This is a genomic window from Corynebacterium urinipleomorphum, assembly GCF_900155535.1.
Classification (GTDB): Bacteria; Actinomycetota; Actinomycetes; order Mycobacteriales; family Mycobacteriaceae; genus Corynebacterium; species Corynebacterium urinipleomorphum.
In genome coordinates, this window is the sequence record NZ_LT706963.1 from 61108 (window position 1) to 118778 (window position 57671).

Annotated in this window: 48 protein-coding genes, 3 tRNA genes, 1 pseudogene and 1 riboswitch (2 of these 53 only partly in view); of the genes and pseudogenes, 30 read left to right on the forward strand and 22 right to left on the reverse strand. The window is 62.8% G+C overall.

What is annotated here, in order from left to right:
* Positions 1-153, reverse strand: the beginning of a protein-coding gene (locus CZ338_RS03140; RefSeq protein WP_087117266.1) for a CCA tRNA nucleotidyltransferase. 1359 nt of this gene lie to the left of the window's left edge; the window shows 153 of its 1512 coding nt (coding positions 1-153); its start codon is at positions 151-153; its stop codon lies beyond the left edge, outside the window.
* A 127-nt stretch (positions 154-280) separates the two neighbouring features.
* On the opposite strand from CZ338_RS03140, the gene CZ338_RS03145 reads away from it, so the two are divergent.
* From CZ338_RS03145 to CZ338_RS03175, 7 genes are all read left to right on the forward strand, one after another.
* Positions 281-1096 carry an NUDIX hydrolase gene (locus tag CZ338_RS03145; RefSeq protein WP_087116865.1) on the forward strand — a complete coding sequence of 272 codons (816 nt, stop codon included), beginning with the start codon at positions 281-283 and terminating at the stop codon, positions 1094-1096.
* Complete coding sequence (locus CZ338_RS03150) at positions 1093-3582, forward strand: hypothetical protein (RefSeq protein WP_087116866.1); 2490 nt, start codon at positions 1093-1095, stop codon at positions 3580-3582. The genes CZ338_RS03145 and CZ338_RS03150 overlap by 4 nt, the downstream gene beginning before the upstream one ends.
* Before the next feature lie 88 nt (positions 3583-3670).
* On the forward strand, positions 3671-6859 hold the full coding sequence (gene murJ, locus CZ338_RS03155; RefSeq protein ID WP_087116867.1) for a murein biosynthesis integral membrane protein MurJ: 3189 nt from the start codon (positions 3671-3673) through the stop codon (positions 6857-6859).
* Between the two features lie 104 nt (positions 6860-6963).
* Complete coding sequence (locus tag CZ338_RS03160; protein ID WP_087116868.1) at positions 6964-7575, forward strand: sigma-70 family RNA polymerase sigma factor; 612 nt, start codon at positions 6964-6966, stop codon at positions 7573-7575.
* A 137-nt stretch (positions 7576-7712) separates the two neighbouring features.
* Positions 7713-8678 (forward strand): thioredoxin-disulfide reductase, encoded by a 966-nt coding sequence (gene trxB / locus CZ338_RS03165; protein ID WP_087117267.1) that lies wholly within the window; start codon positions 7713-7715, stop codon positions 8676-8678.
* Positions 8679-8717: 39 nt separating this feature from the next.
* Positions 8718-9041: a thioredoxin gene (gene trxA, locus CZ338_RS03170; RefSeq protein ID WP_087116869.1), complete on the forward strand. Its 324-nt coding sequence runs from the start codon at positions 8718-8720 to the stop codon at positions 9039-9041.
* Between the two features lie 114 nt (positions 9042-9155).
* The gene (locus CZ338_RS03175; protein WP_087116870.1) at positions 9156-10316 is read left to right on the forward strand and encodes an N-acetylmuramoyl-L-alanine amidase; all 1161 of its coding nucleotides are present in this window, start codon (positions 9156-9158) and stop codon (positions 10314-10316) included.
* On the opposite strand, the gene CZ338_RS03180 is transcribed toward CZ338_RS03175, so the two are convergent.
* From CZ338_RS03180 to rpmH, 8 genes are all read right to left on the reverse strand, one after another.
* Positions 10313-10984, reverse strand: coding sequence for a hypothetical protein (locus tag CZ338_RS03180; protein WP_087116871.1), 672 nt, complete (start codon positions 10982-10984; stop codon positions 10313-10315). The genes CZ338_RS03175 and CZ338_RS03180 overlap by 4 nt on opposite strands.
* A gap of 10 nt (positions 10985-10994) precedes the next feature.
* A complete protein-coding gene (locus tag CZ338_RS03185) occupies positions 10995-12071 on the reverse strand; it encodes a ParB/RepB/Spo0J family partition protein (RefSeq protein WP_087116872.1) in 1077 nt (358 codons plus the stop codon).
* Between the two features lie 8 nt (positions 12072-12079).
* On the reverse strand, positions 12080-13024 hold the full coding sequence (locus tag CZ338_RS03190) for a ParA family protein (protein ID WP_087116873.1): 945 nt from the start codon (positions 13022-13024) through the stop codon (positions 12080-12082).
* A gap of 85 nt (positions 13025-13109) precedes the next feature.
* Positions 13110-13754, reverse strand: a complete 645-nt coding sequence (rsmG, locus tag CZ338_RS03195; protein WP_087116874.1) for a 16S rRNA (guanine(527)-N(7))-methyltransferase RsmG — start codon at positions 13752-13754, stop codon at positions 13110-13112.
* A gap of 5 nt (positions 13755-13759) precedes the next feature.
* Positions 13760-14989 carry a membrane protein insertase YidC gene (gene yidC / locus CZ338_RS03200; protein ID WP_087116875.1) on the reverse strand — a complete coding sequence of 410 codons (1230 nt, stop codon included), beginning with the start codon at positions 14987-14989 and terminating at the stop codon, positions 13760-13762.
* A gap of 27 nt (positions 14990-15016) precedes the next feature.
* On the reverse strand, positions 15017-15283 hold the full coding sequence (gene yidD / locus CZ338_RS03205) for a membrane protein insertion efficiency factor YidD (protein WP_087116876.1): 267 nt from the start codon (positions 15281-15283) through the stop codon (positions 15017-15019).
* Positions 15261-15641 carry a ribonuclease P protein component gene (gene rnpA, locus CZ338_RS03210; protein ID WP_087116877.1) on the reverse strand — a complete coding sequence of 127 codons (381 nt, stop codon included), beginning with the start codon at positions 15639-15641 and terminating at the stop codon, positions 15261-15263. The genes yidD and rnpA overlap by 23 nt, the downstream gene beginning before the upstream one ends.
* 25 nt (positions 15642-15666) lie before the next feature.
* A complete protein-coding gene (gene rpmH / locus CZ338_RS03215) occupies positions 15667-15804 on the reverse strand; it encodes a 50S ribosomal protein L34 (protein ID WP_076598259.1) in 138 nt (45 codons plus the stop codon).
* Between the two features lie 962 nt (positions 15805-16766).
* On the opposite strand from rpmH, the gene dnaA reads away from it, so the two are divergent.
* The 4 genes from dnaA (at position 16767) to CZ338_RS03235 (ending at position 21933) form a co-directional block, all read left to right on the forward strand.
* A complete protein-coding gene (gene dnaA, locus CZ338_RS03220) occupies positions 16767-18323 on the forward strand; it encodes a chromosomal replication initiator protein DnaA (protein WP_407919360.1) in 1557 nt (518 codons plus the stop codon).
* 579 nt (positions 18324-18902) lie between these two features.
* Positions 18903-20090 carry a DNA polymerase III subunit beta gene (dnaN, locus tag CZ338_RS03225; protein ID WP_087116879.1) on the forward strand — a complete coding sequence of 396 codons (1188 nt, stop codon included), beginning with the start codon at positions 18903-18905 and terminating at the stop codon, positions 20088-20090.
* A gap of 2 nt (positions 20091-20092) precedes the next feature.
* Positions 20093-21289 carry a DNA replication/repair protein RecF gene (gene recF, locus CZ338_RS03230; protein ID WP_087116880.1) on the forward strand — a complete coding sequence of 399 codons (1197 nt, stop codon included), beginning with the start codon at positions 20093-20095 and terminating at the stop codon, positions 21287-21289.
* Positions 21286-21933: a DciA family protein gene (locus tag CZ338_RS03235; RefSeq protein ID WP_087116881.1), complete on the forward strand. Its 648-nt coding sequence runs from the start codon at positions 21286-21288 to the stop codon at positions 21931-21933. The genes recF and CZ338_RS03235 overlap by 4 nt, the downstream gene beginning before the upstream one ends.
* Before the next feature lie 154 nt (positions 21934-22087).
* Here CZ338_RS03235 and CZ338_RS10805 read toward each other — a convergent pair whose 3' ends face one another.
* Complete coding sequence (locus CZ338_RS10805) at positions 22088-22807, reverse strand: DUF3800 domain-containing protein (RefSeq protein WP_143341243.1); 720 nt, start codon at positions 22805-22807, stop codon at positions 22088-22090.
* A gap of 404 nt (positions 22808-23211) precedes the next feature.
* Here CZ338_RS10805 and gyrB point away from each other — a divergent pair, with 404 nt between their 5' ends.
* From gyrB to CZ338_RS03250, 3 genes are all read left to right on the forward strand, one after another.
* Complete coding sequence (gene gyrB, locus CZ338_RS03240) at positions 23212-25317, forward strand: DNA topoisomerase (ATP-hydrolyzing) subunit B (protein WP_087116882.1); 2106 nt, start codon at positions 23212-23214, stop codon at positions 25315-25317.
* Between the two features lie 373 nt (positions 25318-25690).
* Positions 25691-33091, forward strand: a complete 7401-nt coding sequence (locus CZ338_RS03245; protein ID WP_087116883.1) for a G5 domain-containing protein — start codon at positions 25691-25693, stop codon at positions 33089-33091.
* Positions 33092-33239: 148 nt separating this feature from the next.
* Positions 33240-34157 (forward strand): alpha/beta fold hydrolase, encoded by a 918-nt coding sequence (locus CZ338_RS03250; protein WP_087116884.1) that lies wholly within the window; start codon positions 33240-33242, stop codon positions 34155-34157.
* Here CZ338_RS03250 and tenA read toward each other — a convergent pair.
* From tenA to CZ338_RS03280, 6 genes are all read right to left on the reverse strand, one after another.
* Positions 34154-34816 carry a thiaminase II gene (gene tenA / locus CZ338_RS03255; RefSeq protein ID WP_087116885.1) on the reverse strand — a complete coding sequence of 221 codons (663 nt, stop codon included), beginning with the start codon at positions 34814-34816 and terminating at the stop codon, positions 34154-34156. The genes CZ338_RS03250 and tenA overlap by 4 nt on opposite strands.
* Positions 34817-34820: 4 nt before the next feature.
* Entirely contained in the window at positions 34821-35480 is a 660-nt protein-coding gene (locus CZ338_RS03260) for a TenA family protein (protein WP_087116886.1), read from the reverse strand.
* Positions 35481-35511: 31 nt separating this feature from the next.
* Positions 35512-35949 carry a DUF6918 family protein gene (locus CZ338_RS03265; RefSeq protein ID WP_087116887.1) on the reverse strand — a complete coding sequence of 146 codons (438 nt, stop codon included), beginning with the start codon at positions 35947-35949 and terminating at the stop codon, positions 35512-35514.
* A 249-nt stretch (positions 35950-36198) separates the two neighbouring features.
* Positions 36199-36522, reverse strand: a complete 324-nt coding sequence (locus CZ338_RS03270; protein WP_143341244.1) for a hypothetical protein — start codon at positions 36520-36522, stop codon at positions 36199-36201.
* A 50-nt stretch (positions 36523-36572) separates the two neighbouring features.
* Positions 36573-36842 (reverse strand): TetR family transcriptional regulator, encoded by a 270-nt coding sequence (locus CZ338_RS03275; protein WP_087116889.1) that lies wholly within the window; start codon positions 36840-36842, stop codon positions 36573-36575.
* Positions 36842-37066, reverse strand: coding sequence for a CopG family transcriptional regulator (locus CZ338_RS03280; protein ID WP_087116890.1), 225 nt, complete (start codon positions 37064-37066; stop codon positions 36842-36844). The genes CZ338_RS03275 and CZ338_RS03280 overlap by 1 nt, the downstream gene beginning before the upstream one ends.
* Positions 37067-37235: 169 nt before the next feature.
* Between CZ338_RS03280 and gyrA the strand changes: the two genes are divergently transcribed.
* The 6 genes from gyrA (at position 37236) to CZ338_RS03310 (ending at position 41713) form a co-directional block, all read left to right on the forward strand.
* Positions 37236-39788: a DNA gyrase subunit A gene (gene gyrA, locus CZ338_RS03285; protein WP_235839455.1), complete on the forward strand. Its 2553-nt coding sequence runs from the start codon at positions 37236-37238 to the stop codon at positions 39786-39788.
* A 3-nt stretch (positions 39789-39791) separates the two neighbouring features.
* Complete coding sequence (locus CZ338_RS03290) at positions 39792-40133, forward strand: DUF3566 domain-containing protein (RefSeq protein WP_087116892.1); 342 nt, start codon at positions 39792-39794, stop codon at positions 40131-40133.
* A gap of 91 nt (positions 40134-40224) precedes the next feature.
* Positions 40225-40298 (forward strand) — tRNA-Ile (locus CZ338_RS03295).
* Between the two features lie 16 nt (positions 40299-40314).
* Positions 40315-40387: transfer RNA gene (locus CZ338_RS03300), tRNA-Ala, on the forward strand.
* A 238-nt stretch (positions 40388-40625) separates the two neighbouring features.
* Positions 40626-41234 carry a DUF305 domain-containing protein gene (locus CZ338_RS03305; RefSeq protein ID WP_087116893.1) on the forward strand — a complete coding sequence of 203 codons (609 nt, stop codon included), beginning with the start codon at positions 40626-40628 and terminating at the stop codon, positions 41232-41234.
* Between the two features lie 406 nt (positions 41235-41640).
* Positions 41641-41713: transfer RNA gene (locus CZ338_RS03310), tRNA-Ala, on the forward strand.
* 67 nt (positions 41714-41780) lie between these two features.
* Here the strand turns inward: CZ338_RS03310 and CZ338_RS03315 are convergent.
* Together CZ338_RS03315 and CZ338_RS03320 are read right to left on the reverse strand one after the other, a co-directional pair.
* Positions 41781-43076 carry a hypothetical protein gene (locus CZ338_RS03315; protein ID WP_087116894.1) on the reverse strand — a complete coding sequence of 432 codons (1296 nt, stop codon included), beginning with the start codon at positions 43074-43076 and terminating at the stop codon, positions 41781-41783.
* An 18-nt stretch (positions 43077-43094) separates the two neighbouring features.
* Positions 43095-43418 (reverse strand): YdhR family protein, encoded by a 324-nt coding sequence (locus CZ338_RS03320; RefSeq protein WP_162287298.1) that lies wholly within the window; start codon positions 43416-43418, stop codon positions 43095-43097.
* Between the two features lie 159 nt (positions 43419-43577).
* Positions 43578-43680: riboswitch (TPP riboswitch) on the forward strand.
* Positions 43681-43718: 38 nt separating this feature from the next.
* Here CZ338_RS03320 and CZ338_RS03325 point away from each other — a divergent pair.
* The 4 genes from CZ338_RS03325 (at position 43719) to CZ338_RS03340 (ending at position 47090) form a co-directional block, all read left to right on the forward strand.
* Positions 43719-44741 (forward strand): ABC transporter substrate-binding protein, encoded by a 1023-nt coding sequence (locus CZ338_RS03325; protein ID WP_087116896.1) that lies wholly within the window; start codon positions 43719-43721, stop codon positions 44739-44741.
* On the forward strand, positions 44722-45564 hold the full coding sequence (locus CZ338_RS03330; protein WP_087116897.1) for an ABC transporter permease: 843 nt from the start codon (positions 44722-44724) through the stop codon (positions 45562-45564). The genes CZ338_RS03325 and CZ338_RS03330 overlap by 20 nt, the downstream gene beginning before the upstream one ends.
* Entirely contained in the window at positions 45557-46270 is a 714-nt protein-coding gene (locus CZ338_RS03335; RefSeq protein WP_087116898.1) for an ABC transporter ATP-binding protein, read from the forward strand. Before CZ338_RS03330 ends, CZ338_RS03335 begins: the two co-directional genes overlap by 8 nt.
* Before the next feature lie 406 nt (positions 46271-46676).
* Complete coding sequence (locus tag CZ338_RS03340) at positions 46677-47090, forward strand: TetR/AcrR family transcriptional regulator (protein WP_162287299.1); 414 nt, start codon at positions 46677-46679, stop codon at positions 47088-47090.
* A 13-nt stretch (positions 47091-47103) separates the two neighbouring features.
* On the opposite strand, the gene CZ338_RS03345 is transcribed toward CZ338_RS03340, so the two are convergent.
* Positions 47104-47745, reverse strand: a complete 642-nt coding sequence (locus CZ338_RS03345; RefSeq protein WP_087116900.1) for a hypothetical protein — start codon at positions 47743-47745, stop codon at positions 47104-47106.
* 349 nt (positions 47746-48094) lie between these two features.
* Between CZ338_RS03345 and CZ338_RS03350 the strand changes: the two genes are divergently transcribed.
* From CZ338_RS03350 to CZ338_RS03360, 3 genes are all read left to right on the forward strand, one after another.
* Complete coding sequence (locus CZ338_RS03350; RefSeq protein WP_235839417.1) at positions 48095-49063, forward strand: methylenetetrahydrofolate reductase; 969 nt, start codon at positions 48095-48097, stop codon at positions 49061-49063.
* Positions 49064-49082: 19 nt separating this feature from the next.
* Positions 49083-51326, forward strand: coding sequence for a 5-methyltetrahydropteroyltriglutamate--homocysteine S-methyltransferase (metE, locus tag CZ338_RS03355; protein ID WP_087116902.1), 2244 nt, complete (start codon positions 49083-49085; stop codon positions 51324-51326).
* Between the two features lie 233 nt (positions 51327-51559).
* Complete coding sequence (locus tag CZ338_RS03360; RefSeq protein WP_087116903.1) at positions 51560-52465, forward strand: Abi family protein; 906 nt, start codon at positions 51560-51562, stop codon at positions 52463-52465.
* A gap of 93 nt (positions 52466-52558) precedes the next feature.
* Here CZ338_RS03360 and CZ338_RS03365 read toward each other — a convergent pair whose 3' ends face one another.
* From CZ338_RS03365 to CZ338_RS03375, 3 genes and pseudogenes are all read right to left on the reverse strand, one after another.
* Positions 52559-53245 (reverse strand): methionine ABC transporter permease, encoded by a 687-nt coding sequence (locus CZ338_RS03365; protein WP_204211841.1) that lies wholly within the window; start codon positions 53243-53245, stop codon positions 52559-52561.
* A 69-nt stretch (positions 53246-53314) separates the two neighbouring features.
* Positions 53315-54061 (reverse strand): annotated as a pseudogene (locus CZ338_RS03370) (methionine ABC transporter ATP-binding protein); the annotation flags it as partial.
* A 14-nt stretch (positions 54062-54075) separates the two neighbouring features.
* A complete protein-coding gene (locus CZ338_RS03375) occupies positions 54076-54903 on the reverse strand; it encodes a MetQ/NlpA family ABC transporter substrate-binding protein (protein ID WP_087116905.1) in 828 nt (275 codons plus the stop codon).
* A 158-nt stretch (positions 54904-55061) separates the two neighbouring features.
* Between CZ338_RS03375 and CZ338_RS03380 the strand changes: the two genes are divergently transcribed.
* The 3 genes in view from CZ338_RS03380 to CZ338_RS03390 are tightly spaced (at most 47 nt apart) and all read left to right on the forward strand, a layout consistent with a single transcriptional unit that may run on beyond the window.
* Positions 55062-55586 (forward strand): peptidylprolyl isomerase, encoded by a 525-nt coding sequence (locus tag CZ338_RS03380; RefSeq protein ID WP_087116906.1) that lies wholly within the window; start codon positions 55062-55064, stop codon positions 55584-55586.
* Positions 55587-56234, forward strand: a complete 648-nt coding sequence (locus CZ338_RS03385; protein WP_087116907.1) for a rhomboid family intramembrane serine protease — start codon at positions 55587-55589, stop codon at positions 56232-56234.
* A 47-nt stretch (positions 56235-56281) separates the two neighbouring features.
* A protein-coding gene (locus tag CZ338_RS03390) for an NAD-dependent succinate-semialdehyde dehydrogenase (protein ID WP_087116908.1) crosses the window boundary here: on the forward strand, positions 56282-57671 show its 5' portion. Its footprint extends 5 nt past the window's final position; 1390 of the gene's 1395 nt are visible here — the first part of the coding sequence; it begins with the start codon at positions 56282-56284; its stop codon lies off the right edge, out of view.

The following is a 57671-nucleotide window of genomic DNA, read 5'->3' on the forward strand; positions in this document are numbered from 1 at the left end:
CGCGAAAGCTGCGGCGAGCGGCCCAAGCAGACCGGCGAGCTCCGCCACAGCACTCTCCGCGCGGGCGAGCAAAGCGATGAACGCTGTCGGATCCCCCTTCTCCGGCAGGTTGAACAGCTCCGCTGGGTCGGTCGAATTCTTCGCACTGTTCATCGGGTTGGTCACCCGCCCAACCTTACAGCCCCAGGCAAACCAGCCCGGATGGAGCAGGCAATCAAGCGGGGTCTCAAGCAGGGTCTCAAGTACCACACGAGAACCACGGCCGGATACCATTTAGAAGATGGCTCAGAACACCCCCGGCGATTCCGATTCGCCGAAGCACAACACGCGCAGGCGCAAACGCCGCCGGCGCGCTTCGAGCCACGCCCAGAACAACAACGGTAGCCACAATGGCGGCACCAAGAACCCCAACAACGGCGGCGAGAAGAACAACAAGGGCAACCGCAAGCGCCGCGGGGGCAACAACAATCAGCGCCGCCAAGGCGGCAATAACCAGCGCGGAAACCAGCGGAACAATCAGCGCAGCCGGGGCGGCGGAAGCAACAGGTACCGCAAGCCGCAGCACAACAGCGCACAGTACGCGTCCCAAAATATGGAGACCCGCGACGAGACAAGTGCAGGCGGCCTTGTCGTCTCCGGCATGGCGGAGGCTGTCGCGTCCGACGGTTCCGTGGACATGTCGCAGATCTACGTCGCGCTCATCGGGCGCCTCGACCGCCGCGGCCGCCTGTTATGGTCCATGCCGAAGGGGCACGTCGAGCCGGGCGAGCACCAGTGGGACACAGCGCGCCGGGAGGTTTGGGAGGAGACCGGCATCACGGGGGAGCCGTTCGCGGAACTGGGCATCATCGATTACTGGTTCGTCTCCGACGGCGTGCGCATCCACAAGACGGTCCACCACAACCTGCTGCGCTACGTCGACGGCGTGCTTAACGACGAAGACCCGGAGGTCACCGAAGTTGCCTGGGTGCCGGTCAGCGAACTGATCGAGCATTTGGCGTACGCCGACGAGCGCAAACTGGCCCGCATCGCTTTCGACAAAATGCCGGATTACGCGCGGGCGGAAAAGGAAGCGGGAAGGACCACCCCGCGGTGACGGGTCGGCGCACGCATCGGGCGGCTGCGGTATTCACCGCGGCAGCGCTCGCATGCGCGCCGCTGTCCACCGCCGCAGAGCCCGTTCCGCTCGACCCCAACGATCCCGCGGTCGCGCACGAGTGGGTCAATCCGCAGATCCGCCCGGATGACGGGAAGCAAGGGCTGAAGCTTTCGCTTATCGACGCCCCTTTGTCCCTCCCTTCCGGCACCCCCACCTCCATCACAGTGCGCGTCCGGAACGACTCTGAAGCAGAGGTTTCCGGTCTGACCATTGCACCGCTGCGGGGTCCGGCTTCCGGGTCAGTGTCGGATGCCCGGGCGGCGACCGTTGCCTCGGTCTCGGAATACAGCCCCGCCGGAGACGATGTGGACGTCCCCACATTGGAGCCCGGTGAAGAGATAGACGTGAAGGTCACGGTAGTCACGGACGAGCACCCGCTGACCACCACATTCCCCATGATGCTGGTTCTGGGGCAGGACGGGGTGCAGCTGGACACCGAGCGGTGGCACATGACTGTCGCGGGAACCGGAACCGAGTCCCAGCTGACCCCAGCCGGAATGAGCGTGCTCTTTCCCATCTCCGCTCCCGTTGACATTGTGCCGGGGGAAACGGGGGAGGCACCGAACCGGCCGTCGCTGATCTTGTCCTCCGAGAACTTGGCTACCCAACTGGCGCCCGGGGGCCGCTTGGACGCACTAGTGGATACATACGCGGAAACCACCCAAGATGGCGGCACTCGTGCGGCGACATGCCTGGCGGTCGACCCAGCGCTGCTGGACACAGTCGAGCGCATGAGCCAGGGGTACACGGTGGACGACGACAGGCCCGCGCCCGGCTTGAACCGCAAACGCCTACGCGACTCCTGGGGCAGCGACGACACCGCCGCAGGAGCCGAACAGGGCACCGGTGCCGATGACGCGAAGGCCTGGTTAGACAAGCTCCGCGCTGCTGCCAAAGATAACTGCACCGTCGCGCTGCCGTGGGCGAATGCGGACCTCAACGCAGTCGCACGCACCGGTGACACGTGGCTCATGCGCGAATCGCTTGAACGCGGTCCCTTCACTGTGGAGCGGGTCCTGCAGACACCAACGCTGCGCAACATGGTGGTTCCCGGCGCGGGCTACCTTGAGCCCGAATCTGCGCCGGGCATGGGCTGGGCAGATCTGAGCCGGTCCACCCTGCCGGAAGGCGGCATGCACACCGAATGGGAACGGGACCAAGCGGCACGGGCGAAGGGTGCCGCTGAACCCGGCGGGCGCATTGAAGGGGAGCAGAGTAGCAACCTGGACAATCCGAAGCCGCCGAATGCGCAAGATGCGGCAGCACCGGTACCTGGGCAGCCGGTACGGGTACTGGTGGCGGACAACACAGTGGTGTCCGCTGCGGGCACCTCGCACCGCGTCGCGCTCACCCCGGGGGTCGAAGCAGCGACATTCGACAGCGCGTTGGCCTCCACGCTCGCGGCGACCGGACCACAGCCGGAGACTCCGGGGTACTCGGACGAAAACCTACGCTTCGACTTCACTCTGGACTCCCCCCAGGCGCGCGACCTCACGGCGGCGACGGCGGTGCGCACAGCCGCGCAATCGAGGACACTTCCCGGAGAAGTCGCCGGGGCACCGGACCTCGAACCGACGCTGGTGAACCCGCCGGTCACATGGGAGCCGTCCACCGCCCGCGCGGTGATGGAGACCGTCACCGCGCTGTTCGCTGAGCGCACCGCAACGCCGATGGCGCTGGCGGATTATGTGGGGGCGGCGGGGGAAGTGGGGCAGGGGGACGTCGATAAGCTGGGCGTTCCTGAATCCGACCCTGCCGTGTTCACGGACACCGAGGTGCTCAATTCCGCGCAGCAAGCGCGCTTTATCAATGACCTCACGGCGCTCTTGGCTAACGACGACGCGATCGCACTCACGCGCTACGGGTACACGCTGCCGCTGCGCACCGACCTGCTGACGGCACTGAGCGTGACCGGTCGGCGCGCGTACACGGGCTACACGGACGCGGAGAAGCGCACGCGTGAGCGGCTCAACGGCGACCGCGACACGCTCGCGGAACTACGCTCCTCCATCGCGCTGATCCCGCCGGGCAACGTGTACACGCGCACGTCCGCGTCGTCGCCGCTGCTCATCGTGGCGCAGAACGGTCTCCCGCTGCCTGTGGACGCGACAATTCTCTACCGCGGTCCGGACGGCGCCCGCCTGAACACGCCGCCGGAATTCCGGATCCCGGCGCGCGGCTCGCTCACGCTGCAGATGACCGCGGACCTGCCTTCGGACAGTGAACGCACCGACCTGCAGCTGTACCTGGCTACCCCGCAGAACCAGCCTATTTCGCAGCCGGTGGGGATCGGGGTGCAGACCGCGGGGACCTCGATAAGCAACTGGTTCATCATTTCGCTGCTGGCCGGACTGTTCGTGCTCGCTGTCGTGGCGCAATTGGGGAAACGCCGACGGGATAGAGATTCCGGGCGGGCCGACTAACATACCCTTGACCCAGAATTCCTAGGGCTGTCTCAGGCTAGTCCGGGGTTCTTTTGCAGACTATTTCCGGGACCAAGGTGAGCGTGTCATGGTGGACCAGCCCGTAACGGCAGCGGAGGACGAGAAACAGACGAGCGACAGAGCCGTCGTCCGGTCCACCGGTTCCATGGCCGTGGCGACTCTGATGTCGCGCATCACCGGGTTCATCCGCACGGTGATGATCACATCGGCGCTCGGTGGCGCGGTCGCCTCCGCGTTCAACACCGCCAACACTCTGCCGAACATGATCACGGAGATCGTGCTGGGCTCGGTGCTCACGGCACTGGTCGTGCCGGTGCTCGTGCGCGCGGAGAAGGAGGACCCGGACCGCGGCGAGGCCTTCATCAGGCGGCTGTTCACGCTGACCATCACGCTGCTGACCACAGTGACACTGCTCACGGTCATCGGCGCGCCGCTGTTGACCAAGTTGATGCTGGATGAAGCCGGTCACGTCAACCTGGTGCAGGCGACCTCGTTCGCCTATCTGCTGCTCCCGCAGATCATGTTCTACGGTCTGTTCTCCCTGTTCATGGCCATTTTGAACACCAAGGAAGTGTTCCGGCCCGGGGCGTGGGCGCCGGTGGCGAACAATCTGGTCTCCATCGGCGTGATGCTGCTGTACATGATCCTGCCGGGGCAACTCGACCCGAAGGAGCACACCGCCGTCACCGACCCGCACATCTTGCTGCTGGGTCTGGGCACCACCCTCGGTGTGGCCGTGCAGTGCCTGATCATGCTGCCGGCGCTTCGGCGGCTCAACATCGACCTGCGCCCGCTGTGGGGGATTGACGAACGGCTCAAGCAGTTCGGCGGCATGGCCCTGGCAATCATCACCTACGTGGCCATCTCGCAGGCGGGCTACATCATCAACAACCGCATCGCCTCGGGCGTGGACAGCTCCGCCCCCGTGATCTACATGCAGCACTGGCAGCTGCTCCAGGTGCCCTACGGCATCGTGGGCGTGACCCTGCTGACGGCGATCATGCCTCGGCTGTCCCGCAACGCCGCCAACGGCGACGACGAAGCTGTGGTGCGCGACCTGACTCTGGGAACGAAGCTGACGTTCCTCGCGCTGATCCCCATCATCATCTTCATGACAGCGCTGGGCCCCGATATTGGCAACGCCCTGTTCGGCTACGGCAACTTCACCAACGCCGAAGCCCGGACCTTGGGCCTGACGCTGAGCTTCGCCGCATTCACGCTCATCCCGTACGCCTTGGTCATGCTGCACCTGCGCGTGTTCTACGCCCGGGAGGAGGCGTGGACGCCCACGTTCATCATCGCCGGCATCACGCTGACCAAAGTCGTGCTGGCGTTTCTGGCCCCCACCGTGGCCGCGCGGCCCGACCAGGTCGTGGTGCTGCTCGGCGCCGCGAACGGCTTCGGTTTCGTCGCCGGTGCCGTCATCGGCGCATTCCTCTTGCGCCGGAAGCTCGGCTCCCTGAAGTTCGGCTCGGTCCTGCACACTTCTGTGTGGGCCGCAGCCGCGGGCCTCGTCGGTATCGCCGCGGCTCTCCTCGTGCGCTTCCTGCTCCACCTCATTCCGGGCGGCATGCCAGGCCTGGCCATGGCCCTGGGCCGGCGCGACTCCTTCGGCCTGCTGCTGGAGATCCTCATTCTCGGTGTCGTGTTCGTGGTGGCCACCGGCATCGCCCTGTCCTTCTCCACACTGCCGGAGGTGCGAAACCTCGGTGCCGCCCTGGCCCGTATCCCCGGCCTGAACCGCATCGTGCGCACCAGTCCGGCGAATGACGTCTCCACCGGGGAAGTGGACCCGCAGGAAGTCTCGTCGCAGTTCTTGGTCTCCGACACCTTCAACACCTCCCCGGTCCCGCCGCCGATGTCCGCAGGCGTTGTCCGGGGTCCGCGTCTGGTGCCCGGCGCGGCGGTGTCCGACGGGCGCTTCCGCCTCATGCGCGATTACGGCTCCAGCTCCTGCGCCCGCTTCTGGCAGGCCCGCGAGCAGGAGACCGGGCGCATGGTGGCTCTGACCTTCGTGGATACGTGCGGTGCCGCCCCGCTGGCGCCGGTGTCACCGCGCCAGGCAGCTATTGATGCCGCAGGTGTCTGCCACCGCACCAACCAGCTCTCGGCACTGAACCTGCCCGCTGTGGCGCCGGTGATTGAGACGATCCGGTACCGCACCGGCTGCGTGGTCGTGGCGGAGTGGGTCCCGGGCTCCGACCTGAAGACGGTCGCCGACGCCGGCGAGCCGCTGCTCGACCAGGCAGTGGCCGCGGCGATGGTGCCGCTCACCGCCTCCATCGCCGCGGCCCACGAGCAAGGAGTGCCTCTTGGCCTGGACAACCGCAACCGCATGCGCGTGAGCGACGACGGTACCGTCGTCCTCGCCTTCCCCGCGGTCCTGCCTGCGGCACACCCCGGCAACGATGCGTCCGCCTATGCCTTCGCGCTGGAACTCCTCGCCGGCGCGGCTGAAACCAGTGAACTGACAGACATCACCCGCGCCGCCCGCGCCGAGCAGCCCGACTACCGCGGCATCGAGCAATCCCTCATGGCAGTCGCCCAACAGACCAGCCCGCACACGATCGTGCGGCAACCGGAGAAGGACGAGCCCCAGCACGAACCAGGCCATGAAACACGCCGAGGGGGCTTCGGCGAACGCGGCGTGGGCCCATTGGGAACCGCCGGACTGGTCACCGTGGCGATCACAGCGGTGCTGCTTGTCGCCGCACTGACCGTGTACCTCGTGGGCCTGTTCAACAACCGGCCGGATTCCCCGATCACCAGTGAATCCGCGCGAGACGGCGCCGAGAATGTTTCTGAGGGCATCGAGAACGCCCCCAGCGGCAAGCTCCCCGTCATCATCGCGCCGCTGAACGCCGCGCCATGGGGCGACAGCACCAGTAGCACGAGCAGTACGGACCTCAGCCCGCTTATTGACGGCCAAGACTCCACCACCGCCTCCCTGACCGCCGGCGAGAGAATCCTGCTGACCCCGGAGGACGGCGGCGAGTTCGTTCCGGAGGAGCTCAACATCGATTCCGGCGCTGACACGGGCACCAGTGGCTCCGCCTACACCATCTACGGCATCGACGAGCACACCCAGGACGCCACCGACGTCAATCACCTGCGCATCCTCGCCACCGGCACCCTGAAGGACAGCCACACGAGCGTCGACATCGACGACCAACCGGCAGTCACCGGCCTCGTTGTTTCCCTCGAGGATGAGGCCACCATCAAAGGCGTCACCGTCGTGGGGTCACGCGTCCGCTGACAGCTGCGCACTGAAGTGCGCACCGGCCCCGCGCGCCTGCCACCCCTGCCGGGCAGAATGGGACCCGCACCACACATCGGGGACTTGTTCGGGGGGACGAGGACATGACGCACAGTCACGGCCGGTTGGCGCGCACCTACCGGCAGAACGCACTACGCAAGCAGCAACAGCAGGAGAAGACCGACAAAGCCCTGGTCAAAGACTATGTCGCGGGGGACCACCAAGCATTTGCCATCATCGTGCAAAGGCATAGGAAGAGAATGTTGGCGGTGGCACGGCGGTACGCCCGCAACGAGCACGACGCGCAGGACATTGTCCAGGACGCGCTATTCAAGGCCTCGCGCAACATGCACACGTTCCGCTCCGAATCGGCGCTGACCACGTGGTTGCACCGATTGGTGCTCAACGCCGGGTACGACCACGCCAAGCGCGCGGACAACAAGCGCCAGCACGCCAGCCTCGACGACACCGAGAAGATCAACCACGACTCGAACCGCTACCTCGCGCACGACCCGCTGGGCAACCTCGACCGCCTGCTCGCGCTCCGCCAGGCCATGGGCCAACTCCCGGCCGCGCAACGCAGGGCTTTGATGCTTATCGACGTCGCCGGTTACTCCATCAACTCCGCCGCCACCCACCTGGGCGTGCGCCCCGGCACAGTGAAATCACGGAGGAACCGTGCGCGGCGGGCGCTGACGGAGTCCATGCGCAGTTAACTACACTGTCTGGCATGACTGAGACGAACGAGTCGAACGTGCCCAATGTGCCGAACGTGCCGAAAGTACCGGGCTTCCCCTCCGCCAATGCCCTGGGCGGATTCAACAGCGCTCCGGAGACCGCTCCGACCGAGGAGATGAAGGAAGCGGCGGAACGCTCCGGCGCCGAGGCCGACAGCTCCACGGTGCACGATGTCATCGTCGTCGGCTCCGGCCCGGCCGGCTACACCGCCGCCCTGTACACGGCGCGCGCCGACCTCAAGCCGCTCGTCTTCGAGGGCTACGAGTACGGCGGCGAGTTGATGAACACCACCGAGGTAGAGAACTTCCCCGGCTTCCAGAACGGAATCATGGGCCCGGACCTGATGATGGAAATGCGCGCCCAGGCCGAGCGCTTCGGCGCTGACCTGCGCGCCGACCAAGTGGACCGCGTGGAGCTAGAAGGCGACATCAAGAAAGTCTTCGTCGGCGACGAGGAGTTCCAGGCACGCGCCATCATCCTGGCCACCGGTGCCGCACCGCGCCACCTGGGCATTCCCGGCGAGCAGGAGTTGACCGGCCGCGGCGTGTCCACCTGCGCGACGTGCGACGGCTTCTTCTTCAAGGACCACCACATCGCCGTCGTCGGTGGCGGCGACTCCGCAATGGAGGAGGCCACCTTCCTCACCCGCTTCGGCTCCAAGGTGACCATCATTCACCGCCGCGAGGAGTTCCGCGCCTCCCAGATCATGCTGGACCGCGCCAAGGAGAACGACAAGATCGAATTCCTCACCAACTCCGTCGTGGAGGAGGTTCTTGAGGACGGCGGCAGCGTCGCCGGCCTGCGCATCAAGAACACCCAGACGGGCGAGGAGTCCACGTTGGACGCCACCGCCATGTTCGTCGCCATCGGCCACGACCCGCGCTCCGGCTTCCTCGACGGTCAGGTGGCCACCGATTCCGAAGGCTACGTCACCGTCGAACAGCCCAGCACCAAGACGTCTGTTCCGGGCGTGTTCGCCGCCGGCGACTTGGTGGACAACTACTACCAGCAAGCCATCACCGCCGCGGGATCCGGATGCCGCGCCGCCATCGACGCAGAGCACTACCTCGAAGCGCTGTAACCACGCCACTTTCACTCACCAACGGAAAAGAGGACACATATGAGCACAGCTATCGATGTCAACCAAAACACCTTCAAGTCGGAGGTCGTCGAATCCGACGTGCCCGTCATCGTGGATTTCTGGGCCGAGTGGTGCGGCCCCTGCAAGAAGCTGTCCCCGATCCTGGACGAGGTCGCTGCGGAGTTGGGCGACCAGGTCAAGGTGGCCAAGGTGAACGTGGACCAGGAGCGTACCCTGGCGGCGATGTTCCAGGTCATGTCCATCCCGAATGTCTTCATCTTCAAGGGTGGGCAGAAGGTCGACGAGTTCGTGGGCCTGGTGCCCAAGAGCGAGGTTCTCTCCCGCGTGCAATCCCACCTGTGACCATGGCAGCCGGTCAGGCATGCCATGCGACTCACGCGGACGCGGTGACAGTAAGATGAGACAGGTGCTCAAGGCTCGTGGTCAGGAAGGTGACTTGTGTTAGGTACGTATCGCGTGGGAGACTCCAGCGCGCGCGTCGCTGAAGTCCGCTCGTCCCTTGCACGCCTCGGGTTGCTCGACGACTTCGAGGGCGACGTAGGGGAGTGGAATCGCCGCCGGTTCTCGCAGGAGGAGATGTACTTCGACGAGGATTTGAGCACGACGCTGAAGGCGTTCCAGCAGTCCCGCGGCATTTTGCCATCGGGCGAGATCGACGACATCACGTTGCGCGAGCTGCGCCACGCCTCCTACACGCTGGGTGCGCGTGCGCTGTCGTACCAGCCCAACCAGATCCTCGTCGGCGACGATGTGAGCCAGCTGCAGAAGCAGCTGCAGGAGCTCGGGTTCTACTCCGGGCGGATCGACGGCCACTTCGGCCCCGATACCCACACCGCGCTGTCGAACTACCAGATCAACTACGGCATCCAGGATGACGGCGTGTGTGGGCCAGAGACCTTGCACGCCCTGAGCTTGCTGGGCCGCCGCATCACCGGCGGATCGACGCAAGCGATCCGCGAGCGCGAGGTGGTCCGCATGGCGGGCCCACGTCTAACCGGCAAGCGCGTGGTCATCGACCCGAACTTCAACGCCGAAGACATGGCCACCATCCAGGGGCCCTACGGCCAGATCACCGAGGAAGAGATCCTGTGGGATTTGGCCTCCCGTGTCGAGGCACGCATGATCGCCGCCGGCATGGAGACAATCATGTCGCGCCCTCGCGGAGACAACCCGTCGCCCAAGGCGCGCGCGGACCTGGCGAACAGCTTCGAGGCGGACCTCATGGTGTCCCTGCAGCTGGACCGGTACCAGAACGAGAAGGCCAACGGAGTGGCCACGTTCTACTTCGGTTCGGAGCTCGGCGCGTCCTCCATGACGGGCGAGATGCTCTCCGGCTTCATTCAGCGCGAGATCGTCGCACGCACGGAGCTAGGCAACTGCTTCAACCACGGCCGCACGTGGGAACTGCTGCGCATGACGCAGATGCCGTCGGTGGAGATCGTGCTCGGTTACGTGACCAACGCCCACGACATGGCCATAATGACTAACCCGACGCAGCGCGATGCGATCGCGGAGGCCATCGTTGTGGCGGTGAAGAGGCTCTACCTCCTCGACCAGGATAACCAGCCCACGGGCACCTACTCGTTCACGGAGCTCCTGCGCCAGGAACGCTCCTAAGCTCCGCCCACGGGGACGCCGGCGAGGAGTTCGGCGATCTCCCGTTCCGTGAGCAAGTCGTGCGCGGGCGTCAGCTCCAGGCGCAACCGCGGGATCGCAGGGTGGTCAACCACGACGGTGAAGCCCGCGGATTCCAACACGTCGACGGGCATCACACCAATGGAGCTCCGTTTATCGACGATATCCCGCACCAGCCCCGTCACCTTCCCCTCCGCCAGCTCGGACACTGCCTCTGCGCGGTACCCGAACGCCTCGACGGCGGGAAGGGATTGCTGGGTGAGGGAGGCCACTGCGGCGTCGATAAGCACTGCCTCCCATCCTGTTCCTGCGGCTGCTACATCGATGTGCAGGCTGGTCAGGCAGAATGCGTCGGCCGAGAAGGGCGCGGTGGGCATGCGGACCGCTCCGGGCGCAGCGGACGGCGGGCACATGAGCAGCGTCGCATGCGCGCCTGCCGAGGTAGAGGGGTCGATGATGGAAAAGCCCACGGCTGGTTGCTCGTAGGCGAGGGAGAATAGCCATGCGGCTTTGTCCACCTCGGAGTCAATGCCGGCAAAGGCATCACCGAGAGGGTCGAGTTCCCAGAACACGCTGCGCGCCGTGGTTGGGTGAAGGCGGCTCAGGTTCGCCGCATCCAGCGGAATCACGCGGGCGTGTCGCAGCGGCATGGTCCTAGGGCTAGTCCGTGCCCTCGATGAGAGACATGATGCGCTCAAAATCGTCGCGGTCACCGAATTCGACGACGATCTTGCCTTTGCGCTTGCCCATGGTGACGGAGACTTTGGTGTCCCACTCATCGGCGAGGCGGTCGGCCGCCCGGGTGAGGAATTCCGGCTGCGGGACGGGCTCGCGCTTCGGCTTCTCCGGCAGCGCCCCTTGACGGTTGAGCAGCGTCACGGCCTCCTCCGTCGCACGCACGGAAAGACCTTCGGCGACGATCCGGTCAGCCAGCTGCTCCTGCGCTTCCGGACCCACCTTCACGCCGAGCAGCGCGCGGGCGTGGCCGGCGCTCAACACTCCGGCGGCAACGCGGCGCTGCACCGGGACAGGCAGGTTGAGCAGGCGGATCGAGTTGGTGATCACCGGGCGGGAACGCCCCAAGCGGTCCGCGAGTTGCTCTTGAGTGACGCCGAATTCCTCCAGCAGCTGCTGGTAGGCGGCGGCCTCTTCGAGGGGATTGAGCTGGACGCGGTGGATATTCTCCAGCAGGGCATCGCGCAGCATGTCCTCGTCGGACGTCTCGCGCACGATGGCTGGAATGCGCTTTAGGCCAGCCTTGGAGGAGGCGCGCCAGCGGCGCTCACCCATGATGAGCTCGTAGCCGTCCTTCGCCGGGCGGACCACAATGGGCTGAAGCAGACCGAATTCCTTGACAGAGTGGACCAGCTCAGCCAGCTCTTCCTCGTCGAAGCTGGTGCGCGGCTGCTTCGCGTTGGGGAAGATGTCCCCGATCGGGATCTCCTGGTAGGTCGCACCGAAAGAGTCCGCGGGGTTCGTCCCCGTCACCATTGCCGCCGGTACTGACGAGGGGCGGCCGACAGACGGAGCACCCGGAATCGTCGGGGCCCCCTTGACCTTCTTCTTCGGCTTCGGGTTGCTCCGCTCGCCCTTCTCATCGCGTGCTCCCTTGGTGCCGCCGATGATCACGTCCGCCGCACCGTCCCCGAGCGGGCCTGTCTTCTGGTGGTGGTCCGGGTTCGACGGAATCAGCGCCGCCAAGCCGCGGCCCAGGCCGCCCTTGCGTTGCTCTGCCATAGCTCTACTTAGTCCTCCTCGCTCAGCTGAGCGAAAATCTCGGGGCTGACACCGATCGGCCCGGTCGTCTCGTGCGGCTGGTAATCGCCGCGGGTAGCCAATTCGCGCGCGGCATCGAAGTACGCCAGTGCGCCGCGTGAACCCGGGTCGTATTCGATGACAGTCTGACCGTAGCCGGGCGCCTCCGACACCTTCACCGAGCGCGGGATCATATTGCGCAGCACCACGTCGCCGAACTGGCCGCGAACCTCTTCTGCGACCTGCTCGGAGAGCTTCGTACGGGCATCGAACATGGTCAACAGCACCGCGGAGATGTGCAGGTTCGGGTTCAAGGCGCCGCGGATCATGGTGATGTTGTTCAGCAGCTGTCCCACGCCCTCGAGCGCGTAGTACTCGCACTGGATGGGGATGAGCACCTCGTCGACTGCGTTCATCGCGTTGATGGTCAACAGACCCAGCGACGGCGGGCAATCCACAAAGACGTAGTCGAAGCCCTGCTCCTCGAGGAAGCGGCCGCGGAGCGCATCCGCGAGGCGGTATTCGCGGCGCACCAAACTGACCAACTCAATCTCCGCGCCCGCCAAGTCGATCGTGGCAGGAATGCACCAGAGATTGTCGTTGTCCCCGGAGCGCTGCAGAGCATCCTCCGGGGTGGCCTCACCAATGAGCAACTCGTAGCTGGATACCTCCCCGTCGCGGTGGGCGGCACCCAATGCGGTGGAGGCGTTGCCCTGCGGGTCCAAATCCACCACCAGGACCTTACGGCCCAGCTTTGCCAGCGATGCGGCCAGGTTCACCGACGTGGTGGTCTTGCCCACGCCACCCTTCTGGTTCGCCACAGTGATCAGGCGCGGCTGCTCCGGCTTGGGCACCGTCGCCTTCCCGTTATTCATCCGCGCCGCGCGGCGAGCCGCCGCAGCAATCGGAGTGTCATCCCACTGCTGGTCGTCCACATGGCCTCCCGTCACGGTCAAGTCAAAAGCAAAACGAAAAGAACTAACTAGTCAGTGTCAGACTAGTAGAGCACCCGGACACACGTTAGCCCGCCCGCACAATGCGGATCAGGGTGGTGGGTTGCTCCAGCAGACCTTCACCGACAGTGAGAATCTCCGCGTCGGTGCCGCCAGCTTTGGCAATGACCTTGGCGTCGCGCTCCAGCTCCTCGGCCACGCTGGCTCCCTTCATCGCCGTCATCGAGCCGCCGGGGCGGACGAGGGGGAGCGACCAGGAAGCGAGTTTTCCTAGGGGGGCGACGGCGCGGGACGTCGTGACGTCGAAAAGCGTCTTCTTCTGCTCTTCCGCCCGGCCGCGCACGACCGTGACGTTGGTGAGGCCGAGCTCTTCCGTGATCTCACCGAGGTACGTCGAGCGTTTCAGCAGAGGCTCGATGAGTGTGATCTGAAGATCCGGCCGCGCGATTGCCAGCGGGATGCCCGGCAGACCCGCGCCGGAACCGATATCGGCGACACTAAGGCCTTCGTCGAAGGCGTCGGCGATGACCGCGCAGTTGAGCACGTGGCGGCTCCACAGGCGCGAGATTTCCTTCGGACCGATGAAGCCGCGCTCGGCGGCGGTGGTGGCTAGGGAATCGTGGTAGGCCTGCGCGAGCGGCAGCCGGTCGCCGAAAATCCGGGCGGCTGCCTCGGGCGCGTCCTCCCACTGGGCGGGCGTTGAATCAGGCATGAGCCTTAGTTCCCCTTCTTCTTGCCCTGGTTTTTGCCTTGGCTCTTGCCTTTATTCTTCTTGCCCTTCTTCGGGTTGTTGGGCTTCGCTCCGGGCTTGGGTTTGAGTCCTACGTCGGACTGCTTGCCGCTCACATCCGTGGTTTCGGAGGTGTCGGACGGCTCGACCTTGGTCACCGTCGCCGTTTTGTCCGGCTGGTTCTCCGGGTGGTTGTTGTTCGCACGCTGCTTTGCGGCGTCGCGCTGGCGCTGCTTCTTGGAACGGTTGTCCACGGTGCGGGCGCCAGCGACGGGAGCGGAGGCGCGCTTCGCCTCGCGCTTGGCTGCTTCCTCCTCTTCCTCTTCCTTGTCCATCTTGGCGTAGACGAGCTTGGTCTGGAAGAAGGTCCACACGTTGTTGGACAGCATGTAGGTAAGCAGACCGATGTGCCACAGGAAGCCGGTGAACAGCAGGGTCGCCGGGAGGAACCACAGCATCATGCCGTTCATGGTCTTCATCTGCATTTCCATCATTTCCGGCGAGCCCGGACCGGCCTGCTCCGGCTTCTTGCCGGCTGCCGTCTGCTCCGCCTTGCGCTTAGCCATGCGCTCGCGCTGACGGCTCATAGACATGCGCGCGTTGAAGTGGGTCAGCAGAACACAGGCGATCACCATCGGCAAAGCGACAATGATGATGTCCGTGCGCGTGAAATCAGCCGGGGAGAAAGCGGCGAACTGCTCTTCCGGCATGGACATGTAAGAAGACAGCGGAATACCGAAAACACGGGCATCCAGGAAGGACTGGACATCCTCGGGGGAGAAGATGTAGTTCGCGGTGTTGCGGTTTTCCTCCACGGTCATGCCCAGGCCGCCGCCGGAGGTACCGGTACGGTTGAAGGAGCGCAGCACGTGCAGTAGGCCGATGAACACCGGCATCTGGACCAGCGGCACGATGCAGCTGGCCAACGGATTCATGTTGGCTTCCTTGTACAGGCGCTGCATCTCCATCGCCTGCTTCTGCTGATCGTTGCCGTACTTCGCGCGGATCTCCTGCATCTTCGGCTGGAGTTCCTGCATCTTGCGGCCAGCGCGCAGCTGGTTCACCATCGGCTTGACCAGAAAGACGCGGATGGTGAAGGTCAGGAACACAATGGCCAGCAGCCACGAGGCACCAGAATCCGGCGAGAAGATGTAGCCGAAGATCTTGTGCCAGAACCACAGCACCGCTGAGATGGGCCAGTAGATGAAATTCAGCACTGGATGTCTAACTCCTGTCTAGCTGTTCTAGGTCACGGGGTCGTAGCCGCCGGGGTGCCATGGCCCGCACTTGCTTAATCGGACAAGAGCGAGAAGGCTGCCGCGGACCGCTCCACGCCTGGACACGGCTTCTAGCGCGTAAGCGCTGCATGTCGGCTCGAAGCGGCACGTCGACCCCATCTTAAGGGGTGAGAAATGTTTTTGGTAAAGCCGCACGCACCGAACCATCGCCCTGCCGAGAGGCCCGGAAGGTACGGGAATGAGCTCACCGTCAGAGTTCCGGTAAGAGGTCATGCGCGCTTTTCTGTTTTTTGCGCCCCCTGGCCACTCCCGACTGCACATCCCCCAGCAAGTCGGCGCTGGTGGCGTTGGCGCTGGCGGGCAGAGCGCGGATGACAATATCTACGTCCCGGTCAAGCTGCTCGACAACGTCCATGCAGACGTGCCGCAGTTGACGGGACACGCGGTGACGGACAACAGCGTTGCCCACCTGCTTAGACACAATTAACCCGAACCGGGGACCGCCGTGAATGACGGTGTCGGTTCGGGTGTAATAGTGCACCACGACGGTGCGGGTGCCTGCGCGCCCGCCTTTGGAGATCACCCGGCGGAATTCCGCCGACGAGGTGAGCTTGTGGGCGCGGGGCAGCACAGCGCGCTCTGAATTACCTAGAGGACTAGGCGGTGAGCTTGGAACGGCCCTTGCGGCGACGCGCGGAAACGATGGCGCGGCCAGCGCGGGTGTTCATGCGGGTGCGGAAGCCGTGCTTGCGTGCACGACGACGGTTATTCGGCTGGAAAGTCCGCTTAGACATGGCGGGGTACTCCTTGCAATCTATGCGGCGGCCAACGGCGCGCGCCGAGCAATGCGGCGGGTGCGCCTTCCCGGGAAGAGGCAGCCATTTTCAAAACATATGAGTGAGATGCTCTTACAGCGTTTCCCGCTGACGGCTTGCGTCATCCGCGCTGACTCGCCCGCACGGGGCGGCCCGGTGCTCGGCGCCGATGATGCTCTCACGCACACCCTGGTGATCGCTGCGGAACCGCATCGCGGATTCCCAGAGGTCACAGAGTGCGACAGACCATGCCAGGATACGTGATCGACATCGCACCGGCCAAATCGACGCGCGGGGGTAGATTCACTGATTTTCAGCCACCCCCGAAATTACAACGATGTGTTTTTCCGCAGGTCACGGGCGACACGCCGACGCTGCCTGCGTGGGCACGGCGGGGGTCGAACGTGCTTGCTGATGCGTTCGCGTCTCCGTCCCGGCACACCCGCATTCCGTCTAGACAGTCCGCGGCGGAGCAGGGTAAGAAAGCTTTATCACCACAACTTCACAGGAAAGTTTCCACCACTGCTGTGGATAAACCTCAATCACACCTTGAGGTTCGTCCTCGATGAGCACTGAAACTCGAGGTCAAAGGCATTAATTTGGCGTGAGAGTTTTATCCACAGCATGATGAGTGCCTTGTGGATAAACTCCACAGCAGCACGGTTCACACCTGTGGATAAGTCTGTGGATTCACAAGATCAGAGCGATGTTCACACTCATGTGAGTTGTGAAATCCTCGTCGCCCACGGCGTGCGGGAAATATCAAACATCGCCATTCGGATAAGGGAGAGCAGACGTATATGGCACATGATCAACAGAGTTTGAATGCTCTGTGGCAGGACATCGTCGCCGAACTGCTCAACCTGTCTGAGCGCCCCAATTCCCACGTGCCCACGTTCTCCCCGGGAGACCGTGCGTACCTGCAACTGGTCACACCCGTCATGCTCGTGGACGGATACTGCATCCTCTCCGCGCCGCACGCCGCCGCAAAGAATGTGGTGGAGAACAGTCTCGGCCCGTACATCATGGAGCTGCTGAGCAGCCACATGGGCCAACCCTGCAACCTGGCTGTGTCCGTGCACGCGCCGGCGCCACAAACCCAGCAAACACAGCAAACACAGCAAACCGAGCAGCCATCACAGATACAGCAGGTGCCGCAGGCACCATCAACACCGCAAGAGGCCGCACCCCAGCAACCCACGCCGCAGCCGCGCACGGACAGCTCCGCGGATGACTGGTACAACACCTATTCCGAGCCCGCTTTCCCGCCGGCCGCGCAGCAGCAACAGCCCGCGCTAGCGGGGGAGCAGCTGCCGATGGGGCTTGATGAGCTCGCGCGGATTCACGCCCAGCAGCAGGAAAACCCGGTTGAGGAATCGTCCCGGCAGCAGTCCAGCCACCCGATCGTCCCGGCGCCGCAACGTATCCCGCGCGAGAAGCCGGCGCATGATCCGGACCGGGACGTGAGCTTGAACCCGAAGTACACCTTCGAGAACTTCGTCATCGGCTCGTCCAACCGTTTCGCCAACGGCGCGGCAGTGGCCGTAGCGGAGAATCCTGCGCGCGCCTATAACCCGCTGTTCATCTGGGGCGGCTCTGGCCTGGGCAAGACGCACTTACTGCACGCGGCCGGCAATTACGCCCAGGTGCTGCAACCGAACTTGCGCATCAAGTACGTCTCCTCTGAGGAATTCACCAACGACTACATCAACTCGGTGCGCGATGACCGGCAGGAATCCTTCAAGCGCCGCTACCGCGACCTGGACATCCTCATGGTCGACGACATCCAGTTCTTGGAGGGCAAAGAAGGAACCCAGGAGGAGTTCTTCCACACCTTCAATGCGCTGCACCAGTCGAATAAGCAGATCATTTTGTCCTCCGACCGTCCACCGAAACAGCTGACCACACTGGAGGACCGTCTGCGCACACGTTTCGAGGGCGGGCTGATCACCGACATTCAGCCGCCGGACTTGGAAACGCGCATTGCAATCTTGATGAAGAAGGCGGCCGCGGACGGCACGCATGTCAGCGAGGACGTGCTGGAACTCATCGCATCCCAATTCGAGTCCTCCATCCGCGAGCTCGAAGGCGCGCTGATCAGGGTCTCAGCGTATTCGTCGTTGATCAATGAGCCGATCACGCTCGACGTCGCGCATGTCGCACTCCGCGATATTCTCCCGGACGAAGGCGACGTGACCATCACCGCCGCGACCATCAAGGAGGCGGCCGCGGATTTCTTCCGCGTTCCCATGGACAAGCTCACCGGCGCCGGCAAGACCCGCGTTGTCGCGCACGCCCGCCAGCTGGCTATGTACTTGTGCCGCGAGCTCACGGACCTGTCTCTACCGAAGATCGGTCAGGAATTCGGGGGCAAGGACCACACGACGGTCATGTACGCCGACCGGAAGATCCGGAAGGAAATGACGGAGAACCGCGAGACCTACGACGAGATTCAGGAGCTCACCCAAATCATCAAAAACCGCGTCCGCGCGCGGTAGCTTTCGCCGCTTATCGACGGCCCGACCCCCACGCCACTGAGATCCCCCGGGAATCCGGATTCTCAGTGGCCTTTTTCGTGTGCCCCGGAGCAGGTTCTTTCACAGCCCCGGCGGTTATCCACAGAGTTTTTCACACCTGTGTAATTCCACCGTTGTAATTAAGTGGAGTTGATCACTATCCGGTTATCCACAGAAGAAAAGCGCTGTCCACAGGCGCGGGAGAAATATGTGATTTGGCGGTGGAATCACACGAATGGTCTGTGGGCAACGGAGATGCCGAATTAGTTATCCACAGCATGGACGAGTTATCCACAGAAATTACACACCCGTGCCCCACAGGCGACACGCCGAAGCGACGTGCTTGAATGGACTGTCATCCACAGACTGCACAGCACCTACTGTTACTCCCAATCTTTTTCCTAGTATTGAATCCAAGAGAAAGAGAGCGTGGGGACAACTCCGCCGGGCATGTCCACTGAAGTGGACAGGCTCTCGTTGAGCAGAAGTTGTGCACCGCTTAAGGTGAGACGGAAAGTTAGCTCACCTGACAGGCAGCCCTAGCAAGGAGCGACGAGGACCATGGACGACAACAACGTGTCATTCCGCGTGCACAAAGACGATCTCTCGGATGCCGTCGCGTGGGTTGCGCGTAATTTGCCGACGAAGAACACCCAGCCGGTGCTCCGCGCCGTAGTGATCACGGTGGATGACAACGGCCTGGAGCTGGCAGGCTTCGACTACGAGGTGTCCACCCGCGTGCGCGTCAGTGCCGAGGTCTCCCAACCCGGACGCGTCGCTGTGGCCGGCAAGCTCATGGCGGACATCGTTTCCAACATGCCCGCGAAGCCGGTTGAAGTGTCCGTGGACAATTCGCGCCTGCTGCTCCAGGGCGGTTCCGCCCGCTTCGAGCTGCCGCTCATGCCTCTGGACGATTACCCGCAGCTGCCTACCCTGCCGGAAGTCACCGGCACGCTGGACACCTCCACTTTTGTCAATGCTGTCACCCAGGTGGCCTCCGCTGCCGGGCGCGATGACACGTTGCCGATGCTGACCGGTGTGCACATGGAAATCGCCGGTAACCAGGTGACACTCGCGGCTACGGACCGTTTCCGTCTGGCCCTTCGCTCGCTGGAGTGGGAGCCGGTGAACAGCAATGTGGAGGCGAAACTACTCATCCCGGCGAAGACATTGCTGGATAACGCGCGCACCTTGGATAGCCACTTAGAGGAGCCGGTGGAGATCGCCGTGGGCAACGGCGAGAATGTCGGCGGCGACGGGCTGTTCGGTCTCCACTCGCAAAACCGGGAGACCACCACCCGCATGCTGGACGCGGAATTCCCGAATATTCAGCCGCTGCTGCCCAAGACGCACACGTCCATGGCGTCGGTGGAGATCGCTCCGCTGGTGGAGGCCATCCGCCGCGTGAGCCTGGTCGCCGACCGCAACGCGCAGCTGCGCATGCACTTCCAGCAGGGCGAGGTCACGCTTTACGCCTCCGGCGCTGATTCCGGCGAGGCGAGCGAATCCCTGCAGTGCGCGTTCACGGGCGCGGATGAGCTGCTCATCGCCTTCAACTCCGGGTACCTGCGCGACGGCCTGAGTGTCATTCCGACTAACCGCGTGGTCTTCGGCTTCACCGAGGCGTCCCGCCCGGCGATTATGATCCCGGAGCCAGACGAGATGCCGGAGGCGGGTGCGGACGGCACGTTCGAGACCCCCGCCACCGACTTCACCTACCTGCTCATGCCGGTGCGCCTGCCGGGATAAATGTGTTTGTCCGTGAGCTCGATCTGCGCGACTTCCGCTCCTGGCCGGAGCTGAACCTCGCACTGGATAAAGGGGTCACCGTTTTCTCGGGCCGCAACGGCCACGGCAAGACCAATATCGTCGAAGCGGTCATCTATTCGGCGACGCTGAGTAGTCACCGCGTTGCGCAGGATCAGCCACTGGTGCGCGCTGGCGCGCAGAATGCTCGGGTGTCGGTGACCACGGTCAACGAGGGCCGCGAACTGACCACGCACCTGCTGATCAAGCCGAAGGAAGCCAACCAGGCGCAGATCAACAGGACGCGCTTGAAATCGCCGCGGGAAATCCTCGGTGTCTTGCGCACGGTGGTCTTCGCGCCGGAGGACTTGGCTCTGGTGGTCGGCGAGCCGGGGGAGCGCCGCAGGTTCCTGGATGGTCTGGCGAGTATCCGCACTCCGCGCTTCGGTGGGGCGAAGGCGGATTACGACAAAGTGCTGCGCCAGCGCAATGCTCTGCTGCGTTCGCAGAATATGCTGCTGCGCCGCGGCTACAACGACGACCAGGGTGCTAGTGCGCTATCCACGCTGGATGCGTGGGACATGCAGTTGGCGTCTCTCGGCGCGCAGGTGATCGCGGGGCGGAAGAAGTTGGTGGCGGAGTTATCGGAGCCGGTGCACGACGCGTACGCGTCGGTGGCGCCGGAGTCCCGGCCGGCCGGGATCGGGTACAGCTCGACGGTTGACGGTGGCGTCGAAAAGCTTGCCGGCGTGGATACCCACGACCCGGAGATTCTTGAGGCCGCTTTTCTGACGGAGCTCTCGCGGCGGCGCAAGGAGGAGATCGACCGGGGAACGACGCTGGTCGGGCCGCACCGCGACGACCTTGTGCTCATGCTCGGCGACCAGCCGGCGAAGGGGTACGCGAGCCACGGCGAGACGTGGTCGTTCGCGCTCGCGCTGCACTTGGCGGAATACGCGCTGCTGGCGTCGGACGGCGCGGAACCCGTGCTCATCTTGGACGATGTGTTCGCGGAACTGGATGCGAAGCGCCGCCAGCGGTTGGTCGCGGTGGCGGAGAAAGCGGAGCAGGTGCTCATCACTGCCGCTGTCGGCGACGATTTGCCGGCGAACCTCGACGACCATGTCTCCGCGCGGTACGGCGTGGTCATGGAGGACAGCGGGGACGGTCGCCGCGAGTCCCGGATCAAGGAACTGACGTGAGCGAAACGCAGGAACAACAAGAACCACACGATCTGGTCAGCGCCACATTTGAGAATCTCCGCGCGACTGCGAAGCGCCGCGGCGGGACGCTCCCGCGGTTGACGGGGCAGGGGAGGAATGTGGTGCCGCGGAGGTCCGTCGGCAAGCTAGCTCTAGCAATGGGTACGGACGAGCCCGCGGCCCCGGAGATCTCCGTGCCCGGGCTGGACCTCGCGCCGGAACCTGCAATGAAGAAGCGCTTCCAGCAGGGCCGGCCGACGGGGCCTGACGGGCGCGCAATGCAGCGGGACTACACCGTCGCGGGTTTCGGGTCCCTGCTGAAAAAGGAGATTGCCCAGCGTGAATGGACGGAGCCGATCGCGCATGGTTGGGTGATGGGCAACTGGGAATCCCTGGTGGGGGAGAAGATCGCGCAGCACACCGAAGTGAGCATGATCAAAAACGGCGAGCTGTTCATCTCCTGCGACCAGACCGCGTGGGCGACGAACCTGAAATATATGCAGTCCACCGTGCTGTCACAGATCGCGGAGAAGATCGGTCCCGGCGTGATCACCAAATTGCACGTCTACCCGCCGAAGACCAAGAACTGGCGGTACGGTCCGCTGCATGTTAAAGGCCGGGGGCCGCGGGATACATACGGGTAAAACGGTTGCCATCAGGGGAACGGCGGGATAAAATTTCACCTGTTAGCTCCGAGATTGAGCCGAAAGGCGAAGGTTCTGCCCAGCAGGACGCTCGGGGCGCTTGAACTGTCGGGGGAGCTAGCAATATCTCGGTGCTTTCAATTGCGCAAGCGGACTAAGAAGGCCATTCGTATTCGAATTGCAAAAATCTATCCACAACCTCGCAGATACTTTCGATCTGAGATCGTGCCCATGGGTCTTTAGCAGGACTGGAAAATCGTGACTGCATGTAGAAATAGGTGCAGATGTCCACTGCCTGTAGGGGTCGGCTGTAATCGGAAGGCCCAAAATAAACAGTGTCGAAAATGTGAGTTAGAGGTACGCTGACTTTCCCTCGAACTGCGGACGATTTTGCTCGACGCAAATTTGCTCGCGCATCTGGAGCAGAATGATGTTCGTCGGCAAATAGAACCGTCAATTCATCGCTGAAAAACCGAGCCATTTGGTGTTCAACTTGTTCGAGGATGTACCCCATTGCCTGCTGGTGAACGGGTAATGCGTTCTCGCCATACCTGGACTTATACCCTGGAATGTTGATGGATCGGGTGACGAACTGTGGGTTTGCGCTTTCTACCGCATAAACCACTTCGCGGAGAACCTCGAATCGGTCCTCCATTGTTATGTGTCGCCAAAAGCCTTTACCGTGTCGGATCTCTACGGCATGAAATTCTGTGGAAGGAAGAATCGTTCCAGAGTACTTCTGCGATAAAGCCGCACCGAGCTGATCCATTCTCGTTTCGATTGACTTAGCCTGGGTTATATCGCATACCAGTGCACCGAAGATGTAGTGAGTCCCATCCGAACTGCCGGATTCGTCGAGATAAGTCAACCGCATGTGATCAGGCTACTTCTGGACCTACCATTTGGGTGAGGTGCTGAATACTTTTTCTGCATACGCTGCATGAATGATCGTGTACGTAGATGCTATGGCAATTTAGACGCTTCTAAACTCCTTGATTCAAAGATGCCGGCGGGGTAGCTTTAGAGACATGCAGGAGTCGGCCCCCGCGGGGTCGGCTCCGGCCCATTTTCTAGGGGACTTAAGTGATGGAGGTGGGCTGGGGGCTGATTGGACCGGCGTCTGCACCCGTCGCCGTACGGGCACCAGTATCAAACCACCAAAACGCGCGTGAAACACTCTGTCGCTGCCCTTGGCGGTGCGTCTGTGGGGGACCACAACCGTGTAAGATGACATAGGTTAAAGACGTATTCACGCCGTGACAGGAGAGTTTCGGGAAAGTGGCCGAGCAACAACCGCATTATGACGCGTCATCGATCACCATCCTTGAAGGGTTGGAGGCCGTGCGCAAGCGCCCCGGCATGTACATCGGCTCCACCGGTGTACGCGGCCTGCACCACCTGGTGTGGGAGGTCGTGGATAACTCCGTCGACGAAGCGATGGCGGGTTACGCGGACAAGGTCGAGGTGACTCTGCTGGCCGACGGCGGTGTTCAGGTCGTGGACAACGGCCGTGGTATTCCGGTGGAAATGCACCCGTCGGGCGCACCGACGGTGCAGGTGGTCATGACCCAGCTGCACGCCGGCGGTAAGTTCGACTCCGAGTCCTACGCCGTCTCCGGCGGCCTTCACGGTGTGGGTATTTCTGTGGTCAACGCACTGTCCACCCGCGTCGAGGCGGACATCAAGCGCGACGGGAAGCACTGGTACCAGAACTTCACCAACGCCATCCCGGAGGACCTGGTGGAGGGCCCGAATGCCCGCGGCACAGGCACCACCATCCGGTTCTGGCCGGACCCGGAGATTTTTGAGACGGTCAACTTCGACTACGACACGATTGCTCGCCGCCTGCAGGAGATGGCGTTCCTGAACAAGGGCCTGACCATCACGTTGAAGGACGAGCGTGTCTCCGACGAGGAGCTGGAGCTCGAGGCCATCGCCGAAGAGGGCGACACCGCCCAGGTGGTCGAGGGCGATTCCTTCGACGACGCAGACGATGCAGGCGACGCTGAGGCCGGACGCGTCTCGGACACGGAGAAGACCGAGGACGCGGGCGACGAGACGGGTGTCGCGCCGGGAACGAAAAAGAAGCGCGAGAAGAAGGTCACCTACCACTACCCGGAGGGCCTGATCGACTATGTGGATTACCTGAACCGCAATAAGACGGCGATCCACCCGACCACCATCGGCTTCGAGGCGAAGGGTGAGGAGCACGAGCTTGAGATCGCCATGCAGTGGAACGGCGGCTTCAAAGAGTCGGTCCACACCTTTGCCAACACCATCAACACGCATGAGGGCGGTACACACGAGGAGGGCTTCCGGGCGGCGCTGACCTCGTTGATGAACCGCTACGCGCGCGAGCACAAGCTGATCAAGGACAAGGACCCGAACCTCACGGGCGATGACTGCCGCGAGGGTCTCGCTGCCGTCGTGTCCGTCCGCGTGGGCGACCCGCAGTTCGAGGGCCAGACCAAGACCAAGCTGGGCAACTCGGAGATCAAGGGCTTTGTGCAGCGCGCGGTCAATGAGCACCTCAACGACTGGTTCGACGCCAACCCGGCTGAGGCGAAGGTGATCATCAAGAAGGCCGTGTCATCTTCCCAGGCGCGTGAGGCTGCCCGCAAGGCGCGCGAGTCTGTGCGCCGCAAGTCCGCGACGGACCTTGGCGGCCTGCCGGGCAAGCTAGCGGATTGCCGTTCGAAGGACCCGGTCGTCTCCGAGTTGTTCATCGTGGAGGGTGACTCCGCAGGCGGTTCCGCAAAGCAGGGCCGCGATTCGATGTACCAGGCGATTCTCCCGCTACGCGGCAAGATCCTGAACGTGGAGAAGGCCCGCCTCGACCGCGTGCTGAACAACAACGAGGTTCAGGCGATCATCACTGCGCTGGGCACGGGTATCAACGACGAATTCGACATTTCCAAGCTCCGTTACCACAAGATCGTGCTCATGGCGGATGCGGACGTCGACGGCCAACACATTGCAACGCTGCTGCTCACGCTGCTGTACCGCCTCATGCCGGACCTGATCGCCAACGGCCACGTGTATCTGGCTAACCCGCCGCTGTACAAGCTGAAGTGGGCGAAGGGCGAGCCGGGCTACGCGTACTCCGACGCTGAGCGCGACGCTGAGTTGGAGGCCGGCTTGAACGAGGGCCGCAAGATCAACACCGATGACGGCATTCAGCGTTACAAGGGCCTGGGTGAGATGAATCCGGGTGAGCTCTGGGAGACCACCCTGGACAAGGAGCACCGCGTCCTGCGCCGCGTCGACCTCGAGGACGCTCAGCGCGCCGACGAGCTCTTCTCCATCCTCATGGGCGACGACGTCGCCGCCCGCCGTTCCTTCATCACACGCAAGGCGAAGGACGTGCGCTTCCTCGACGTTTAAGGGCCAGCACCTAGCAGTTCGCCAAAGCTTTTCGCTTATCGACGCTCCCTTGTCACCCCCCGTTAACCTTCCGTTAATGTTTAGTGAGGGAAATCACAGTCTCTCAGCTAGGGCGTTTTTGGGGTGCCTGTACAGGATTCATGCTGATCAGACCAGTGGGGTATTTAAGCCTCTGTTCAGTAAGGAATATCCCAAGCTCAGGCGCGTTACAGATGATTGACGCTTCACTGAAAGAAGTGGAAGAATGGTCGCGTCTACCATCGACTAATAACTTTATCCATCACATATCCATGAGCTTTTACAAGCTCATGGCCTATCCGGATGCCTGCCTCTTCATAGTGGTTCGCTCCGTGATGATTGACCAGGAGTAAATGTGACTAAATCAAATCGCAGTGTGCGAAGGTCCTCTCGCACCGGCATCGCCGGCCTCTCCGTTATCGCGTTGGCCCTCGGCGGTCTCAGCGTCGTCGGCCCCGGCCCCGCGGCGACCCAAGCCACCGCTGCTACAATGACCGGTGGTCTCCGCGGCAAGTCCGGCGCGGTCGAGAAAGACGCGCAGAAGGCCTCGGACCTGCCAGCCGGTTCGTGTGTCGTCGATGATAATTCCCAGAGTGGCAGCCAGGCGGGTTTCAGCTGGCAGAGCCTCGAGCCAGGTCCACGCACACTCGTACAAAAGCAAAAGGATTGGGGTGTAAGCCTCGCCTTCGACAACTCGCAGGACCGCACGTTCGCGGACTGGAGCTTCGCCAATTCGGGTAACCACGGCAATCTCTTGAATACGGGCTCGGTTTCCTCTATGGATGCAGGCACGACTTTCCCTGTCGAGCCTCCCCTCGAAGTCACCGCGAAGGCTGATGAAAACATCACCATCACGGCTGCGCGTGAGCAGAGAAACCTGACTCTTTGGGCGGAACTGACCGAGGACGAGGTCAAGCAGTTCGCAGAGGCCGGTGCTGATAACCCGGTGCGCTACGCCTGGATGGGTAAGTACACGAAGGAGAACCCTAACGGTCTGAAAGCCACCCAGGGTGACAATGCCGCATTCAGGGCAGTTGTAAACCCGTGGCCGAGCGAGAACATCGAATGTAATCCCATCACGGTGTCGTGGGAGGACTTCGAAAAGCATGTGATCGTCGCTGGCGATGAAACCAAGGTCGGCCACATCAACATCCCCGCGCTGACGGGCGGTGGCACTGATGACTCCATTTCCCGCATGGTCGTGGAGGCCTACGATGGTAACGGCAAGTTCATCGGCACCACGGACCCAGCTGTGTCCGGCGGTGAGCAGAACCTGCGTGTCGACGACAACGGTGACATCTATTTCACCTGGCCCGAGTACCGCGGCACGGATCTTGCGACCGACAAGAACGTGAACTTCTCTGTGCTGGCGCAGCCGCGTTCTGTGGGTCAGCTCCAGGCCGCGGCAGAGCACAACAACTCCGGTGAAGGTAAGGCCTTCGACAGCTCCAACTCGCTGGAGCGTTACAGCAAGGCGAACGTCATCGACTCGAAGGCGTTCTCCCTCGATGACACCGAGTACCACGATCCGAAGTATGGCAAGACCTCTGCCACGATCATTTCCGGTGTAGACAGCGCGACGGGTCCGCTTGCGACCGAGCCGCAAAAGGTGACCTTCACGCAGGTTCCGGATCTGATCGCTGACCTGAAGAAGAAGAAGGATCAGGGCGGCTTCGAGGCGAAGGTCAAGCTCGACAAGAAGTACGTCTACGCGGGATGGTCCGTCGAGATGGATAAGGAGACTCACGAAGTCACCGTCACCGCCCCGGAGAACCCGGAGCCGGGCACCTTCGCACTTCCGAAGGTGGTCGTCGAGTACTCGAACGGCTCCACCGATGTGCTCGAGCTGCTGGTCGTCGTCGACCCGAATAACACCCAGGTCACCGACCTGGTGCGCCCGGGTCTGACTAAGGGCAAAGTAAACGAGGACATGACCTCCCAGATCGCTCTGGAGCCCATCCTGGAAGGCCACGATACGGTTCACCCGGCAAATTACGAGGTTGATCCCGCGACCGTCCCGGCTGGCTGGACCGTCACCGTCGATAAAACCGGCAAGGTCACCGCGGTAGCGGATGAGTCTGTCGAGCCGGGCACCGTCATCACCCCGAAGGTGACGGCCACATACCCGGACGGCACCAAGGATGAGGTTGAGGTCCAGTTCCAGGCCATCGTGGACATCAAGATCCCCGACTACGACACGGTGACCAACAAGCCGAACCAGGACGTCAGCATGAAGCCCGAGGTTCCTGAGCGTGGGCTGAGCGGCAACACGACCGACGAGCCACCGAAGCGCTACACCTTCGAAGACGGCACGACGACCTTCACCCTGACGGATGACTCCGGCACCTGGAACGTAAAGATCAACGAAACCACTGGTGAAATCACCACCAGAATTCCAAAAACTGCGCCCGAAGGCTACGTTCTTAATCTTCCCGTTCTCGCACACTACGACGAGAACAAGCCGCAGAAGGTAAAGGCTACCGTTGTCGTCATCAAGGGTGACCTTGCTCCGGTCTACCCGGTGGAGACCACCGGCCCGAACCAAGCGGTTGAGCACCAGGTCGAGGATGCTCCAAAGGGTTCGACTTTCTCCTTTGGCAAGAACGGGGACCAGCCGATCCTTAAGCAGGAAGTAGACGGCTGGAAGTACACGATTGACCCGGACACCGGTGTCGTTTCGTCCACTCCCCCGGCTGACGCCAAGCCCGGCGACAAGAACACCGTCCTCGCCAGGGTTGAAACCCAGGACGGCTTGGTTGCGCAGGTGCCAGTCACCACCGTCGTGAAGCTGACCAATAGCTGGGAGGCTGAGCCCTCGTACCCGGTTGAGACGGTGTTCCCCGGTGACACGGCAGAATTGTCCGTCGAGCTCCAGAAGCCGGACAATGTAAGCCTCGCGGCGGACAACCCCTACGAGTTGGGCGCTGTTCCCCCGGGTTGGGATGTCAGCATCGACAAGGAAGGCAGGATCACCGCTACCGCACCGGCGGATGCGAAGCCGGGCTCCAAGGTCGAGATTCCAGTTACTGTGACCTACGCGGACGGTTCTAAAGACACTACTAAGGCTGTCGTGAATGTCGTCGACGTTCCGACGCGCCCGGTGCCGTTCAAGGTCGAGTACGTCTACGACGACACCATCCCGGCTGGCGAGTACAAGACTGTCACGAAGGGTGTCGCTGGCGAGGAAAAGCAGAATCGCGACGGCACGTGGGAGCAGACTACTGCGCCGACCAACGAGGTTGTGCACATCGGCACCAAGCCGGCTGAGGCATCCAAGGACGTGACCTGGAAGGTCCCGGTTCCGTACAGCACGACTACCCGGCCGAACTTGGCACTCGCTCCGGGCGAGCAGAAGGTTGTTCAGAAGGGCGTCAACGGCGAGCGCACCTACACCGCTAAGTTCACCGCAACCGGTGACCAGGCCTCCGTTGTCGAGTCTGAGGATACGAAGCAGCCGGTCGAGGAGATCATCGAGTACGGCCCGCGCCTGGATGACCAGGAGCTGGTGACCGAGACCACACGCAAGATCCCGTTCGAGACGACGATCGTCTTCGATAACACCCTGAAGGAGGGTGAGCAGGTCGTCGACACGCAGGGCGTTGTCGGCGAAGAGAAGGTCACGAGCACGCAGAAGCTTGTTGACGGCAAGCCCTCCGGCGACCCCGTCGTCACGACCACCACCGTGACCGAGAAGCAGGATGCTGTCATCCGTGTTGGTTCCAAGACCGAGGGTGCGAACACGGTTGAACACACTGAGCCGGTGCCGTATGAGACCAAGGTCGAAATCGACCCGAACATGCCGGCTGGCACCTATGAGGTTGTGACGCCGGGTAAGGCTGGCGAGAAGACCGTCAAGGTCACGCAGACCATCGTCAACAGCGAGGTCACCGAGACCAAGCGCGACGAAAAAGTCACCGTTGAACCGGTCACTGAGGTGATCAAGGTCGGCACCAAGCAGGCGACTGCGACCGACACGGTTGAGTGGACTGAGCCGATTCCGTTCTCCACGGTTGTGCGCCCGAACCCGGATCTGAAGCCGGGCGAAGTCAAGACCGTTCAGGATGGTAAGAACGGTGAGGCGAAGTACACCGCGACGTTCACCGGTACTAACGGTGAGGCTGCTGTCAAGGAAGAGACCAGCCGCACTGAGCCGACCGATCAGATCATTGAATATGGTCCGACGATTGCGGATCAGACTCTGACGTCGACGACGACGAACCCGGTTCCGTTCAACACCACGTTTGTGGCGGATCCGACGTTGCCGGTTGGTGAGCAGGTCGTCGATAAGCAGGGCGAGAACGGTGTGGATACCGTGACTGCGACGCAGGAGATCAAGGACGGCAAGCCTGTTGGCGAGCCGACGATCACCACTGAGCGCACCAAGGAGCCGGTCGACGCAGTTGTCCGCGTCGGTACGAAGACGACGGGTGAGACCGTCAACTCCTACGAGGCGGAGATTCCGTTCCCGACTCGTTTCGTTTACGACCCGTCGTTGGCTCCGGGTGAGTCTAAGGTGACGCAGGTGGGCAAGCCGGGCACGAAGAAGGTCACGGTCAACCAGCCAGTGGTCAACAGCCAACCGAACGGCGAAGCCTCCGTGACTGAAGAAACGGTGACTGAGCCGGTTGAGCATGTTGTCACTATCGGCACCAAGCCGGACTCTGCGTTCGCAGCTGTCGCTTGGACTGCTCCGATCCCGTTCGACACGGTTATCCGCCCCAACCCGGATTTGAAGCCGGGCGAGGTCAAGACGGTGCAGCAGGGCGAGTACGGCGAGAAGAAGGTCTCGGCCAACTTCACGGCCACCGGAGGTAATTCGACTGCAGGCACGACGGAAGAGGTCACCAAGCAGCCGAAGGATCAGGTTATCGAGTACGGTCCGACGATTGCTGACCAGATTCTCAAGTCTGAGACGACCCGTACGATTGAGTTCGAGACCGAGATCATCTTCGACGACACACTCCCGGCCGGCCAGCAGGTCGTTGACCAGCAGGGTGAGAACGGTGAGGAGAAGATCACCTCTACCCAGGAGATCAAGGATGGTAAGCCCGTTGGCGAGCCGAAGATCTCCACGGAGGTGACTAAGGCTCCGAAGAAGGCGATCATCCGTGTGGGTACGAACCCGATCACCACTACGTCTACTGCAACGGAACAGGTCCCGACCACCGTCACTCAGACCACGGAAGTTCCGACGACCGTCACTGAGACAACCGAGGTGACGACGACCGTCGATGGCACTCCGACCACGATCACCGAGACGAAGGAAATCCCGACAACGGTTTCTACGACCATCATCGAGACCAAGGAAGTTCCGACGACCGTTCCGACCACGGTGAAGGAAACCGAGACCACGACGGTGAAAGCTGTGCCGGATTCGGGTTCTGAAAAGGTCAAGTTGCCGTTCACGACGAGGATCGTGTTTGATCCGAACCTTGAGCCCGGGCAGGAGGTCGAAGACGTTAAGGGCGTCGATGGTGAGGTGACTGTTACCTTCACGGATGGAAAGGTCTCTGCCCAAACGACCAAGGAGCCGGTACAGCGCGTTGTCCGCGTCGGCAGCAAGCCGGCCGAAGGCGCCGAGTGGACCGAGGAGACTCCTTACGGCGTCAAGGTTGAAGAGGATCCGACCATTGAGGCTGGTAAATACGTCATCGCCCAGGAAGGAAAGCCTGGCCAGATCGTTCACCACGCTGACGGTACTGAGACGAAGACTCAGGCGACGGACTACATCATCAAGGTCGGCACGAAGGCAACGGGTAAGAACACTGAGACCGTTGAGGCTGAGATTCCGTTCGATGTGGAGGTTGTCTACGACCCGAACCTGAGGCCGGGCGAGTCCAAGGTGACTCAGGAAGGTAAGCCGGGCAAGAAGAAGGTGACGATCGTACGCGACATCGTCAACTCACAGCCTGGTGAGCCGACGATCACTGAAGAGGTCATTGAGCAGCCTGTCAAGAAGATTGTGACTGTCGGTACTAAGCCAGCTCAAGCTTCCCACAAGGTGGAATGGGTTGCCCCGCTGCCGTACGACACGATCGTTCGACCCAACCCCGATCTGAAGCCGGGTGAAATTAAGGTCGTCCAGGAGGGCGAGTTCGGTGAGAAGAAGTTCACCGCCGATTTCACCGCGACCGACGGTAATGCCGCGGCGTCTACCAAGGAAGAGATCACAAAGGAGCCCAAGAAGCAGATCATCGAGTACGGTCCGACGATCGCTGATCAGACCCTGAAGACTGTTGAGTCCCACCTGCTGCCGTACGAGACGGAATTCGTCCTCGACGATACTCTGCCGGCTGGTACCCAGAAGGTTGAACAGCAGGGTCAGAATGGTCTGGAGACCATCACTTCCACCCAGGAGTTCAAGGACGGTAAGCCCGTTGGCGAGCCGAAGATCACCCGTGACACCCAGGACCCGAAGAAGGCTATCATTCGCGTGGGCACCAAGCCGGTAACCACGACGGCCACGACTACTGAGATAACTGCGTCGCCGACGACCGTGGAAAAGCCTGTGCCGACGACGGTTGGAACGACCGAGACGATCACAACCACGGTCAATGGTGAGCCGACGATATTGACGACCACCAAGGAAGTCCCGACGACGGTGACGGAGAAGTCCACCGAGCGAACCACGGAGACGGTGACGGTGCCGATCACGACGGTGATTGAGAACCACCACTACCACACCACTACCGTGACTCCGTCCCCGGAGACAAAGGTGCTGACCACGACGGTTATTCCGTCCCCGGTCACGACGACCGTCACCGAACAGGGTGAGCCAGTGACGACGACGATCACCCCGGATCCGAAGACGACCGTGGTGACCACCACGCTTACTGGTGAGCCGGTGACAACGACCGTCACGGAAAAGGCTGACCCGGTGACAACCACGGTCGAGGTACCAGTTAAGGAGGTCGAGGTCAAGGTTGTCGGTGGCACGATCATCGCTAAGGGCAAGCCGGATATTCCACTGGCCCTGGCGCTGCGTGACCCGCTGGTGAAGAACGACACGCTGAAGTTCCGTCCGGTCAACGGCGGCACGCTCAGCGACGACGGCCGCACGCTCACCGTTGAGGATCAGGGCGTGTGGAAGGTCAACCCGGAGACCGGCGAAGTCAGCTTTACCCCGAAGAAGGGCTTCGTTGGTCAGGTGACTCCGGTGGAGCTGGATTACGAGCGCACCGATGGTGCGGAAGTGATCAAGCCGATTCGTATCGAGGCGAGTTACCCCAAGGCTGAGGAGCCGTCTAAGCCGGGTAAGCCGGGTAAGCCGGACACGGACGAGCCGACCATCGTTCCGCCGGCTGAGGACGGTTCTTCGGTAAAGGCGAAGCAGACGGCAGAGCGTTGCTTCGGTAACGCGGTGCGCTCGCCGATCCTGTGGCTGCTGCCGATCGGCATCCTGGGTGCTGTGGGCGGCAAGGTCCTTGAGCCGCACATGGCTGCGATCAACCAGCAGTTCGGTGAGTTCAACGCGGAGATCAACCGTCGTGTGCAGCAGTCGATGCCGGACTTCGGGTTCGGTGGCCACCACCAGAACAACGAGCAGATCAACCAGTTGATGGCTCAGGTGGATGCTGCGAACCGTCAGCTGCAGGCGCTGGCTGGTGACCCGAATGTCCAGATGATCGGCAAGGTCATCGGTGCGGTTGCGGCGCTGGCTGCGATCAGCGGCGTGCTGTATGACTGGTGCTCTGCTGAGGTCGGTCAGGCCAAGACGGCGATTGACTTCGGTGAGGGAAGCTCGAGCCGTCGATAAGCTACGGCTGCAGGTGAAGGTGAAATTCACCTGAAGTGCTCCCCATTAGTTGGGCTGAGAAATCAGACGCCAACCAATGGGGAGTTTTCCTTTGTGGGGTTTGATCATTTTCGTTCATCTGTGTTTGTGATCTGGCACACTACTTCTCATGAGTGAAAACAGTCATCCGGGCGACTACGCCTTCGTCAACGCAGATGTGACACTGCCGGGCGGGCCCACCTCGCCCGTGTTCGTGTTCCCGGCGCAGGGGGATGCCGGGAATGGTGGCAGTTCAGTCAATGGGGTTAAGCCGCTGGTGGCTATCTGGCCGGGATTCGGCATGGGGGCACGCTATTTCCGGCCAACGGCGCAGGAGTTGGCGAACCGCGGTTACCCGGTGGTGATCGGTGAGCTGCGCGGGCAGGGGAGAAGCAAAGCCAAAGCGACGCGTAGGGCGCGGTGGGGATACCACGACACAGCATCGGAGGATTACCCGGCGACGATCCGTGCGGCGAAGGAGGAGCTCGGCCTGCCGGCTGACCACCCGACGGTGCTGCTGACCCACTCGATGGGCGGCCAGGTGGGGTCGCTGTTCCTGGCGCGCCCGGAGGCGAAGGAGCTTGGCGTGGTGGGCATGATGGGCGTGGGCGCCGGCAGCCCGTACAAGAACGGATTCGTGGGCAGGGACCGCCGCCGAGTGGCGCTGGGAAGCCTGTTCATGACGGCGGTGTCCACGGTGCTCGGCTTCTGGCCGGCGGGGCGGGTAGACCTAGCCGGGTACGGCCGTCAGTCCGACGTGCACGTGCGCGAATGGATGCGGTTCGCCCACACCAATTCGCTGGCTAATCTGCGGGGCCAGGACATCGATTACGAGGCTGAGATGAAGAAGGTCACCGTCCCGATTCTGCTGACCCGCTTCACTGACGACGATGACTGCACGCTGGCATCCGCGGCCTACCTGGCGGATAAATTCGACCCCGATGAGGTCCAGATTGAACAGCTCATCGGGGGACTCGGCCACACGAAGTGGGCCCGGAAGCCGGAGCGGGTCGCTGACCGGCTAGACCGGTTCGTGGACTCGCTTTAGGCGTCGAGAGCCTGCTGCCAGAAGTCGGCTTCGAGGCGGGTAGCAGTGCGGAAGATGTCCAGGAGGCGCTCGTAGCGCTTCGTGCCCTGGATTTCGTGGGCGGGGAGGGACAAGAGGTCGTCGAGAAGCGTGGTCATGGCTTCGGCCTGGTTCTGGAAGTCCTCGCCGGCGTACTCCTGGATCCACTCCGCGTATGGGTGATCAGGGTTCTCCTTGAGCTTCGGCTCCAGGTAGGTGCCGATCTCCGCGTAACCGATCTGGCACGGCGCGAGCGCGATCTGGAGCTCCAGCAGGTCGCCGGCCATGCCGGTGTCGAGCACGTAGCGTGTGTACGCGACGGTGGCCTGCTTTTCCGGTGCATGGTCGAGCTCCTCGCGGGTGATGCCCCAGCGCTCCGTCAGGCGGCGGTGGAGCTCAGTCTCCGTGATGGTGGCGGACAGGCCCTGCGCCGCCGCCTGGATCTCGCCGAGGTTGCGGGACTTGTACGCGGCGAGGGCGTTCGCGCGGGCGTACTGGACTAGGAACAGGTAGTCCTGCACGAGGTAGTCCTGGAAGACCGGAAGCGGCAGCGTGCCCTCGCCGAGGTCCTCGACGAATGCGTGGTGGATGTACGCGTCCCACTCGGGGGCATCCTGCTTGAGTAGCTGCAGCAGATTCATGTTCTTACACCTCTAGTGGTTGCTCGTAGGAGTTGTTGAAGAATTCCAGCTCAAGTGCGGTGGCGCGGCCGAAGTACTCGGTGATGATGGCGCGGTCCTCCTCGCTGCCCTCGCCGATGCGGTCGACCTCGCTGCGGAGGAACTCCACAAGCTCGTGGAATTCTGGGTAATCGTGCAGCTCGATCCACTCGTTGTGGACGAAGCTCTCCGGGCGGTCCTCCGGCGCGTTGGTGGCCCAGTCGAGGTACAGCCACTCCGCTACCACCAGCACGCCGATAGCTGCGGCGTAGGAGCGGGTCTGTGCCGCGTCCCGCATCAGGCCGGTGAAGCCAGCGCACGCTGCGGTGTTGGGGGTGTTGTCGCGCTGCTCGTCGCTCACGCCGAGTGCTTCGAAGGAGCGGAGGAAGTATGTGTTCTCGTCGCCGGCGACCTCACCGATGAACTGGGAGAGTCGCAGGCGCGGCGCCAGGTCATCCGCTGTGGCCACCGCCGCACCGAGCAGTTGCAGGAAACTGTCCAGGAAGCGGTAGTCCTGGACCAGGTAGCCGGCCATCACACCGTTATCAATCGTGCCGTCGAATAGCTCCTGCACGAAACGGTGGCCTACTGCGGCATCCCACGTCTCGCGGTGGGCGTCGCGCAGCTCTTCGCTGAAACGAGTCATGTGAAGTCCTTCCTGTGGATGCGTCGTGGTCTTATTTGGCGTGGCGCTCGATGATCTCGCCGAACTCAGGCAGCGCCGGGGCGATGACGCTGCCGATCTTTCCGCGCATGGTGGAGTAGATCTTCTGGGCGGGGGCCGGGGCGCGGTCGGTGAAGGAATCACCGATCTTCAGCACCGAGTCGGTGACTTTGTCCTCATTATCAGCCAGGTAGGTGCCGAAGCTGTTCGCCTCGGATCCCTCGTACTCGGACCAGTACGGCTTCAGTTCTTCAACAACGCTGGGAAGCAGTTGGTTGATGCCGGTGTGCAGGGCGTTGTCGTCGGCTTTCTTGGCCGCGGCGATCGCGGATTTGAGCGCCATGCCGGTCAGGCCGGACTGGTTGGTAATGGTCTTGTCCGCGAGCGCGACCAAGTCGTCGGTGACGTGGCCGCGGGTGGGGCTGTCCAAGAGGGAAGTCAGATCAGTCATGGGGCCCAGTCTATGGATTTTCACTGGCGCGGTTGGGCGGGGAGGATTTGGTGCGGCATCGCTGTGCCCGTGGTCGATGCATAGAACGAGAACGACCCCGCGGGCATGTCCTCCTCGAGGGGAGAGGTGCCTGCGGGGCCGATTCTGTTCTTCCTCAGTTGCAGTTCTTCCGCCACAGTTTCACATGAATCACTGCAACCACAACAGCCACAAATGTAACAGACGCTGTGGGGCGCTGCCACCCGGGGGTTAGAACGGCAACTGCTGGCGGAGTTTGTCCAGCTCAGCCTTCACAGGAGGGAACTGCGCGATAACCCCGAGGATTCCTGCGACAGCCGCGGCTGCCAGGAAGATCGAAAGCGGGGCGAAGCCGGTGTACGCGCTACCGAAAGGCGGCTGCTCCGGAAGTTCGTATCCGTCGGGGATGGCGCCAGCATTGTCCCGGTCCCTGGTCACCGAGGTGGAGGAAGACGAAGACCGGTCTTCCGCAGTATCCGCGGCGATAGCGGCAGGGGCAACGAGCAGTGAAGCGGAAAGGGCTGCCGCGAGGGCGGCCGAGGTGAGCTTTCTCATGCTGAGCATTTTAGAACGGGCATTTTGGGGCCGCTGGCTGTACGTGTGAGTCACTCCCCCTCGCACCAGCGCAGATAGATCTCGCCGGCGACGGAGGCGAAGTCCGTGTTGAAGCCGGCGAGGGGTTCGAGGCGTTCGATGCCGCGGGTAAGCGCAGTGGCTGCGGCGGCTGGGGAGTCGAAGACGGCGAGGCCTTCCAGCTTCGCGCCGGGAATGGCGGCGGCTGCGCAGATCGCGGAATAGCTGCGCACAGTCGTGCCCCACGTCGCGCAGCACTCGTCGGCGATGATGAGCAGCTGTTCGGGGCTCAGCGGTCGCATTATTCCGCTTCATGCGGTCGGGCGCGGCGGATCCGGGCCTGCAACGCGGCGCGGCCGGGGATGGTGTCGCGGGCAAGCTGAGCCACGGCGGCGTCGTCAAGCAGTCTGCCCGCTGAAATGACCACCGCACGCTTCGCGGCTTCCTGTTTGCTGCACCCCCAGGCGCTGGCGAGCAGAACGAGCGCGCGGTCCTCCTCGGTGGACAACCTCAGCGTCATAGCCATGCGCTGATGGTATCACTTAGATACCGCATGGCAGCGGGGGAATGGTTCATGCGGTGCGTAAACTGCTGTATGAACATTTCTAACCGAAAGGCCATGAACTTTGAGTGACGATATTTTCGGTGGCGGTAGCGAGAGCGACCGCATTCTCCCCATTGACATCAATGAGGAGATGCAGACCAGCTACATCGACTACGCCATGAGCGTCATTGTCGGTCGCGCACTGCCGGACGTGCGCGACGGCATGAAGCCCGTGCACCGCCGCATTGTCTACGCCATGTACGACTCCGGCTACCGCCCGGAGCGCAGTTACGTGAAGTCCGCGCGCCCGGTCTCCGACACCATGGGTCAATTCCACCCGCACGGCGACTCCGCTATTTATGACACGCTGGTGCGTCTCGCGCAGCCGTGGGTCATGCGCTACCCGCTGGTGGACGGCCAGGGCAACTTCGGCTCCCGCGGCAACGACGGCCCGGCGGCCATGCGTTACACCGAGTGCAAGATGACGCCGCTGTCCATGGAGATGGTGCGCGACATCCGCGAGAACGCCGTGGACTTCGTGCCCAACTACGACGGCAAGGCGCAAGAGCCCGTCGTGCTCCCGTCGCGTGTGCCGAACCTGCTGCTCAACGGCTCTTCCGGTATCGCCGTGGGTATGGCCACCAACATCCCGCCGCACAACCTGGGCGAGCTCGCGGAGGCCATCTACTGGATCCTGGACAACCACGACGCGGACGACAAGACCACGCTCGACGCGTGCATGGAGCGCGTGAAGGGCCCGGATTTCCCCACCGCAGGACTCATCGTCGGCGACCAGGGCATCAAGGACGCCTACACCACCGGCCGCGGTTCCATCCGCATGCGCGGTGTCACGGAGATCGAGGAAGCGGGCACCCGCCAGGTCATCGTCATCACAGAGCTGCCGTACAACGTCAACCCGGATAACTTCATCTCCGGCATTGCGGAGCAGGTCGCCGCGGGCAAGCTCACCGGCATTTCCAAGATCGAGGACGAGTCCTCCGACCGCGTGGGCATGCGCATCGTGGTCACCCTCAAGCGCGACGCCGTACCGCGCGTTGTGTTGAACAACCTGTACAAGCACTCCCCGCTGGAGTCGAACTTCAGCGCGAACATGCTCTCGCTTGTCGACGGCGTGCCGCGCACTCTCCGCCTCGACCAGATGCTCCGCTACTATGTGGCCCACCAGATCGAGGTCATTGTCCGGCGCACCCAGTACCGCCTGGACGAAGCCGAAAAGCGCGCCCACATCCTGCGTGGCCTGGTCAAGGCACTGGACATGCTCGACGAGGTCATCGCGCTCATCCGCCGCTCGCCAACGGTGGACGAGGCACGCACGGGCCTGATGGAGCTTCTCGACGTCGACGAGGTCCAAGCCGACGCCATCCTGGCCATGCAGCTGCGCCGTCTGGCAGCCCTGGAGCGCCAGAAGATCGTCGACGACTTGGCCGCCATCGAGGCCGAGATCGCCGACTACAAGGACATCCTGGCCAAGCCGGAGCGCCAGCGCCAGATCGTGGCAGACGAGCTTGCTGAGGTGGTGGACAAGCACGGCGACGAGCGCCGCACCCGCCTTGTCGCCGCCACCGGCGACGTCACCGAGGAAGACCTCATCGCCCGCGAGAACGTCGTGGTCACCATCACCGCCACCGGCTACGCCAAGCGCACCAAGGTGGACGCCTACAAGTCCCAGAAGCGCGGCGGCAAGGGTGTCCGCGGCGCCGAGCTGAAGCAGGACGACGTGGTGAAGAACTTCTTCATCTGCTCCACCCACGACTGGATCCTCTTCTTCACCAACTTCGGCCGCGTTTATAGGTTGAAGGCCTTCGAGCTGCCGGAGGCAGGCCGCACCGCACGCGGCCAGCACGTGGCCAACCTGCTGGAATTCCAGCCGGAAGAGAAGATCGCCCAGGTCATCCAGATCCAGACCTACCAGGACGCCCCGTACCTGGTGCTGGCCACCCGCGACGGCCGTGTGAAGAAGTCTCGCCTGACCGACTACGAGTCCGCGCGCTCCGCCGGCCTCATCGCCATCAACCTCAACGAAGGCGATGCCCTGATCGGCGCCTCCCTGGTCAGCGAGAACGACGACATCCTGCTCGTCTCCGAGCAGGGCCAGTCCATCCGCTTCACCGCCGACGACGAGCAGCTGCGCCCGATGGGCCGCGCCACCGCCGGCGTGAAGGGCATGCGTTTCCGCGGCGACGACCAGCTGCTGGCCATGACCACGGTGAAGGACGACGACTTCCTCCTCGTGGCCACCTCCGGCGGCTACGGCAAGCGCACCCCGATCAGCGAGTACAACCCGCAGGGCCGCGGCGGCATGGGTGTGATGACCTTCAAGTACACCCCGAAGCGCGGCAAGCTCATCGGCGCCCTTGCAGTGGAAGAAGACGACCAGATCTTCGCCATCACGTCCGCCGGCGGTGTCATCCGCACCGAGGTCAACCAGATCCGTCCGTCCTCCCGCGCCACCATGGGTGTCCGCCTCGTGGACCTGGCCGAGGGCAACGAGCTGCTGGCCATCGACGTCAACGTCGAGGACGAGGGCGAGCAGGAAGCCACTGCTGTGGCCAAGGGCGAGAAGACCCTCGACCAAGGCGGTGAGCCCGTGAACGTCAACTCCGTCGAGACCGATGAGGTGGGCGGGAGCCACGATTACGACGAGTCTGATTCTGACGAGTCTGATTCCGATGGGGAGGCGTAGCGCATGGCCGCACGTAACGTGACTGTCACCCGCATCCGCCCCGGGAGCGCCTTCAAGGTGGGAACCCTCATGGCGCTCATCGGGTTCGCCGCGTGGCTGATCGCCGTGTCCCTGCTGTACCTCGCCGTCGACGCCGCCGGGGTTGTTGATTCCGTGAACTCCCTCATCGGCGGCGTGGGCGGGGAAACCGCTATCGATTTCCCCCTCGTCCTCGCTCTTGCCGGCCTCTCGGGCTTGATCGGCGTGGTGTTCGTAGCTGTCATGGCACCGCTCACCGCGTTCATCTACAACGCCCTCGCGGATCTCGTCGGCGGGCTTGGGCTCGAGCTGACCGACTACCGTTAAACCGCAGTTCTAAAAGCGAAGAAATACGAACATGACCAGGCGATTTGGTGTTCATTGGGTCGTCTGGGTAATGTTCTAGAAGTTCCGAGCGGGGCCTATAGCTCAGTCGGTTAGAGCGCATCGCTGATAACGATGAGGTCGCAAGTTCGATTCTTGCTAGGCCCACACAGTTCGGAACAAAGGGGCATTAGCTCAATTGGTAGAGCGCCTCCCTTGCAAGGAGGAGGTCAGGAGTTCGATTCTCCTATGCTCCACAAAATGTGGAACGCCGCTGACTTCGGTCGGCGGCGTTTTGCTTTGCGCTTGCGCGCTGGGGGCAGGCTGGGGACCAGGCTTGGCGCGTCCCTTGTGAGCGCGCGGTACTCGATCAGCATGAACTGTCCTGCATCAACCGGGATGTCGGGCCGCTGGGTTAGTCTGGTCATGAGATTTACACCGTTCATGAGGAACGGTTCATGGCCATCAGTTCATGTTTTTAGAGAGGTAGTAGCAATGCCAGAGCAGGATCACCGGGACGACGAATCACTTGAGACCGCCCGCCCGAACCGGAAGCCGTTGGTGGCGGGTCTCGCGATCGTCGCGGCGCTCGTGTTCCTGGCGAGCGTGCTCATCCCGTCGCTGCGCACCTCCTCCGATTCGGAGGAAGGCACGCACAACGAGGTGGACGTCCACTTCCTCGGCATGATGGTGCCCCACCACGAGCAAGCCATCGAGATGTCCGATGTCCTCCTGGCCTCCGACGTCGAGGATGCCCAAGTGCGCGACCTGGCTCAGCGCATCAAAGACGGGCAGGAGCGCGAAAACGAGCAGATGCGGGCCTGGGCCGACGAGTGGGGCATCCAGGAAGACATGGAGTTCCACTCCAAGCACATCGCGAACGGGATGTTCCAGCCCGAAGAGCTCGAGCAGTTCGCCACGTTGAAGGGCGACGAGCTGCGCACCGCCTTCCTGGAGATGATGCACACCCACCACGCCCACGTCATCGACATGACGCAGGGTGAGGTTGAAGGCGGCGGCTACGAACCGCTGCGTGAGATGGCGCAGCAAATGATCGATGTCCAGCTCGCCGAGATGGGGGAGATGGAAGAGCTCCTGCGGTAACTGCTGCGCCTTCATATAGGCAGTGTCTTCCTTCAAGCTCCGAACGTTCAGAGTCTCAAACTCACAAATCTAAGTGTGAAACTGACAAAGAACCTCGCAGTGATAGTCACAGTCTTCGCATCGTCCAACGCGCAGGCGGCCGAAAACGGTCTCAGGCAGGGACGGAGGGCCTTAGGTTATGGCCATAAGTCGAGTGACAGTGCCGGCTGAAAAGTAGCCCAAGGGAGAAACAGAGTGTGAATGAAACTGCGAAAAAGGTACGTTTTCGCACTTTGATTCGCAGTTTGACGCTCATATTCTCAGTTTGAGTGAAAGTGTGAAGCGCACTCTGTGAATGCGCTTTCCCAGAGCCGAAGACCGATTTTGGCGCCGGAGGGGGAGAGGCGTAACGTTTTTTGGTGTCTGAGGGGCATTAGCTCAGTTGGTAGAGCGTCGCGTTCGCAATGCGAAGGTCAGGGGTTCGATTCCCCTATGCTCCACAAGATGGACCTCCTAACCGCGGTTCACGGCTAGGAGGTCGAATGCTTTCCCATTCGCTATGGGAAGTTACTTTCGGCGTTTGGGCTGTTCGCCACCGTGCCAGTCGTTGAAGTGGTTGTGGTGGGTCTCAAGCAGTGCGTCGTCGTTGTGGAACGTCGCGTAGTACTCTGGATCGACGTGGGTGGCCTGGGTGTAAATGCCCGAGAGCACCGTGGGGCCAGACCCGGGATAGCGGCCGTCGCGCTCGTAAATCTCCTCCACGACGGAGATGTAGTACTCCACCTGCTCGTCGGTGACGCGCTGGATCTGCGAGGTGACACCGCGCTGATCCTTGTATGGTCCCTGGCTGGCCTCGTACGTGCCGTTCGGGCCGAATTTACGGGCGATGAACGTCTCCACTGCTTCACGCGGGGAGGAGACGAACGGCGGGGCTAGGGTTTCAAAGTACTCGGGTAGACCGACCGGATTCGGAATGTTCTGCGGACCTGACTGCTCGAAGGTGAAACCAAAACCCTTGTGGCCGTGCTCAGCAAAGGCGCCCAACAGCGCATCGGGGTTGATGCCGCCGTACAGCCACCCGCCCAAGCCCATAGCCTGGAGGGCAAGCTGCGCATTGTAAGGCGCGAGACTCAGCTCATGGTTGGCCATCTTGAATAAGTAGGACTCGAAGAATGAGTAGGGCACCTTCATGTCGGCATTGAGGTGACCGCTCTTGAGCAACTTTTCAGGTTTGCCCACGGGCCGGTCAGCCTGCTCGTCCCACACAACCGTGCCTTCGCCGGAGAGCAAGCTGAGCAGGTTCAAACCGTACTCGGCGGAATCAAGTACCGGCACAATCAGGGTGGTGCCCGGTTGCAGAGCTGTCCACCAGTTGTGCTTGTCAATGAAGCCCCACTCGGCGGGGAGCCGAACGGGATCGTCGGAAAGCTTGACCAAGTTGTTTTTGGCGTGCGCGACGTAGTCCTCGAGCGTTGTGGACTCCGCGATCTCCGCAAGCTGATCCGGGGACAGGTTGCGCGTCTGGGAGATGTAGGTGCCGGAGTCGTCGGTGATGAGGATTTCGCTGGACTCGATACCCGCACCACTGGGAGCAGTGCGGCCGAGGTAGCGGACGATGTAATTGGCGCCCTTGTCAGTCTCGCCGGAAGCCGTGTGGGGCATGCCCAGGTTGAATCCGGTTACGCCGAGGGCGGCGAAAGCGAGGAGGGCACGTTCATCGTCAGAAAGCGGAATGGGCTCGAACGGCGACTCGTACGCCAGCGGACCGTCGGGGATGACGGCACCGAGGCCGACGCGCCGGGAGCGGCGGCCGACCAGGGACTCGAAAAGCCCGAAGTCCTGTGCTGATTGGGGGATTGTCATTTCGCGTACCTCGGCGGTCTAGCTATTCGTGCGCGCAAGGACGGCGAAGGTCTGCTTGGAAAATTCCTCCTCGACCTCCCAGTACTGCACGTCGATGTTGGAGTTGCCCAGGTCCTCGAGGGTCTTCACCAGCGGACCCTCGCCCCACTGCTTCGCGTTGTCCGCGGAATCAAAGAGGTAGAAGGACGCCCCGCGGCCCTCGCCCGGCTGGGACGTCCAGACCTTCCAGATCAGGCCCGGCAGCTGCTGCAGGTCCGGAATGGCCTGCTCAAATCCTTCGCGGATCTTCTGGTCGGTGAACTCGTAGGGGCTGTCGAAGGTGACGGAGAGAAGAGTGGACATAGTGATTCCTTTCTGTTTCATATCGGCCCCACAGACTAAGCGGTCTGTAAAGGATAGAATCTACTGTACTACTCTGTCTGTGGAATGCAAGGGGGGGGGAGTGGAACGTCGATAAGCGGAAGTTCTCCGAAGCTGGGTGAGGCCTTGGTATAACCTGGAATGCGTGACACGGGGTGCCCGGGCCGTACTGGCCGGGCTGAGATGACACCCGTCGAACCTGAACCAGTTAGCACTGGCGGAGGGATGGTCGCGAAGTTTGCGTGCGCCTATGCCCGTCCGCCCTGAGAAAGGCCGAGGTACATGGGCATTAGCAAGAAGATCGCCGTTTTTCTGACTGCGCTCGCATCGACGATGATGCTGGCTGCATGCGGTGGCAGCGCGGGCGAGGAAGACGGTATGACGAAGGTCCGCTTCGCGCTGGACTGGACGCCGAACACCAACCACACCGGCCTGTACGTGGCCATGAACAAGGGCTACTTCAAGGACGCGGGCCTGGATGTTGAGGTCGTGCCGTACAACGACAGCAACCCGATCCTGCTGGTCGATTCCGGCAACGCCGAGTTCGCGGTGGACACGCAGGACCGCATGACCATGGCCAAGGCCGCGGGCGCCGATGTGCGCTCCGTGCTGGCTATCCAGCAGACCTGGACCACCGAGGTCAGCGTCCTGGCTGACCGCGATGACATCACGACCCCGGCCGACCTGGACGGCAAGACCTTCGGCGGCTTCGGGTCGCCTGCCGACCACGCGATTCTCAAGGGCGTCATTCGCGGCGCCGGCGGCAAGGGCGAGTTCGAGGAAGTCACCCTGGGCACCTCCGCATACGAGGCGCTGTACTCCCACGACGTCGACTTCACTGTGCCGTACGTTGCCTGGGAGGGCATCGAGGCCGAGGACCGCGGCGTGAAGCTGAAGAACTTCGCCTACACCGACTACGGCTTCCCGGACAGCTACCAGATGCTCGTCGTCGGCGGAAACAAGTGGATGGAGGAGCACCCGGAGGAGGCCAAGAAGTTCGTCCAGGCCATCCAGCGCGGTTTCCAGGACGCAGTGGACAACCCGGATGAGGCCGCGGAGATCCTGCAGAAGGAGAACCCGGAGATTCTCACTGACCTCGAGTTTGTGAAGAAGAGCCAGCGCATGCTCTCCGAGAAGTACATGCTGGATGAGAACGGCAAGTTCGGCCACCAGACGCAGGAGCACTGGGCTAACCTGGGTCAGTTCCTCTTCGACAACCAGCTGCTTGTCGACGACACGAATAACCCCCTGACCGAAGCCCCCGACTGGAGCACCTACTTCACTAATGAGTACATCGCCGACTAATTCCGCGGCGGCCACGTCATCTGTCACCGCCGGCGGCGGTGCCGGGCGGGCTCGCGGGCTCAGTAGCAATATCTGGGTGCCGCTGGTCTTCGTCCTCGTCGGCTTGGCCGTGTGGGAGGTGCTCGTGCGCGTCACGGGCGTGCGCCCCCAGGTGCTGCCGGCCCCGTCGCAGGTGGCCCGCTCCGGGTGGGCTCAGCGCGACATCCTGGGCACCCACGCCCTGGCCACACTGCAGGTGACGCTGATCGGTTTCGCACTGTCGCTGGTGTGTGCGTGGCTGATCGCCATCGCGATCGATTTCTCCCCGACACTGAAGCGCGGTCTGACACCGCTGCTGGTCGCCTCCCAGACGATTCCGGTGGTGGCCATCGCCCCGCTGATGATCATCTGGTTCGGCTTCGGCCTGCTGCCCAAGACACTGGTGGTGGCGCTGGTGACGTTCTTTCCCATCTCCATCGGCTTGATCGAGGGCTTCGCCCGCACCGACCGCGAGGCGTCGAATCTGCTGCGCAGCATGGGGGCGTCCAAGTGGCGGGAGTTCTGGATGGTGCGTTTGCCGTCGGCAATGCCGGAATTCTTTACCGCCCTGCGCATCGGCATCACCTACGCGGTGACGGGCGCGATCTTCGCCGAGTACGTCGGCGCCAAGAAGGGCCTGGGCATCTACATGAGTGTGCAGAAGAACGCCTTCCGCACCGACCTCGTGCTCGCCGCCGTGGTGGTCACGGCAGTGATCAGTGTCCTGCTGTACCTGTCCACCTACCTCATTGAGCGCGCGGTCATCCCGTGGCACATCAAGGAAAGGAAGGCCGAGCGTGCTTGAGCTCGACCAGATCAGCCGCGCATTCGCCGACCGCCAGGTGCTCGACCGCGTGAGCTTCGATGTCGCGCCGGGCGAGTTCGTCTCGCTCATCGGACCTTCGGGCGCCGGCAAGTCGACGCTGTTCAACATCATTGCCGGGCTGGACAAGCCCGATTCCGGCGAGCTGCGTTTCGACGGTACCACCGCCTACATGCCCCAAAAAGACCTTCTCTTTCCGTGGCGCACGATTGAAGCAAACGCTGCGCTGGGTCTCGAGGTCCAGGGCGTGCCCAAAAAAGAGGCCCGGGCCCGCGCACGGGAATGGTTCCCGCAATTCGGCCTCGAGGGATTCGAAAAAGCCTTGCCGTTCCAGCTCTCCGGCGGCATGCGCCAACGCGCCGCGCTCTTGCGCACCGTTGTGCAGGAGAAGAGCACATTGCTTCTCGACGAACCCTTTGGCGCCCTCGACTCCCTCACCCGCACCGAACTCCAGACATGGCTGCAGGGGATGTGGGCCGAGCACGACTGGACCGCCATGCTGATCACTCACGATGTGCGCGAGGCGATCATGCTCTCCGACCGGATCGTGGTGCTCAGCCCCCGTCCCGCGTCCGTCCGCGAGATCATCGACGTGGATTTGCCTCGCCCCCGCGGAACCGAGGTGATCAGCTCACCCGAGTTCGGCGAGCTGGAGCGCCGCATCCTGGAACATCTGCAGACCCGCTAGCTCGCCCGTTAGCGCGGCTCGTACCCGGTTTCACCGCCGGCGGGCGGTTTCCCGGCGCCCATTCCGCCGGCGCCCATTCCGCGAACGGTAACAATCGAACGGCAACTCTGGTCTACTACGTCTTCCCACTGCGACATAACGCCGTTGTCGGGAGCATAGTTGCCGATCAATTGTTACCGTTCGCGCATCTTGATGGCGCGAGGATTCGGTTTCGCGCCGGGTGCGCGTTCGGGGGCAGCAGAAACGCCCGGCCTGTTGTGGCCGGGCGTTAGTTATGGAGTCGGGGTGGGGGAGCGGCTAGACGTCCAGCTCCGGGTGGATGTCCTTCTCCATGAGCACGTGTTCCTTCCAGAAACCCGGCATGGCCAGGAGGAAAGCGACGACGCCGACGCAGCCGAGGACGATCATGGCGACCTCGACGGACGAACTGGGCGGCCGGGTTGTTCAATTCGTCGGCAAGCTTGGCCGCGCCCTCGCGATGCGCACCACACCGGAATCTTCTGTCACCCTCGAGGCCGTCGCGGCGCGCGCGAACGTGGGCATTGCCACCCTATACCGCAACTTCCGCACCCGCTCCGATTTGGATATCGCCTGCGGGTTGCGGTTGCTAGGCATCTTGGGGGAGCAGATCGAGAAAACACGCTCGCTTTTCGACGTCGACCCGAAAACCCACTGGGACCACTTCGTCTGGGGCCTCCTCGACTACGGTGTCGGGCCGTTGGTCACCGCGATCACGTTCGACCATTGGCACGACGACCCTGAGTTGGCCGCGAAGCGCGAAGAGACAATCGAGGCTTTTCAATCGGTGCTGGCGGTGTGAGGGTCAGCGCTAGCTAGCGGGCGTCGTTGCCGGGGTGCTCCCGCTGGGCGTTGTCCAGCGTGTCCAGTGTGGACAGCTGCTCGTCGATGGAGCTGAGCAGGGCCTCGTCGCGCTCCGCCGGCTCCTCGCTGAGCGGACCGTGATCCTTCGTTGCGGCCTCGCGCGTCGAGTCCATTGTCGGCGGCTGGGTGCGCTGGACGGACGCCTTGGCGGGGGCAGGCTTAGGCGCCGGCTTCTGCGGCGCTTTCTTAGCGGGCTTGGAATCGTTGCCGAAGACAAAGTAGTAGATGCCGCCGGCGATGGCTGCGAGAAGAGTCAGAATCAGGGCGCCGAGGCCGATGCCGTTTGTGCCCCCGGATTTCTTCTTCTTTAGAGCCTTCTCCAGCTTCTTCTTCTCTTTCTTGTCCAGCTGCTCCGCCTCAAAGAGAGCGCGGCGGCGGTCCAGACGCGCGTGAGCTGCCCGGGTGACGTCGCCGGCCTGCCGGCGGGCATCGGAGAAGTTCGCCGTGTCTGCCTCGTTTTCCTCGTTGTTGCCGCGCGCCATGAGGCGGACAGCCTCGTAGACATCGCGCTTCTGCTCGTTATTCAGCTCGCGGTAACGGTTGAACAGGGTGCCTGCCACCGCGGAGGCAATGCGAATATTGCGGAGATTCATGGTGTGGTCTGGCCTTTCGTGGAGTGGTGCAATGCTCTTGTCTTTGTCTCCCCAGAGTAGTGAACTGACTGGACACCGTCGCGGACTTTGGCCCGCGGTTGTCCACAGAGTGGACAGCTCGGTTCATTTTCTGCAGAATTCTGGCTTTTATATTCATCGCTGGAACCGCGTTGAACAGTGCGAATAGGGCCTTAAACGGGGGACCCCTTTGATCGGTCAAACCAGCCCGGGTTACATTCCAACCAGTTTCCAAGTGCTGAGCCCAGCCAACCCGGACACGAATGACTTTGAAGAAGCAGTCGTGCCCGGCAGAACGAACCTGAACCGATAGGACGAAAGGACTCCTTCGTTGACTGAAGGACACTTTTCGTCGAGGCTGTCGGCGTCTGCGCCCTTGGACCCCCTCGACGAAGCACCCCACAACGGTGCCCGCCCCGCTGTGAAGCGGCAGCAGAGGACTGCTCTGAGCTTCGAGCTCATCCCGCCGCGCCATGACGCTGACGAGGCGAAGCTGAAAGACCTGATCACCGGTCTGATCGCCTACAAGCCGGACTACTTGGCCGTGACCAGCTCCCGCCGCTCCGGATGGCTGCAGGGCACCGCGGACTTCATCGCCCGGCTCAACGAGTGCACCAACCTGCCCACCATCGCGCACCTGGCGTGCACCGCTGGGCCCACCGAAGAGCTCGCAGACTGGATCCGCACGCTCATCGACTCCGGTGTGCGCGGCTTCCTCGCTCTGCGCGGCGATCTCCCGGAAGGGGAGACCCGCCTGCCGGACGGCTACCTCCAGTACGCCACAGAACTGCTCACGCTCATCCGGGAAATCGAGGACGAGAATGCCTACCGCCTTGCCGCGGGCAAGCTCGCGCTGTCGGTGGCCTGCTACCCGTCCGGCCACGCGGAATCGCCCACGCCGGACCTGGACCTAGACGTGCTGCTGTCCAAGCAGCGGCTTGGAGCAGACTTCGCCATCACCCAGCTGTTCTTCGAGGCGGAGGACTACCTGCGCTTCGCGGAGCAGTCCCGGATGGCTGGCGTGCGCATCCCCCTGATCCCCGGCATCATGCCTATGACGAGCCTGAAGCGGGCCCAGCGCATGGGCGTGCTGTCGGGGATCGAGGTGCCGCAGCGTGTCGTCGATAAGCTGGCGGCGGCAAGCGACCCGGACGAGGAATACGAGGTGGGCATGCAGCTCACCGCGGAACTCGCGGGCACGCTTCTCGACGCCGGCGTGGGCGGCCTGCACATCTACACCCACAACAACCTGGCGGTGACGCAAGACCTGCTGTCGCGGCTCGGAATAGAACCTAAATAGGAAACCCCAAGGAGAAACTGTGACTACTTTCCCCAAGGCCACGATCGAGGGCTACCCCCGCATCGGCGCCAACCGCGAGCTGAAGCGCGCGCTGGAGTCCTACTGGGCTGGCCGCATCGACGCTGACACCTTCCGCACCACCACCCGTGCGCTGCGCATTGACACCTACAACCACCTGCGCGACCTCGGCCTGACCGAGGACTACGCCATCCCGGCAGATGTCGCGTACTACGACCAGGTGCTTGAGACCGGTCTGACCGTCGGCCTCATTGCCGGCGGCACGGACCTGGACGAGGAATTCGCGCTCGCCCGCGGCAACGACTCCCGCGTGCCGCTGGAGATGACCAAGTGGTTCGACACCAACTACCACTACCTCGTGCCCGAGGTTGAGGCCGGCCAGGACATCACTCCGGCTCCGGAACGCATCGTCCGTCTGGTCGAGGAGGCCCGTGAGGCCGGCCACACCGTCCGTCCGGCACTCGTCGGCCCGGTCACCCTGCTCGCCCTGTCCAAGCCGGTCGAGTGGTCCCTGCTGGACAAGCTGGTGGATGCCTACGCCGCCGTCTTCGCCGCCCTCAAGGACGCCGGCGTGGAGTGGGTCCAGGTCGCTGAGCCGGCCCTGGTCGCCGACCTCTCCACCCCGGACGCCGAGCTGGCCAAGTACACCGAGCAGGCATGGTCCAAGCTCCTCGAAGCCGAGAACCGCCCGAACGTGTACGTGACCACCCCGTACGGCTCCGCACGCGAGGGCCTCAACGCCCTGGCTGCCGTGGCTCCGGAGGCCGTCCACGTTGACCTGTCCCCGTGGACCCTCGAGGCCAACGCCGACTACCCCGCACGCGTCGCCGCCTTTGAGGGCAAGGACACCACCCTCGTTGCCGGCCTGATCGACGGCCGCAACGTCTGGGCCGCTGACCTGCGTAAGAAGGTCGAGGTACTGAACGCGATCGGCGCCGCCAGCGTCTCCACCTCCACCTCCCTGCAGCACGTGCCGCACACCCTCAACGCCGAGAAGAACATCCCGGTCGACGTCGCACCGTGGCTGTCCTTCGCCGACGAGAAGATTGAGGAGATCACCGCTCTCGTCGCCGGCGAGGAGAACGCACCGGAGGCCTTCGGCCGCTCCGACCGTGCCGTGCGCACCCGCGCCGAGTCCACCCGCATCCACAACGCGGCTGTCACCGACCGCGTCGCAGCCCTGCCGGAGGGCACCGTCCAGCGTCAGCCGGAGTTCGCGGAGCGCCAGCAGGCTCAGAAGGAGCTCGGCCTCCCGGCTCTGCCGACCACCACGATCGGCTCCTTCCCGCAGACCACCGAGATCCGCAAGGCACGCGCCGACCACCGCAACGGCGAGCTCACCGACGAGCAGTACAACGAGGCGCTCAAGACCGAGGTCAAGAACGTCATCGAGCTGCAGGAGCGCCTCGGCCTCGACGTCCTGGTTCACGGCGAGCCGGAGCGCAACGACATGGTCCAGTACTTCGCCGAGCTTCTCGACGGCTTTGTAGTCACCGAGAACGGCTGGGTCCAGTCCTACGGCTCCCGCTGCACCCGTCCGCCGATCGTCGTCGGCGACGTCTCCCGCCCGGAGGCCATGACCACTGAGTGGTCCGCCTACGCGCAGTCCCTGTCCGACAAGCCGGTCAAGGGCATGCTCACCGGCCCGGTGACCATCCTGGCCTGGTCCTTCAAGCGTGACGATGTCCCGCTGTCCGTCTCCGCCGACCAGATCGGTGTGGCTCTGGCCGACGAGGTCGCCGACCTGGAGAAGGCCGGCATCAAGGTCATCCAGATCGACGAGCCGGCTCTGCGCGAGCTGCTCCCGCTGCGTGCCGACGACCGCCCGGCCTACCTCGACTGGGCCGTCCGCGCCTTCCGCCTCGTGGCTCTGGAGGCTGAGCCGACCACCCAGATCCACACCCACCTCTGCTACTCCGAGTTCGGCCAGATCATCGATGCTGTCGCCGGCCTGGATGCCGACGTCACCTCCATCGAGGCTGCTCGTTCCAAGATGGAGCTGCTCGAGGACATCGACGAGACCTTCCACGCAGAGATCGGCCCGGGTGTCTACGACATCCACTCCCCGCGCGTTCCGTCCAAGGAGGAGATGGTCGAGCTGATCAAGGCCGCCCTAGACAACGTCCCGGCTGACCGCCTCTGGGTCAACCCGGACTGCGGCCTGAAGACCCGCGGCTACGCCGAGGTCGAGCCAGCTCTGGCCAACATGGTCGCCGCCCGCGACGAGGTGGCCCAGGGCCTCTAAGGCTTCTTTGGCACCTATGTCTAAGGCCTAGTAGATAGCACACTTAGCCCCGGTCAGCCATATCGGCTGACCGGGGCTACCTTTAGATACCAGCAGACTTCTTGTGCAACGCCGATGACGCAAATATTTCGTTGTTTGGGCGTTTTTGGGTAATATTTGAACCAATCGAGACCCCCTCCGAGCTTCCCGTAGAACAGCGCAATATGAGAGGGGGGCTTGTTATTCTCTAGGTTGTGAACCGCCGGAAGCCCTACCTGTCGGTCCAAGAACAGGTAGATAAGATTGCCGACCGTGGACTCCGCATTCCATCGCGAGAAGTTGCCGCCGAATTTTTGCAGCGGAATAACTACTACCGTTTTTCCGGATACATGCGCTACTTCCAGGTGGATCCGGCCGCCGGGAAGGAAGAATTCGTTTCTGGCGCGGCTTGGAACGACATTGTTCAGCTGTACGAGCTCGACGCGCGGCTCAGATCCTTCCTACTAGATGGCATCCAGCTTGCCGAGATTGCTACTCGCACTGCGTTTGCACTGAGCGAAGGCGAGATTCACGGTGCGTATGAAAAATTTCTTGGGAATAACGCCTACAAGCTTCCTAAGAACCCAGCCGTTAAGCCTACTCACCAGCTCATTGCCAGCGAGCTGGAGCGATCGAAAGAACCCTTTTTGGGGAAGTATCGCAGAGATGCGGACGGGGATGGTTCCGGATGGCTGAATGACGTCCCAGTTTGGGTGGCGGTTGAAGCATTTTCTTTAGGGACGCTTTCGAAGGCAATCACCTTTAGGAACGATGGTGGTGCCGTCTACGGGAGAGCGTGCTCAATTCTTGGAGTGGGTAAACCCTACCTTGCGAGCCAATTGCGTTCATTTACTTTTGTTAGGAACAAGTGCGCCCATTCAGCACGTTTGTGGAATTGCTTCGTACTGGATCAACCGAGCGTGCCCGCTGGCGTGAAAAGTCGAGCGGAGCGGATTGTAGATGAGAGGTACGGATCAAACTCGGTCCTTGCGGTGATTGTCGCCCTAGATAACTTCCTTTTCCGGACTCGGTTACGAAAAGGTTTTCTTGATGATTACCTAGAACTCACGGCACGCAATCCGTCTTTCAGTCGGGGAATCGCTCATCCACGGAACTCCTAACAACTTTTGGATCTGGGCTTAAACTGTCTGCGCGCTGGCCGCAAAACCCCTTCCTCCTACAAGGAAATTAGATCCAGGTCCCCTTAGGTAGCGCTACGCCCGCGCGCGGCGGGCCAGGGTGTTGCCCACGGACTGGATGGCCTGGACGATGATGATCAGGATCACCACGGTCATGAGCATCGCCAGCGAGTCGAACTGCTGGTAGCCGTAGGAAATGGCCAGGTCGCCGACACCGCCGCCGCCGATCGTGCCGGCCATGGCAGTCGCGGAGATCAGGCCGATCGTGGCGGTGGTGATGGCCAAAATGATCGACGACTTGGCTTCGGGCAACAGGAAATACCGGATGGTCTGGAACAGGTCTGCGCCCATCGAGTCCGCGGCTTCGGTGATGCCGGGGTTCACCTCAAGCAGGGACTGCTCGATGAGGCGTGCGATGAACGGGGCGATGTACAAGGTCAGAGGGACCAGGGCTGCTGTGGTGCCGATGGCGGTTCCTGCGATAACGCGGGTGAACGGGGTGATGGCCACCAGCAGAATGATGAACGGCAGCGAGCGGATGATGTTCACGCACACGTTCAGTGCGCTGTAGATGAACTTGTTCGGCTTCAGGCCGCCGGGCCGGGTGATCACCAGGGCGAGTGCCAGCGGAATGCCGAGAAGAGCGCCGAGGAATAGCGAGATGCCCACCATGTAGAGGGTCTCGCCGAAGGAGTCGACGTACATTTCCGGGGTGACCCGGGAACCGGTGGTTTCGCGCCACCACGTGTTGAGCTCGTTCATGGTTTACACCTCGTAGTTCTTCACCAGCGCGCGGGACAGCTCTTTACGCGCACTGCCGTCCAGTTCGGGCGGGATGACCGTGTCAACGAATTTTCTGGTCAGCTCGTGCTGTGGGTTGGCAAACACCTTCGCCACCGGGCCGGATTCCACCAACCGGCCCTCGGAGAGCACCGCAAGGCTGTCGGCCAGGCGGGCGACCACATCGATCTGGTGGGTGATGATCAAGACGGTCACACCGAGTTCTTCGTTGATGTTGCGGAGCAGGTCGAGGATCTGGTTGGTGGTGATGGGGTCGAGGGCGGAGGTGGGTTCGTCGCAAAGCAAGAGCGTCGGGTCGGTGACGAGTGCGCGCGCGATGCCGATGCGCTGACGCTGCCCGCCGGAAAGCTGGCGCGGCTTGTGGTCGGCGCGGTCGGACAGGCCGACCATCTCAAGTACCTCGGAGGTGCGTCGCGCAATCTCGCTTTTCGATGCCTTGACCAGCTTCAACGGCGTGGCCACGTTCTCGGCGACGGTCTTGGTCTCCAGCAGATTGCTGCTCTGGAACACCATGGCCACTTGCCGGCGCAGCTCGCGCAACTCCGAGGTGCTCAAGTCTGCCGGATTGCGGCCATGCACCCTGACGGCGCCCGAGGTCGGGGTCTCCAGCCCGTTCACCATCCGGATGAGCGTGGACTTGCCGGCACCGGACGTGCCCACGACACCAGCTACGCTGCCGTCGGGGACGGCAAAGCTGACATCGTCCAGCGCTGTGAATGAGCCCTCCCGTCCCGGGAAGACCTTGGTCACATGGTCGAATACGACAGCGTCAGTCATGAAACTCCGTTCGCTTACTTCAGGGAGTCGGGGAGGAACCAGTAATCGTTCTCGTTCTGGGAGTCGAAGTACTCCTTGAACTCGTCCGAGCGGTAGGCGTCTGCGACTGCCTTCGCCCACGGAGCGTCCTTCTTGTCCTCGGTGGTCACGGCCACGAGGATGAGCTCGGGACGCAGCTCCTCCTGGAAGAGCTGCAGGTTCGGGTCGAGCTTCGCGGAGTAGCTCATAGAGCCCGGGATGACGGCCCAGTCCAGGTCGGGGAGGGAGCGCGAGAGGTTCGCGGAATCCATCGGTTCAATCTTGAGGTTGTGGGGGTTGTCCGCGATGTCGGACTCCGCGAGGAGAGTCTCGTCGGCGTCGTCGCGGAGGGTGACCCAGCCGGCGTCGACAAGCACGTGGATCGCGCGGGACTTGTTGGAGCCGTCGAGCGGGATGCCGACGGTCTGCCCGTCAGCGACTTCGTCCAGGGACGTGTGCTTCTGCGAGTACAGGCCGGCCGGAACCGTCGGGACCTCGGTGATGGCGGTCAGGTTGCCGCCCTTCTCCTTGTTGAACACGTTCATCCACGCGGTGTGCTGCTCGACGTTGAGGTCCGCGGACCCTTCCGCCAGGGCAGTGTCGGCCTGGGTGAGGTCCGTGAAGCTCTGGAAGTCGAGCTCGTAGCCGTCCTTCTCCAGGATCGGTGCGACACCGTTCTGGAACAGCTCGGAGTACGGGCCCGGCGAGGTAGCCACGCGGATGGTCTGGTCGTCGCCGCCGTCGCTGCTTTCGCTCGAGCCGCATGCAGTGAGGCCGAGGGTGAGGGCGCCAGCCATGGCGACAGCAGTGATCTTCTTGAACATTCTCATGTCCTTCCACCTGTCTGGGTTTTTGCTTAACAAACCGTCATAATAAACCGATTGGTTCGTTTAAGCAAGACAGATCAGTCTATAGCGTTCGTACTGGACGGTCGAACAGGGGGCGCTGACGGCCCTCCGTTCCGACGCGTACCCTTGTTGCCATGACTCAGAAGACTCAGACAATGACGTTCCACACCAACCACGGCGACATCGTTGTGGACCTGTTTGGCAACCATGCCCCGAACACGGTTGAGGTCATCACCGGCCTGGCCAAGGGCACCCAGGATTACTCCACCAAGAACGCCTCCGGCTCCAACGAGGGCCCGTTCTACGACGGCGCGATCTTCCACCGCATCATCCCGGGATTCATGATCCAGGGCGGCGACCCGACCGGCACCGGCACCGGCGGCCCGGGCTTCCAGTTCGCGGATGAGTTCCACCCGGAGCTCCAGTTTGACCGCCCGTACCTGCTCGCCATGGCTAACGCTGGCCCGGGCACCAACGGTTCCCAGTTCTTCATCACCGTCGCGCAGACCCCGCACCTGAACAACCGCCACACCATCTTCGGCGAGGTCACCGACGAGGCCTCCAAGAAGGTCGTCGACGAGATCTCGAACGTGCAGACCGGCCGCATGGACCGCCCGGTCGAGGATGTTGTCATCGAGTCCGTCACCGTCTCCGATTAATTGAACCGCGTCCTCTACGGCGCCCCCGCCACAGCAGTCATCGCCGCGCTGTGTGTGGGGGCGTTCCTCGTTGCGGCGCTCGACGCGCATTCGCTTGTCGACGTCATCTGGTCCTCCCGTGCCGGCACCTCCACCGTCCTGTGGGGCCCCTTCGTCGTGGATGAGCGCTTTGGCTGGTTCCGCGCGCTGACTTCCGGGTTCATGCACTTGGACATCACCCACCTGACGGTGAACGTGCTCATGCTCGTCGTTGTCGGCGCCGCTGTCGAGCGCGCTGTGGGCACCGGCCCGTTCGTGCTGGCTTACCTGGCTGGGGTGCTGGGTGGGTCCGCAGCCGTGCTCCTATTCGGCTTCGAAGAGCCCACCGCCGGAGCTTCCGGTGCGCTGTACGCGCTCATGGCTCTGCTCGTAGCTATCGCCGCACGCAGCCACACGGATCTGCGCGCGCCACTGGTTCTTGTCGGCGGCAACCTCGTTTTCACGCTGATCACGCCGAATGTGAGCCTGTGGGGGCACCTCGGCGGACTCATCGCCGGAACGCTCATGGCGGGGCCGCTCACGTCCCGGGACGCGCGTGTCCGTTGGGGAGGGGGAGCGACAGCTGTGGCCGTCGCTGCCGCGGCAACCACAGTTCCGTTCTGGACATAAAAAAGTTTTTATAGCGCGTTGTCCGCAGCGTCCGTACCGTGGAGTACATGCCAACAAAATTCCGTGTACAGAATCCGAAGACCAACGAAATTGTCGAGAGCTTCGACTTCATCACCGACGACGAATTAGAGCAGGCGCTCGCCACCGCGAACGACACGTTCAAAGAGTGGCGCGAGAAGAGCTTCGAGGAGCGCGCGAAGGTGCTGCACAAGGTGGCATCGCTTTTCGACGAGCAGCGTGACGAGCTCGCCCGCATCATCGCCGAGGAAATGGGCAAGTCCGTGACTGAGGGTGACGGCGAGGTCGACGATGTCGTGGAGATCTTCAATTACTACGCCGACAACGGCTCCCGGTTCGGTGCCGACGAGGAGATCCCGAACAACCAGGGCGGCACCTCCATCATGCGCAAGGTCCCGCTCGGGATCATCGTGGGCATCATGCCGTGGAATTTCCCCTACTACCAGGTCGCCCGTTTCGCGGCGCCGGCTCTGATGGCCGGCAACGTCGTGATGGTCAAGCACGCTGAGATCTGCCCGCGCTCCGCCGCAGCTATCGAGAAGATCTTCGACGAGGCTGGCGCTCCGAAGGGGCTGTACACGAACGTGTACGCGCAGCACTCGCAGATCTCCACCATGATCGAGGACGACCGCGTTCAGGGCGTGTCCCTGACGGGTTCGGAGACCGCCGGTCGCGCCATCGCCTCCCAGGCTGGTCAGGCTCTGAAGAAGTGCGTGCTGGAGCTCGGCGGCACCGACGCATACGTTGTGCTGGATTCTTCCGATGTGAAGGCCGCGGCGAAGACGGCGTGGGAGAAGCGCGTGGGCAACGTCGGCCAGGCGTGCACGGCGAACAAGCGCATCATCGTCATGGAGGACATTTACGACGAGTTCGTGCAGTCGCTGGTCGGGCTCGCGTCGTCGTATAGCGAAGGCGATCCGCTGAACCCGGGCGAGGGCAACGAGTACTACCCGCTGTCCTCCCGCGACGCAGCGGAGATGCTTGCCCAGCAGCTGAAGGTCGCTGTCGACGAAGGCGCTAACCTGCGCATCGGCGGCGAAGTCACCGGCAAGGGCGCCTACATCACCCCGGCCGTGATCACCGATATCCCGGTGGGTTCTGATTCCTACTACGAGGAGTTCTTCGGCCCGGTGGCCGAGGTGTACAAGGTCTCCTCCGAGGAGGAAGCCATCGAGCTGGCCAACGACTCCCGTTACGGCCTCGGCGGCGCCGTGATGTCTGAGGATGAGGAGCGTGCGAAGAAGGTGGCGGCGAAGATCGACACCGGCATGATCCACGTGAATATCCCGCAGGCCCGCGGTGCGGAGCTGCCGTTCGGTGGTGTGAAAGCGTCCGGCCTGGGCCGTGAGCTCGGCCCGCTGGGCATGGATGAGTTCGTGAACAAGCAGCGCTACTACGTCGCTGGCTCCGACTCCAAGG

What these genes read in the sequence shown, in the direction of transcription:
- CZ338_RS03185 (WP_087116872.1), bottom strand. Translation starts at nt 12,071, where the DNA reads ATGGCAGAGCAACGCAAGGGCGGCCTGGGCCGCGGCTTGGCGGCGCTG.
- CZ338_RS03315 (WP_087116894.1), bottom strand. Translation starts at nt 43,076, where the DNA reads ATGACAATCCCCCAATCAGCACAGGACTTCGGGCTTTTCGAGTCCCTG.
- rsmG (WP_087116874.1), bottom strand. Translation starts at nt 13,754, where the DNA reads ATGCCTGATTCAACGCCCGCCCAGTGGGAGGACGCGCCCGAGGCAGCC.
- CZ338_RS03365 (WP_204211841.1), bottom strand. Translation starts at nt 53,245, where the DNA reads ATGAACGAGCTCAACACGTGGTGGCGCGAAACCACCGGTTCCCGGGTC.
- CZ338_RS03160 (WP_087116868.1), top strand. Translation starts at nt 6,964, where the DNA reads ATGACGCACAGTCACGGCCGGTTGGCGCGCACCTACCGGCAGAACGCA.
- CZ338_RS03180 (WP_087116871.1), bottom strand. Translation starts at nt 10,984, where the DNA reads ATGCCGCTGCGACACGCCCGCGTGATTCCGCTGGATGCGGCGAACCTG.
- CZ338_RS10805 (WP_143341243.1), bottom strand. Translation starts at nt 22,807, where the DNA reads ATGCGGTTGACTTATCTCGACGAATCCGGCAGTTCGGATGGGACTCAC.
- CZ338_RS03250 (WP_087116884.1), top strand. Translation starts at nt 33,240, where the DNA reads ATGAGTGAAAACAGTCATCCGGGCGACTACGCCTTCGTCAACGCAGAT.
- CZ338_RS03145 (WP_087116865.1), top strand. Translation starts at nt 281, where the DNA reads ATGGCTCAGAACACCCCCGGCGATTCCGATTCGCCGAAGCACAACACG.
- rpmH (WP_076598259.1), bottom strand. Translation starts at nt 15,804, where the DNA reads ATGTCTAAGCGGACTTTCCAGCCGAATAACCGTCGTCGTGCACGCAAG.
- CZ338_RS03270 (WP_143341244.1), bottom strand. Translation starts at nt 36,522, where the DNA reads ATGAGAAAGCTCACCTCGGCCGCCCTCGCGGCAGCCCTTTCCGCTTCA.
- CZ338_RS03260 (WP_087116886.1), bottom strand. Translation starts at nt 35,480, where the DNA reads ATGACTCGTTTCAGCGAAGAGCTGCGCGACGCCCACCGCGAGACGTGG.
- CZ338_RS03280 (WP_087116890.1), bottom strand. Translation starts at nt 37,066, where the DNA reads ATGGCTATGACGCTGAGGTTGTCCACCGAGGAGGACCGCGCGCTCGTT.
- gyrA (WP_235839455.1), top strand. Translation starts at nt 37,236, where the DNA reads ATGCAGACCAGCTACATCGACTACGCCATGAGCGTCATTGTCGGTCGC.
- tenA (WP_087116885.1), bottom strand. Translation starts at nt 34,816, where the DNA reads ATGAATCTGCTGCAGCTACTCAAGCAGGATGCCCCCGAGTGGGACGCG.
- CZ338_RS03380 (WP_087116906.1), top strand. Translation starts at nt 55,062, where the DNA reads ATGACTCAGAAGACTCAGACAATGACGTTCCACACCAACCACGGCGAC.
- CZ338_RS03265 (WP_087116887.1), bottom strand. Translation starts at nt 35,949, where the DNA reads ATGACTGATCTGACTTCCCTCTTGGACAGCCCCACCCGCGGCCACGTC.
- CZ338_RS03275 (WP_087116889.1), bottom strand. Translation starts at nt 36,842, where the DNA reads ATGCGACCGCTGAGCCCCGAACAGCTGCTCATCATCGCCGACGAGTGC.
- CZ338_RS03330 (WP_087116897.1), top strand. Translation starts at nt 44,722, where the DNA reads ATGAGTACATCGCCGACTAATTCCGCGGCGGCCACGTCATCTGTCACC.
- yidD (WP_087116876.1), bottom strand. Translation starts at nt 15,283, where the DNA reads ATGACCTCTTACCGGAACTCTGACGGTGAGCTCATTCCCGTACCTTCC.
- trxA (WP_087116869.1), top strand. Translation starts at nt 8,718, where the DNA reads ATGAGCACAGCTATCGATGTCAACCAAAACACCTTCAAGTCGGAGGTC.
- murJ (WP_087116867.1), top strand. Translation starts at nt 3,671, where the DNA reads ATGGTGGACCAGCCCGTAACGGCAGCGGAGGACGAGAAACAGACGAGC.
- CZ338_RS03345 (WP_087116900.1), bottom strand. Translation starts at nt 47,745, where the DNA reads ATGAATCTCCGCAATATTCGCATTGCCTCCGCGGTGGCAGGCACCCTG.
- CZ338_RS03325 (WP_087116896.1), top strand. Translation starts at nt 43,719, where the DNA reads ATGGGCATTAGCAAGAAGATCGCCGTTTTTCTGACTGCGCTCGCATCG.
- CZ338_RS03320 (WP_162287298.1), bottom strand. Translation starts at nt 43,418, where the DNA reads ATGTCCACTCTTCTCTCCGTCACCTTCGACAGCCCCTACGAGTTCACC.
- CZ338_RS03290 (WP_087116892.1), top strand. Translation starts at nt 39,792, where the DNA reads ATGGCCGCACGTAACGTGACTGTCACCCGCATCCGCCCCGGGAGCGCC.
- CZ338_RS03305 (WP_087116893.1), top strand. Translation starts at nt 40,626, where the DNA reads ATGCCAGAGCAGGATCACCGGGACGACGAATCACTTGAGACCGCCCGC.
- dnaA (WP_407919360.1), top strand. Translation starts at nt 16,767, where the DNA reads ATGCTCGTGGACGGATACTGCATCCTCTCCGCGCCGCACGCCGCCGCA.
- CZ338_RS03340 (WP_162287299.1), top strand. Translation starts at nt 46,677, where the DNA reads ATGGCGACCTCGACGGACGAACTGGGCGGCCGGGTTGTTCAATTCGTC.
- dnaN (WP_087116879.1), top strand. Translation starts at nt 18,903, where the DNA reads ATGGACGACAACAACGTGTCATTCCGCGTGCACAAAGACGATCTCTCG.
- CZ338_RS03375 (WP_087116905.1), bottom strand. Translation starts at nt 54,903, where the DNA reads ATGTTCAAGAAGATCACTGCTGTCGCCATGGCTGGCGCCCTCACCCTC.
- trxB (WP_087117267.1), top strand. Translation starts at nt 7,713, where the DNA reads ATGAAGGAAGCGGCGGAACGCTCCGGCGCCGAGGCCGACAGCTCCACG.